54 protein-coding genes (2 of these 54 only partly in view) are annotated in these 55,284 nt (G+C 66.3%); 22 read left to right on the forward strand and 32 right to left on the reverse strand.

Translation table 11 applies throughout. The features are described 5' to 3' along the window. From ACTJI4_RS02720 to ACTJI4_RS02730, 3 genes are all read left to right on the forward strand, one after another. Positions 1 to 2,256 carry the end of an RHS repeat-associated core domain-containing protein gene (locus ACTJI4_RS02720; RefSeq protein WP_440868432.1) on the forward strand. 2,532 nt of this gene lie to the left of the window's left edge, so 2,256 of the gene's 4,788 nt are visible here — the last part of the coding sequence; its start codon lies beyond the left edge, outside the window; the stop codon is at positions 2,254 to 2,256. Next, entirely contained in the window at positions 2,246 to 2,626 is a 381-nt protein-coding gene (locus tag ACTJI4_RS02725; protein ID WP_440868433.1) for a hypothetical protein, read from the forward strand. Before ACTJI4_RS02720 ends, ACTJI4_RS02725 begins: the two co-directional genes overlap by 11 nt. A gap of 938 nt (positions 2,627 to 3,564) precedes the next feature. Further along, positions 3,565 to 6,435: a TonB-dependent receptor gene (locus ACTJI4_RS02730; protein WP_440868434.1), complete on the forward strand. Its 2,871-nt coding sequence runs from the start codon at positions 3,565 to 3,567 to the stop codon at positions 6,433 to 6,435. Positions 6,436 to 6,586: 151 nt separating this feature from the next. Here ACTJI4_RS02730 and fhuE read toward each other — a convergent pair whose 3' ends face one another. Continuing rightward, positions 6,587 to 8,764, reverse strand: a complete 2,178-nt coding sequence (gene fhuE, locus ACTJI4_RS02735; RefSeq protein ID WP_392918246.1) for a ferric-rhodotorulic acid/ferric-coprogen receptor FhuE — start codon at positions 8,762 to 8,764, stop codon at positions 6,587 to 6,589. A 280-nt stretch (positions 8,765 to 9,044) separates the two neighbouring features. Between fhuE and ACTJI4_RS02740 the strand changes: the two genes are divergently transcribed. Further along, a complete protein-coding gene (locus ACTJI4_RS02740) occupies positions 9,045 to 9,524 on the forward strand; it encodes a VOC family protein (protein ID WP_392918244.1) in 480 nt (159 codons plus the stop codon). A 134-nt stretch (positions 9,525 to 9,658) separates the two neighbouring features. Next, positions 9,659 to 10,537 carry an EamA family transporter gene (locus ACTJI4_RS02745; protein ID WP_440868435.1) on the forward strand — a complete coding sequence of 293 codons (879 nt, stop codon included), beginning with the start codon at positions 9,659 to 9,661 and terminating at the stop codon, positions 10,535 to 10,537. A gap of 6 nt (positions 10,538 to 10,543) precedes the next feature. Here ACTJI4_RS02745 and betA read toward each other — a convergent pair whose 3' ends face one another. From betA to ACTJI4_RS02780, 7 genes are all read right to left on the reverse strand, one after another. Continuing rightward, positions 10,544 to 12,214: a choline dehydrogenase gene (gene betA / locus ACTJI4_RS02750; RefSeq protein ID WP_440868436.1), complete on the reverse strand. Its 1,671-nt coding sequence runs from the start codon at positions 12,212 to 12,214 to the stop codon at positions 10,544 to 10,546. Between the two features lie 2 nt (positions 12,215 to 12,216). Continuing rightward, positions 12,217 to 13,689 carry a betaine-aldehyde dehydrogenase gene (gene betB, locus ACTJI4_RS02755; RefSeq protein WP_440868437.1) on the reverse strand — a complete coding sequence of 491 codons (1,473 nt, stop codon included), beginning with the start codon at positions 13,687 to 13,689 and terminating at the stop codon, positions 12,217 to 12,219. A gap of 37 nt (positions 13,690 to 13,726) precedes the next feature. After that, positions 13,727 to 15,706: a choline BCCT transporter BetT gene (betT, locus tag ACTJI4_RS02760; protein WP_440868438.1), complete on the reverse strand. Its 1,980-nt coding sequence runs from the start codon at positions 15,704 to 15,706 to the stop codon at positions 13,727 to 13,729. Positions 15,707 to 15,785: 79 nt separating this feature from the next. Then, positions 15,786 to 16,523 (reverse strand): endonuclease/exonuclease/phosphatase family protein, encoded by a 738-nt coding sequence (locus ACTJI4_RS02765; protein ID WP_440868625.1) that lies wholly within the window; start codon positions 16,521 to 16,523, stop codon positions 15,786 to 15,788. Between the two features lie 53 nt (positions 16,524 to 16,576). Next, positions 16,577 to 17,407, reverse strand: a complete 831-nt coding sequence (locus ACTJI4_RS02770; protein WP_440868439.1) for a thiol:disulfide interchange protein DsbA/DsbL — start codon at positions 17,405 to 17,407, stop codon at positions 16,577 to 16,579. A 106-nt stretch (positions 17,408 to 17,513) separates the two neighbouring features. After that, on the reverse strand, positions 17,514 to 18,161 hold the full coding sequence (locus ACTJI4_RS02775) for a thiol:disulfide interchange protein DsbA/DsbL (protein ID WP_440868440.1): 648 nt from the start codon (positions 18,159 to 18,161) through the stop codon (positions 17,514 to 17,516). Between the two features lie 108 nt (positions 18,162 to 18,269). Next, positions 18,270 to 19,070, reverse strand: coding sequence for a c-type cytochrome (locus ACTJI4_RS02780; protein WP_392918225.1), 801 nt, complete (start codon positions 19,068 to 19,070; stop codon positions 18,270 to 18,272). A 155-nt stretch (positions 19,071 to 19,225) separates the two neighbouring features. On the opposite strand from ACTJI4_RS02780, the gene yihA reads away from it, so the two are divergent. Beyond that, positions 19,226 to 19,849, forward strand: coding sequence for a ribosome biogenesis GTP-binding protein YihA/YsxC (gene yihA, locus ACTJI4_RS02785; RefSeq protein WP_440868441.1), 624 nt, complete (start codon positions 19,226 to 19,228; stop codon positions 19,847 to 19,849). A gap of 59 nt (positions 19,850 to 19,908) precedes the next feature. On the opposite strand, the gene ACTJI4_RS02790 is transcribed toward yihA, so the two are convergent. Both ACTJI4_RS02790 and ACTJI4_RS02795 read right to left on the reverse strand, forming a co-directional pair. Further along, on the reverse strand, positions 19,909 to 20,886 hold the full coding sequence (locus tag ACTJI4_RS02790) for an MBL fold metallo-hydrolase (protein WP_440868442.1): 978 nt from the start codon (positions 20,884 to 20,886) through the stop codon (positions 19,909 to 19,911). A 101-nt stretch (positions 20,887 to 20,987) separates the two neighbouring features. Further along, positions 20,988 to 21,812 carry a helix-turn-helix transcriptional regulator gene (locus ACTJI4_RS02795; protein WP_440868443.1) on the reverse strand — a complete coding sequence of 275 codons (825 nt, stop codon included), beginning with the start codon at positions 21,810 to 21,812 and terminating at the stop codon, positions 20,988 to 20,990. Positions 21,813 to 22,050: 238 nt separating this feature from the next. Here ACTJI4_RS02795 and ACTJI4_RS02800 point away from each other — a divergent pair, with 238 nt between their 5' ends. Beyond that, on the forward strand, positions 22,051 to 23,415 hold the full coding sequence (locus ACTJI4_RS02800; protein ID WP_440868444.1) for a glutamate--cysteine ligase: 1,365 nt from the start codon (positions 22,051 to 22,053) through the stop codon (positions 23,413 to 23,415). Between the two features lie 194 nt (positions 23,416 to 23,609). On the opposite strand, the gene ACTJI4_RS02805 is transcribed toward ACTJI4_RS02800, so the two are convergent. Further along, positions 23,610 to 24,662, reverse strand: a complete 1,053-nt coding sequence (locus ACTJI4_RS02805; RefSeq protein WP_440868445.1) for an NAD(P)-dependent alcohol dehydrogenase — start codon at positions 24,660 to 24,662, stop codon at positions 23,610 to 23,612. A gap of 104 nt (positions 24,663 to 24,766) precedes the next feature. On the opposite strand from ACTJI4_RS02805, the gene ACTJI4_RS02810 reads away from it, so the two are divergent. Then, a complete protein-coding gene (locus ACTJI4_RS02810; protein WP_392918207.1) occupies positions 24,767 to 25,678 on the forward strand; it encodes a LysR family transcriptional regulator in 912 nt (303 codons plus the stop codon). Here the strand turns inward: ACTJI4_RS02810 and ACTJI4_RS02815 are convergent. The 5 genes from ACTJI4_RS02815 to ACTJI4_RS02835 form a co-directional block, all read right to left on the reverse strand. Beyond that, positions 25,603 to 26,061: a VOC family protein gene (locus ACTJI4_RS02815; protein WP_392918203.1), complete on the reverse strand. Its 459-nt coding sequence runs from the start codon at positions 26,059 to 26,061 to the stop codon at positions 25,603 to 25,605. The genes ACTJI4_RS02810 and ACTJI4_RS02815 overlap by 76 nt on opposite strands. Positions 26,062 to 26,170: 109 nt before the next feature. Then, the gene (locus ACTJI4_RS02820; protein WP_392918200.1) at positions 26,171 to 26,353 is read right to left on the reverse strand and encodes an SDR family NAD(P)-dependent oxidoreductase; all 183 of its coding nucleotides are present in this window, start codon (positions 26,351 to 26,353) and stop codon (positions 26,171 to 26,173) included. Further along, positions 26,350 to 26,907 carry a thioredoxin family protein gene (locus ACTJI4_RS02825; RefSeq protein ID WP_440868446.1) on the reverse strand — a complete coding sequence of 186 codons (558 nt, stop codon included), beginning with the start codon at positions 26,905 to 26,907 and terminating at the stop codon, positions 26,350 to 26,352. Before ACTJI4_RS02825 ends, ACTJI4_RS02820 begins: the two co-directional genes overlap by 4 nt. A gap of 11 nt (positions 26,908 to 26,918) precedes the next feature. Continuing rightward, the gene (locus ACTJI4_RS02830; protein ID WP_440868447.1) at positions 26,919 to 27,335 is read right to left on the reverse strand and encodes an organic hydroperoxide resistance protein; all 417 of its coding nucleotides are present in this window, start codon (positions 27,333 to 27,335) and stop codon (positions 26,919 to 26,921) included. Between the two features lie 34 nt (positions 27,336 to 27,369). Continuing rightward, positions 27,370 to 28,422 carry an alpha/beta fold hydrolase gene (locus ACTJI4_RS02835; RefSeq protein WP_440868448.1) on the reverse strand — a complete coding sequence of 351 codons (1,053 nt, stop codon included), beginning with the start codon at positions 28,420 to 28,422 and terminating at the stop codon, positions 27,370 to 27,372. A 295-nt stretch (positions 28,423 to 28,717) separates the two neighbouring features. Here ACTJI4_RS02835 and ACTJI4_RS02840 point away from each other — a divergent pair, with 295 nt between their 5' ends. Genes ACTJI4_RS02840 through ACTJI4_RS02855 form a run of 4 tightly spaced genes read left to right on the forward strand, consistent with a single transcriptional unit; the run spans position 28,718 to position 32,031 of the window. Continuing rightward, positions 28,718 to 29,461, forward strand: coding sequence for a response regulator (locus ACTJI4_RS02840; protein ID WP_440868449.1), 744 nt, complete (start codon positions 28,718 to 28,720; stop codon positions 29,459 to 29,461). Then, complete coding sequence (locus ACTJI4_RS02845; protein ID WP_440868450.1) at positions 29,458 to 30,822, forward strand: sensor histidine kinase; 1,365 nt, start codon at positions 29,458 to 29,460, stop codon at positions 30,820 to 30,822. Before ACTJI4_RS02840 ends, ACTJI4_RS02845 begins: the two co-directional genes overlap by 4 nt. Positions 30,823 to 30,859: 37 nt before the next feature. Continuing rightward, on the forward strand, positions 30,860 to 31,843 hold the full coding sequence (locus ACTJI4_RS02850; RefSeq protein ID WP_392918183.1) for a glycoside hydrolase family 43 protein: 984 nt from the start codon (positions 30,860 to 30,862) through the stop codon (positions 31,841 to 31,843). A gap of 38 nt (positions 31,844 to 31,881) precedes the next feature. Then, positions 31,882 to 32,031 (forward strand): hypothetical protein, encoded by a 150-nt coding sequence (locus tag ACTJI4_RS02855; RefSeq protein WP_440868451.1) that lies wholly within the window; start codon positions 31,882 to 31,884, stop codon positions 32,029 to 32,031. Between the two features lie 9 nt (positions 32,032 to 32,040). On the opposite strand, the gene ACTJI4_RS02860 is transcribed toward ACTJI4_RS02855, so the two are convergent. Continuing rightward, positions 32,041 to 33,111 carry an aldo/keto reductase gene (locus tag ACTJI4_RS02860; protein WP_440868452.1) on the reverse strand — a complete coding sequence of 357 codons (1,071 nt, stop codon included), beginning with the start codon at positions 33,109 to 33,111 and terminating at the stop codon, positions 32,041 to 32,043. A 115-nt stretch (positions 33,112 to 33,226) separates the two neighbouring features. On the opposite strand from ACTJI4_RS02860, the gene ACTJI4_RS02865 reads away from it, so the two are divergent. Together ACTJI4_RS02865 and ACTJI4_RS02870 are read left to right on the forward strand one after the other, a co-directional pair. Next, a complete protein-coding gene (locus ACTJI4_RS02865; protein WP_392918174.1) occupies positions 33,227 to 34,108 on the forward strand; it encodes an AraC family transcriptional regulator in 882 nt (293 codons plus the stop codon). A gap of 123 nt (positions 34,109 to 34,231) precedes the next feature. Continuing rightward, positions 34,232 to 35,203, forward strand: coding sequence for a helix-turn-helix domain-containing protein (locus tag ACTJI4_RS02870; protein ID WP_440868453.1), 972 nt, complete (start codon positions 34,232 to 34,234; stop codon positions 35,201 to 35,203). A gap of 5 nt (positions 35,204 to 35,208) precedes the next feature. On the opposite strand, the gene ACTJI4_RS02875 is transcribed toward ACTJI4_RS02870, so the two are convergent. From ACTJI4_RS02875 to ACTJI4_RS02885, 3 genes are all read right to left on the reverse strand, one after another. Then, positions 35,209 to 38,004, reverse strand: coding sequence for a PAS domain-containing protein (locus ACTJI4_RS02875; protein ID WP_440868454.1), 2,796 nt, complete (start codon positions 38,002 to 38,004; stop codon positions 35,209 to 35,211). A gap of 108 nt (positions 38,005 to 38,112) precedes the next feature. Next, the gene (locus ACTJI4_RS02880) at positions 38,113 to 39,063 is read right to left on the reverse strand and encodes a cation diffusion facilitator family transporter (RefSeq protein WP_440868455.1); all 951 of its coding nucleotides are present in this window, start codon (positions 39,061 to 39,063) and stop codon (positions 38,113 to 38,115) included. A gap of 21 nt (positions 39,064 to 39,084) precedes the next feature. Further along, positions 39,085 to 39,378: a hypothetical protein gene (locus ACTJI4_RS02885; RefSeq protein WP_392918161.1), complete on the reverse strand. Its 294-nt coding sequence runs from the start codon at positions 39,376 to 39,378 to the stop codon at positions 39,085 to 39,087. A 121-nt stretch (positions 39,379 to 39,499) separates the two neighbouring features. Here ACTJI4_RS02885 and ACTJI4_RS02890 point away from each other — a divergent pair, with 121 nt between their 5' ends. Genes ACTJI4_RS02890 through fghA form a run of 3 tightly spaced genes read left to right on the forward strand, consistent with a single transcriptional unit; the run spans position 39,500 to position 41,786 of the window. Then, a complete protein-coding gene (locus tag ACTJI4_RS02890) occupies positions 39,500 to 39,775 on the forward strand; it encodes a metal/formaldehyde-sensitive transcriptional repressor (protein WP_282296305.1) in 276 nt (91 codons plus the stop codon). A 53-nt stretch (positions 39,776 to 39,828) separates the two neighbouring features. Further along, positions 39,829 to 40,938, forward strand: coding sequence for an S-(hydroxymethyl)glutathione dehydrogenase/class III alcohol dehydrogenase (locus ACTJI4_RS02895; protein WP_440868456.1), 1,110 nt, complete (start codon positions 39,829 to 39,831; stop codon positions 40,936 to 40,938). A gap of 17 nt (positions 40,939 to 40,955) precedes the next feature. Next, entirely contained in the window at positions 40,956 to 41,786 is an 831-nt protein-coding gene (gene fghA, locus ACTJI4_RS02900) for an S-formylglutathione hydrolase (RefSeq protein ID WP_440868457.1), read from the forward strand. Between the two features lie 20 nt (positions 41,787 to 41,806). Here fghA and ACTJI4_RS02905 read toward each other — a convergent pair whose 3' ends face one another. From ACTJI4_RS02905 to ACTJI4_RS02940, 8 genes are all read right to left on the reverse strand, one after another. Next, positions 41,807 to 42,667, reverse strand: coding sequence for a PA4780 family RIO1-like protein kinase (locus tag ACTJI4_RS02905; protein ID WP_392918150.1), 861 nt, complete (start codon positions 42,665 to 42,667; stop codon positions 41,807 to 41,809). Between the two features lie 130 nt (positions 42,668 to 42,797). Continuing rightward, positions 42,798 to 43,481: a M23 family metallopeptidase gene (locus tag ACTJI4_RS02910; protein ID WP_440868458.1), complete on the reverse strand. Its 684-nt coding sequence runs from the start codon at positions 43,479 to 43,481 to the stop codon at positions 42,798 to 42,800. 6 nt (positions 43,482 to 43,487) lie between these two features. Further along, the gene (locus ACTJI4_RS02915; RefSeq protein WP_440868459.1) at positions 43,488 to 44,453 is read right to left on the reverse strand and encodes a L,D-transpeptidase family protein; all 966 of its coding nucleotides are present in this window, start codon (positions 44,451 to 44,453) and stop codon (positions 43,488 to 43,490) included. A gap of 121 nt (positions 44,454 to 44,574) precedes the next feature. Then, the gene (locus tag ACTJI4_RS02920) at positions 44,575 to 44,910 is read right to left on the reverse strand and encodes a hypothetical protein (RefSeq protein ID WP_392918143.1); all 336 of its coding nucleotides are present in this window, start codon (positions 44,908 to 44,910) and stop codon (positions 44,575 to 44,577) included. 78 nt (positions 44,911 to 44,988) lie between these two features. After that, a complete protein-coding gene (locus ACTJI4_RS02925) occupies positions 44,989 to 45,933 on the reverse strand; it encodes a DegV family protein (RefSeq protein WP_440868460.1) in 945 nt (314 codons plus the stop codon). A gap of 82 nt (positions 45,934 to 46,015) precedes the next feature. Beyond that, positions 46,016 to 46,651, reverse strand: a complete 636-nt coding sequence (locus ACTJI4_RS02930; protein WP_392918137.1) for a 2-hydroxychromene-2-carboxylate isomerase — start codon at positions 46,649 to 46,651, stop codon at positions 46,016 to 46,018. Positions 46,652 to 46,708: 57 nt separating this feature from the next. Continuing rightward, positions 46,709 to 47,980: an amidohydrolase family protein gene (locus ACTJI4_RS02935; RefSeq protein WP_392918134.1), complete on the reverse strand. Its 1,272-nt coding sequence runs from the start codon at positions 47,978 to 47,980 to the stop codon at positions 46,709 to 46,711. Further along, on the reverse strand, positions 47,977 to 49,386 hold the full coding sequence (locus tag ACTJI4_RS02940) for an amidohydrolase (protein WP_392918132.1): 1,410 nt from the start codon (positions 49,384 to 49,386) through the stop codon (positions 47,977 to 47,979). The genes ACTJI4_RS02935 and ACTJI4_RS02940 overlap by 4 nt, the downstream gene beginning before the upstream one ends. Positions 49,387 to 49,545: 159 nt before the next feature. Here ACTJI4_RS02940 and ACTJI4_RS02945 point away from each other — a divergent pair, with 159 nt between their 5' ends. The 4 genes from ACTJI4_RS02945 to ACTJI4_RS02960 all read left to right on the forward strand — a co-directional run bounded on the left by ACTJI4_RS02945 (position 49,546) and on the right by ACTJI4_RS02960 (position 51,806). Beyond that, on the forward strand, positions 49,546 to 50,322 hold the full coding sequence (locus tag ACTJI4_RS02945) for an AMP nucleosidase (RefSeq protein ID WP_282247266.1): 777 nt from the start codon (positions 49,546 to 49,548) through the stop codon (positions 50,320 to 50,322). A gap of 53 nt (positions 50,323 to 50,375) precedes the next feature. Next, complete coding sequence (locus ACTJI4_RS02950) at positions 50,376 to 50,915, forward strand: DUF924 family protein (RefSeq protein WP_392918128.1); 540 nt, start codon at positions 50,376 to 50,378, stop codon at positions 50,913 to 50,915. Positions 50,916 to 51,227: 312 nt separating this feature from the next. After that, positions 51,228 to 51,386, forward strand: coding sequence for a class IIb bacteriocin, lactobin A/cerein 7B family (locus ACTJI4_RS02955; RefSeq protein WP_440868461.1), 159 nt, complete (start codon positions 51,228 to 51,230; stop codon positions 51,384 to 51,386). A 45-nt stretch (positions 51,387 to 51,431) separates the two neighbouring features. After that, positions 51,432 to 51,806, forward strand: coding sequence for a hypothetical protein (locus ACTJI4_RS02960; RefSeq protein WP_440868462.1), 375 nt, complete (start codon positions 51,432 to 51,434; stop codon positions 51,804 to 51,806). A gap of 74 nt (positions 51,807 to 51,880) precedes the next feature. Here the strand turns inward: ACTJI4_RS02960 and grxD are convergent, their stop codons facing one another. Then, a complete protein-coding gene (gene grxD, locus ACTJI4_RS02965) occupies positions 51,881 to 52,807 on the reverse strand; it encodes a Grx4 family monothiol glutaredoxin (RefSeq protein ID WP_440868463.1) in 927 nt (308 codons plus the stop codon). Positions 52,808 to 52,864: 57 nt separating this feature from the next. Between grxD and ACTJI4_RS02970 the strand changes: the two genes are divergently transcribed. Then, positions 52,865 to 53,716 carry a polysaccharide deacetylase family protein gene (locus tag ACTJI4_RS02970; protein ID WP_392918117.1) on the forward strand — a complete coding sequence of 284 codons (852 nt, stop codon included), beginning with the start codon at positions 52,865 to 52,867 and terminating at the stop codon, positions 53,714 to 53,716. Here the strand turns inward: ACTJI4_RS02970 and ACTJI4_RS02975 are convergent. The 3 genes in view from ACTJI4_RS02975 to ACTJI4_RS02985 are tightly spaced (at most 56 nt apart) and all read right to left on the reverse strand, a layout consistent with a single transcriptional unit that may run on beyond the window. Continuing rightward, positions 53,619 to 53,978, reverse strand: a complete 360-nt coding sequence (locus ACTJI4_RS02975) for a hypothetical protein (protein ID WP_440868464.1) — start codon at positions 53,976 to 53,978, stop codon at positions 53,619 to 53,621. The two genes, ACTJI4_RS02970 and ACTJI4_RS02975, sit on opposite strands and share 98 nt — an antisense overlap. After that, positions 53,975 to 54,616 carry a methyltransferase domain-containing protein gene (locus ACTJI4_RS02980; RefSeq protein ID WP_440868465.1) on the reverse strand — a complete coding sequence of 214 codons (642 nt, stop codon included), beginning with the start codon at positions 54,614 to 54,616 and terminating at the stop codon, positions 53,975 to 53,977. The genes ACTJI4_RS02975 and ACTJI4_RS02980 overlap by 4 nt, the downstream gene beginning before the upstream one ends. A gap of 56 nt (positions 54,617 to 54,672) precedes the next feature. Beyond that, a protein-coding gene (locus ACTJI4_RS02985; RefSeq protein WP_392918108.1) for an SGNH/GDSL hydrolase family protein crosses the window boundary here: on the reverse strand, positions 54,673 to 55,284 show its 3' portion. Its footprint extends 12 nt past the window's final position; only the last 612 of its 624 coding nucleotides appear in the window; the start codon falls outside the window, past its right edge — the gene reads right to left on this strand; its stop codon occupies positions 54,673 to 54,675.

Here is a 55,284-nt window from a genome sequence, read left to right on the forward strand (position 1 = left end):
GGCAACCACGCCACCGTCTTTACGTATGACCCTGAAGGCAGCCCCGCCAGTGTGACCGACGCCCTGCAGCGGGTCACCACCCAGCAGCACGACCCGCTGGGTCGTCTCGCCCGCACCTTGCAGGATGTAGGGGGCATCGAGGCTGAGATCAAAACCAGCTACAACGCGCTGGACCAGGTCACCCAGGTCACTGACCCGAAGGGACTGCACACCACCTATGCCTACAACGGCTTTGGAGACCTCACCGCGCAGGTAAGTCCGGACAGCGGAACGACGGGCTTCACCGTGGATGCGGCCGGGAACCGCAAGACCCGCACAGACGCCCGTGGCATCACCGCCACCTATCACTATGACGCGCTCAACCGCCTGACCGGAATTGCCTATCCGGACCCCAACTTGGACGTTGGCTACACCTACGACACCGCACCCGCTGTCTGCGAGGCCAACGAACGCTTCGCCAAGGGCCGGTTGGGGCACGTGCAGCACACAGCAGGCAGCACCGCGTATTGCCATGACCGCTTCGGCCAGGTCACCCGGAAGGTGCAGACGGTAAATGGCGTCAGCAGCACTGTGCGGTACTCATACACAGCCGCTGGCCGACTGGCCCAGCTGACCTACCCCGATGGCAGTGTCGCCGACTATGTGCGAGACAGCCTCGGTCGCATCACAGAGATAGGCCTGACGCGCCCGAGCCAAGCACGGCAGGTGGTAGTCACCAACGTCACCCATGCACCGTTCGGCCCGGCCACCGGATGGACTTACGGCAATGGCCGCCAACTGCAGCGCCCGGTGGATACCGATTACCGTCCGCAAGCCGTCCATGATCCGGCCCCGGGCGGCCTCTCGCTGAGCTTCGGGTATGACGCGGTGGGTAGCATCACCGAGTTGAAGAACGGCACCGGCACTGAGGTTCAGGCCAAATATGGCTACGACACGCTGGGCCGCCTGATCCAGACGCAGGATGGTCCGACGGGCACTCCGATTGAAACGTACACCTACGACGCCACCGGGAACCGTATCTCGCTGACCACATCGTCCGGCACAGTGGCGTACTCCTATCCAGCAGAAAGCCACTGGCTCACCGCAATTGACGGCGCCACTCGCAGCTACGATCCCATAGGCAATACGGTGAGCCTAAATGGTAAGGAGCTGGTGTACAGCAGCGCCAATCGGATGAGTCACGTTAAGCTGGCCGGTGAGGTAGTGGAAGCGTACACCTACGACCATCGAGGTGAGCGCGTGATGCGCTCTTCGAGTTCCGAGGAATCGCAGGTCACCATCTACGACGAGTACGGCCGGTGGCTGGGCAACTACGGAATGACGGGCAATTCGCTCCAGCAGGGGATCTGGCTGGATGAGTACCCGGTAGCACTGACCGGATCAAACGCAGCAGCGACCAGTGAACTGGTTTACATCCAGCCGGACCATCTGGGGACGCCACGTGCTGTCATCGAACCACTTCGTAATATGGCGATCTGGGAATGGAGTGCCAAGGGCGAGGTGTTCGGCCTGCAGGAGCCAAGCAGTGACCCAGACGGAGATGGCGTAAAGTTCGAGCTGGCACTTCGCTTCCCCGGACAGCAGGCAACCGAGGCGAGTGGGCTCTTCTACAACAATCAGCGTGAATACGACTCAGCGGTCGGACGCTACTCTCAGAGCGATCCGGTCGGCCTGGCTGGAGGGATCAGTACTTACGGCTACGTCGGCGGAAACCCAACGCGCTCTAGTGACCGCCATGGTCTACGTGGAACCATGCCACGTTTCGTTCCTTTGCCCATCTATGGTGGCGGGCAGTTCGACCAAGACGGTTTTCCCATTGCGGAAGCTGGATACGGTGGTCCGTACATTGGCAAAGATCCGATTGGCGGATTTCCCACGGCACCTTCGCCTACGTTGTTGATACCGGCTGTCTCAACTCTGATGACGAGCGTCGCGATGTCACCCGGCATGTGGCTTGAGATGCTGAAGCAGCTTTCACAGAAGCAAGATGAGTGTCCGATTCCTGGTACGACCCCTGAAAAGAGGACGAAGGGAAACACCAACATTGAAAGCAAGCAGGGCGGGTTTGATACTGCAAATAGTGATTTCGATGACCTGTCCCCTAGCGATGTATCCTCAAAGGGAGGCGGCATTAGGGTGGGTACCCTTGAAGACGGGCGGACAATTACTGTGCGTCCTACATCTTCGGATGGGTCGCCTACGATAGAGATACGGTCCGGGAACAGAACGCGGGTGAAGGTGCGATATGTCAAATAAGTATGAGGTTCTGCTCGGCCTGCTACCAAGGCCATCCAGTTCCAACGTCGTTTTCGACGATGGCCGTGTAGTGATTCAAGGGCGAGATGGAGGCGATTGTGTGGCGTTGGAAATCTCGTTTTCTTCCGTGGATTTCATCTGTGTTTCTGATGAGGGTGTGAGGCTGAGACTTTTCGCCGATATGGGAGACAAGCGAGGGGCATTGGTTCGATGTAACGAAGGTTCGTTGATGAGCTATTACGTTGATGAATCACTGGGGACCCGTTCCAGTAATCAATTGTCACACTTCATTCTAATGATTGGTGAGGAGGTGATTGACGTGATTTCTGGTGATGAGCCGGAGGTTCTTATGAGTGATTCATTGCGCTGACTATGAGCCAGCACTACACGTGAGGCTTGGTTTCGTGGCACTCGCGAACGGCAAGGTTGCGTCATGGGAAGTGCTGCTTCGCAATGATGTGGATGCATTCGTAACGCCTTGAACTTGAGCCGCTCAGTAAAGTACCTAAGGCCATACTCGGCTCACAAGGAAGAAGCTATGGGCGCGTCTGTCGTGGATCTTGCGCTGTACACCCTGGGAGGGATTGGGCTGCTGTCTGTCGGCCTTGTTCCAATTCGAGTGAGTCAGGTCCTTCGTCGCGCGCCTGGACCCGCCACAACTCGCGGTGGTTCAAAGGACTATCTGAGCGCGTTGTCGGTTGTGGCGGCCTTGGCAACTCTCGGTTTGGATGCGGTGGTGTTTATTCGAGTCGCCAAGTGTTTGACCTCGACCCTCTGTGGCCCGGGCGTGGCGTCAGGATGGCTCTATCTGGCCGTGCTGGGTGCGGCGTACGTTTCGATGGAGCTAGGGCTGGCGCTCTCAAGGCTCATTGGTTCTCGCTAGCAGGAGGCGAAGCTCGTTACTCGTGTGGACCACCAAGCGCCATGGTCGTCTGAATTGCCGCGTTACCTTGGGTCTTCGTTGTGGCGCTCTGTCCGAAAAGTAGTCATCGAGACCTCGCGTTCAAGGTCATGCCTTCGCCGGGCGGATTGCTTTTCCGTGCGGTCGGCAGGGGCGCGACCCTACCGGGGGGCGTTATGTCTCCTGGGTTCCATACGAAGTGCCGCTTCTCCGTTTGGATGACCCGCCCTAACACGGGCGCTTGGGTGCTCAAAGGCATCACTCCTCTCTTCTTTCGTAAATTCGGCGTGAAAGCGCCGATTTCATCACGCCTTCATCTTTACAGGTTGTTTACAAAGGAGACGCTGCCGCGCTTCAAGGGGGAGGCGAGGCGGTCCCAGCAAGCCATTCCTTTGGAGAGAGAGCGAATGAACAACCTGCATTACCGCCCCTTGGCGGCTGCCGTAGCGCTGTGCCTGCTGTCCGTCCCCACCCTTGCCACCGCGCAGGATGCTCCCCGCACCACCACCGAACTGGACCGGGTGGAAGTCACCGGTACCCGCATCAAGCGGGCCGAGGTCGAAGGCCAGGTGCCGATCCAGACCCTCACCCGCAGCGAGATCGAACGCACCGGCCTGAATTCCATCGGCGAGGTGCTGCAGCAGCTGACCGGTTCCGGTTCGGCGCTCAACGCCAAGTTCAACTCGTCGGGCAACTTCGGCTTCCCGCCCGATGGCAGCGGCGTGGGCGCCGGTTCGGCCCAGGTCGACCTGCGCCACCTGGGCGCCAAGCGCGTGCTGGTGCTGGTGGATGGCATCCGTTGGGTCAATGAGTCCTCCGCCTCGGGCGTGGGCGCGGCCACCGACCTCAATACCATTCCGCTGGCGATCGTCGAGCGCATTGAAGTGCTCGAAGACGGCGCCTCGTCGCTGTACGGCTCGGACGCGATTGCCGGTGTGGTCAACATCATCACCCGCCGCGAGTTCGATGGCGGCCAGGTCACCGTGAACTATGGTGAGTACAGCAAGGGCGATGGCACCCAGAAGGGCGTGGACCTGGCTTGGGGCACCAGTGGCGACCGCTACAGCCTGTTCCTGGGCGCCAGCTGGACCAAGCAGGACGCGGTGTATGCCAACACCCGCGAACAGTCGCGTTACCCGATCCCGGGGACGGGTCTCTCATTCGGTAGTTCAGCAACTCCGACCGGGCGGTTCCGCTTTGTAGATCCGAATACTGGAATCGAACACAACATCACGCCCAACAATGGTGCGACGTCGCCGGCTTTCAACGGAGTTGGTGGATGTGATCGAACTGACGATTATCACTGCTTCACCACGGCGGACCGCTTCAACTTCGCCGAATACAACCTGCTGCTGACCCCGTCCGAGCGCAAGGGCATCTTCGGCCAGTTCCGCTTCGACATCACCGACAACGTACAGTGGTATATCAAGGCGCTGGCCAATCGCCGTGAGTCGACAAATCAAGCTGCGCCGGAGCCGTTGTTCTTTGGCCCCGACGGGGCGACCGGAAATCCGCTTGCTGACAACATCATTATCTCTGGCCTCAATCCGTACAACCCCTTTGGGTTCGATCTTGATGCTTCAGATAATCTGATCGTGATCGGCCGCCGCCCGGTGGAAGGCGGGCCGCGCATCTTCGAGCAGGAAGTGAACACCACCTACTTCGCCACTGGGCTGGTGGGCCTGTTCCAGGCCGCCGACCGCAGCTGGTCGTGGGACATCAACGGCATGTACAGCAAGAACAAGGCCGAACAGACCAACTACGGCAGCTACAACATCTACAACGCCAACATCGCGTTGGGTGACCCGGCCATCTGCGCGGCTACCCCGGGCTGCGTGCCGCTGAACATCTTCGGCGGCCCCGGCACCATCACCCGGCCGATGCTGGACTGGATCCAGCCGGTAGTGCACGACCGCAGCCAGAACGAGCTGACCCTGTTCACCGCCAACCTGAGCAGTGATCTGCTCACGCTGCCGGCCGGGCCACTGTCGTTCGCCACCGGTTACGAGTACCGCAAGTACGAAGGCGAATACCAGCCCGATCCGATCACGGTGCGGGGCCACTACAACGGCGTGCCGTCGCTGCCGACCTCCGGTTCGTACGACGTCAACGAGGTGTACCTGGAACTGGCGGTGCCGATCTTCGCCAAGAGCGCCCTCGGCGAGAAGCTGGACCTGAGCCTGGCCGGGCGCTATTCGGACTACTCCACCTTCGGTGGCGAGTTCACGCCCAAGTACGGCCTGCGCTGGCAGGTGACCAACGACTTCGTGCTGCGTACCAGCTACGCCGAAGGCTTCCGCGCACCGTCCATCGGTGAGCTGTACGGGTCGGCGGCGCGTGCGGACCTGCAGCTGTTCGATCCGTGCTCGGTGGGCCTGGGTGGCACGCCGCCGCGTGGCAGTGCGGCCAACTGTGCGGCGTTGGGCGTGCCAACCGGTTTCCAGCAGGCCAACTCGCAGATCTCGGTCACCACCGGCGGCAATGACCAGCTGGATCCGGAAACCTCGCGCAGCTTCAGCGCCGGCTTCGTATGGAGCCCGTGGTTCGGCAACAACGCTTCGTGGTCCGAACGCTTCGACGTGGAAGTGACCTTCTACCGCCACAACATCGAAGGCGCCATCCAGGCCATCAACGCCCAGACCCAGCTCGACCTATGCGTGGACACGCTGGACCCGCTGTACTGCGGCGGTATCACCCGTGCCTCCACCGGCGCGGTCAGCGGCTTCAACAACCGCCTCACCAACCTGGGCTCGATCAAGACCGACGGCTGGGACGTGGACCTGTTCTGGACGCTGCCGCAGACCGACGTGGGTCAGTTCAAGATCGGTTGGCAGAACACCTTCGTCGGTCGTTACGAGGCGGTGGGCGCGGCGGGCCAGCGCCAGCCGCAGGAACCGGGCGTGGAAGTCACCGACAGCTCGATTCCGGAATGGACCAGCAACGCGTCGCTGAGCTGGAACATGGCCAACTGGAATGCGTCGTGGACCGTGCGCCACATCTCCAAGCTCACCGAGCAGTGCGGCGACGCCGCCGCGTTCCCGGTGTGCAGCGAGCAGGCGGCAGGCACCAACGAACTGGCGGCAACCACCTACAACGACTTCCAGGTGGGCTACAAGTTTGACTGGATGAAGGGCCTGCAGCTCAGCGCCGGCCTGAACAACGCGTTCGACAAGGATCCGCCGATCTGCCTGTCGTGCTCGTTGAACGGGTATGACGCGTCCACCTATGACATCCCGAAGGGGCGTTACTGGTACCTGCGCGCGGACCTGCGGTTCTGATGAAACGCAGAAAGCCGGGCTTGGCCCGGCTTTCTGCTTGTTACCGGCCACCCGACCAACGGTCGGGTGCTACCGAGGTCAATCCGTCATCCAACCCACGGTCGGGTGTTACCGGGGTCAATCCGCCACCCGACCCACGGTCGGGTGACGATCAGAAGGACCAGGTAAAGGTGATCGAGCCGTTGCGGCCGTCGCCGTAGGCACCGTAGCCGTTGATCTGCGAGAAGTACTGCTTGTCCAGCAGGTTGTTGAGGTTGGCCTGCACGCTGAACTGCGGGGCCAGGCGGTAACGCACGAAGGCGCTGACCAGGGCGTAGCTGTCCTGCTCGATGCGGCCGTACGCGGGCACCGGGTAGTAGATGCCGTTCTGCCAGTTCACGCCACCGCCCACGGTGAGGTCGCTCAGCGACTGCGGGGTGTAGCTGGTGAACAGCTTGATGGTGGTCTGCGGCAGGTTGGTGTTGATGTCCGCGCCGTTGATGTCCTTGGCCACGTAACGCGAGGCGCCGAAGGTACCGTTCCAGCCCGGGGCCAGTTCACCGTTCAGTTCCAGCTCGAAACCACGGCTGACGGTGCCGCGTGCGCCGATGTAGGCAAACTCGCCCGGACGCGACGGAATCGGCTCATTGGTGACCTGGGCCACGTTGTCCTGTTCGATGCGGAACACGGCCAGAGAGGCGTTCAGACGGTTGTCGAACCAGGCGGCCTTGACGCCGACTTCGTAGCTCTTGCCGTCGACCGGATCGAGGTAGGTCGCGTTGCGGTCGCGCGCGGTCTGCGGCTGGAAGATCTCGGTGTACGCCGCGTAGGTGGTCCAGGTGTCGTTGAGGTCGTAGACCAGGCCCGCATAAGGCGTAGTTTCCTTGTGCGAACGATCCGAGCCTTCGCCCTCGCTCTTCCAGTCGGTGTACCGCGCGCCGAGGATCAGCTTGAGCGGATCGGCCAAGGACAGACGGGTAGCGGCGTAGCCGGCCTTCTGGGTAATGGTGCCTTCGCTCTGCAGCGGCAGGGTGCCCACCCAGTTCGGTTCGGAAATGTCACCGTTCCAGCCGAGGTAGCTGCTGAAGGGATCCCAGGGCAGGCCGGGGCCACCGACCTGGTAGTCACCGTAGTTGGCGTAGTCGCGCTTGTTGTAGCTCAGCCCGGCCATGACCTTGTGTTCCTGGTCGAACAGCTGGAACGGACCTTCCACGTAACCGTCGACGGCGTCGACCTTGCGCTCGGTGTTGTAGAAGCCGGCCGACGGGGACACGCCGGCACCGGTCACCGGGTCGAACAGCGAGGCACCGCTCACCCAGTCGTTGTAGGCCGGGTAGAACAGCTTGTCGTCGGCCTTGGTTTCGTCATGGGTTGCGCCGATGCGAACCTTCCAGTCATTGGCAAAGCCGTGTTCCAGCGTGGCGAACGCGCGCTTGCTGGTGGTGTCCCAGTAGGTCCACTTGGCGGCCGAGTTGAAGGTCTCGTCATACGGGGTCGGGCTGCCATCCGAGAACAGCATCGGGAAGCCACCCCAGGTGGCGCCGTTCGCGCGCTTCTGCTGGTAGTCGTAGCCCACGCTCAGCTGGGTGTCCGGGGTCAGGTCGGCGTCGATCACCGCATAGCCCAGCGTCTTGTGCTGGTCGTAGCGGTCCATCTGCGATTCGGTGTCGAGGTAGCTGCCGATCACGCGTGCACGCACCGAACCACTGGCATTCAGCGGCGTGGTTACGTCCACGGTGCTGCGGGTGCGGCCCCAGCTGCCGACGTTGACCGACACGCTGCCGGTCAGTTCGGCGCTGTCGGCGTGCTTGCGGATCAGGTTGACCGACGCCGACGGGTTGCCCGCGCCGGTCAGCAGGCCGGTGGCACCACGCACCACTTCCACGCGGTCATACAGGGCCAGGTCCAGGCCGGAATCGCCGTAGCTCCAGTTCTGCACCATCTGCGTAGGCAGGTTGTCGTACTGGTAGCTGTCGATATAGAAGCCGCGCGAGTAAAACTCGGTGCGCTCGGTATCGGACTGGGTGCTGCTCACGCCGGTGGTATTGGCCAGCACGTCGATGATGTCGTCGAGGTTCTGGTCCTCGATGCGCTGGTGGCTGATGATGCTCACCGACTGCGGAATCTCGCGCGGGGCCAGATCAAAGCGGGTGCCGGCGGAGGTGCGGCGGACCGAATAGCCTTCCGCGCGCTCACCCTTTACCACGATCTTGTCCAAGGTAGTGGCGTCGGGGCTGGCATCCTGCGCGAACGCCGGGGCAGCGGCAAACGTGGCCAGGGCAATCAGCAGCGCCTGCGGCAGGCGGCCGTGGGGCAGGGGGCGGGTCAGCACAGCGGCGGTACGGGGCATCAGCGGTTCCTGGGCGGCGGCGCACCAGGCGGCGATCCTCGGATGCCGGGCGCTGCGGACGGTGGGGGCAGTACGCGACGAGCGGGTGCGGTGCAGCGGCACGGGCTTTGGCAACTGATCGCCGTGCGCCTCCCTGGCGCGAACGGGATCGCATCATGGTAATGCGAATCAGTCCCATCCGCAATGTCCATCGGTTTCGGGTGGGTGACCCACCGGTCCTTAACGTGGCCAGGCCTACGGTGGGCGCACCCGGGCCGCGGCCCGTTCCCAGGAATGTCCGATGATCGCCAAGAACACGCTTTGTCTCTGGTACGACGGCGCCGCCGAGGAAGCCGCCGCCTTCTATGCCGCCACCTTCCCGCACAGTTCGGTGCAGGCCGTGCATCGCGCGCCGTCTGACTTCCCGTCCGGCAAGAAAGGCGATGTGCTGACCGTGGAGTTCACCGTAGTCGGCATTCCCTGCATCGGCTTGAACGGCGGGCCGGCGTTCAAGCACAGCGAAGCGTTCTCGTTCCAGATCGCCACCGACGACCAGGCCGAGACCGATCGTCTGTGGAATGCCATCGTAGGCAACGGTGGCCAGGAGAGCGACTGCGGCTGGTGCAAGGACAAGTGGGGGTTGTCCTGGCAGATCACGCCGCGGGTGCTGACCGAGGCGTTCAACAGCACTGACCCGGCGGTGGCAAAACGCGCCTTCGAGGCGATGATGACCATGAAGAAGATCGACGTGGCGAAGATCGAGGCGGCAGTTCAGGGGTGACGGCACGCCTGCAGGCGAAGACGACATGCCCGAGGGCCACGTAGCGACACGCCATGCGTGTCCCACGTAGCATCCGGCACCGCGCGGGACACGCGTGGCGTGTCGCTGCGCTGGCATGCGGGTATCCTCACGCGATGACTTCGTCGCGCCTCTCCACGCTGTTCCCCGTCCTTGCCGTCCTCGGCTCGGTGACCGCACTTGCCGTGGGCACCTCGTTCGCCAAACAGCTGTTCCCGGTGATCGGTGCGCAGGGCACCAGCGCGCTGCGCGTGGGCTTCTCCGCGCTGGTACTGCTGGCGGTGTTCCGGCCGTGGCGCTGGACCACCACGCGCGCCGATGCGGGCGCGATCTTCCGCTACGGGATCACCCTGGGCGTGATGAACCTGCTGTTCTACATGGCGCTGCGCACGATTCCGTTCGGCATCGCGGTGGCCATCGAGTTCTGCGGGCCGCTGGCGGTGGCGATGTGGTCCTCACGGCGGCCGATCGATTTTGTCTGGGTGGGCTGCGCGGCTGCCGGCCTGCTGTTGCTGCTGCCGCTGGGCCATGGCGAACCGCTGGACCTGGGCGGCGTGCTGTATGCGCTGGGCGCGGCGGTGTGCTGGGCGCTGTACATCATCTTCGGCAAGCGTGCCGGGCACCTGCATGCCGGGCACACGGTGTCGCTGGGCCTGTGTGCGGCTGCGCTGGTCGTGGTGCCGGTGGGCGTGGCGCACGCCGGCATGGCGCTGCTGGACCCGAAGATCCTGCTGTTCGGGTTGGGCGTGGCGGTGGTCTCCAGCGCGATTCCCATGTCACTGGAAATGGCCGCGCTGAAGCGGCTGCCGAAGGAAACCTTCGGCATCCTGATCAGCATGGAACCGGCGGTAGCCGCGCTGCTGGCGATGGGCCTGCTGGCCGAACACCTGACCCCATTGCAGTGGGCGGCGATCGGCTGCACGGTGGCGGCGTCGATTGGCAGCACGGTCACTGCCAAGCGGCGCGAACCGGTGCTGGCCCAACCGGCGGGGTAACCCCCGTCAGCGCCGCACCGGCGCATCGCCGGCCACGTAGTACGTGGCCGTGCTGCGCGGCAACGGTTCGCGGCCCCGGATGCGGTCGGCGATCTTCTCGGCCATCATGATCGTGGTTGCGTTGAGATTGCCGGTGATGATGCGCGGCATGATCGAGGCGTCCACCACACGCAGGCCCTGCATGCCATGCACGCGGCCCTGGCCGTCCACCACGCTCATCGCGTCGGTGCCCATCGCGCACGAACAGGACGGGTGGTAGGCGGTTTCGGCACGGGCGCGCACGAAGGCATCCAGCTCGGCATCGGTGCGGCAGTCCGCGCTGGGGCTGATCTCGCGGCCGCGGTATTCGTCCAGTGCCGGCTGGGCGATGATCTCGCGGGTGATCCGGATCGCATCGCGGAACTCCTGCCAATCCTGCTCGGTGGACTGGTAGTTGAACAGGATGGACGGGTGCTGGTGCGGGTCCAGCGAACGCGCATGCACGCGGCCCCGGCTGGGCGTGCGCATCGACCCCACATGCGCCTGGAAACCGTGTTCCTTCACCGCATGGGTGCCGTTGTAATTGATCGCCACCGGCAGGAAGTGATACTGGATGTTGGGCCAGGCGAAATCGTCGCGGGTGCGGATGAAGCCGCCGGCCTCGAACTGGTTGCTGGCACCCACGCCCGTGCCGGCGAACAACCACTCCGCCCCGATCGCCGGCTGGTTCCACCACTGCAGCGCCGGGTACAGCGACACCGGCTTGGTGCAGGCGTACTGGATGTAGACCTCGAGATGATCCTGCAGGTTCTCGCCCACGCCGGGCAGGTCGTGCACCAGCGGCACACCCAGCGACGCCAGCAATGCGGGCGCGCCCACGCCGGAGCGCTGCAGGATCTGTGGCGATGCAATCGCGCCAGCGCACAGCAGCACCTCGCGGCGCGCATGTACGTCGATCGGGTCGACACTGCTGCCGGCCAGGTAGCGCACGCCCACCGCGCGCTTGCCGTCGAACAGGATGCGATCGGTGGTGGCGTGGGTCACGATCTCCAGCCCGGGCCGGCCCTTGGCCATGTCCAGGTAGCCGCGCGCAGTGCTGGAGCGGCGCCCGCGCGGAGTGACGGTGCGGTCCATCGGACCGAAGCCCTCCTGCTGGTAGCCGTTGAGGTCGTCGGTGCGCGGGTAGCCGGCCTGCACGCCGGCCTCGACCATGGCGTGGAACAGCACGTTGTTGTCGTTCTTCGGGGTCGCCACGCTGACCGGGCCATCGCCGCCGTGGTAATCGTTGGGCCCGATGTCGCGGGTTTCAGCCTTGCGGAAGTAGGGCAGCACGTCCAGGTAACTCCAGTCCTCCAGCCCATCGAAGGTGGCCCACTGGTCGAAATCCAGCGCATTGCCACGGATGTAGCACATGCCGTTGATCAGCGAGGAGCCGCCCAGGCCCTTGCCGCGCCCGCATTCCATGCGCCGGTTGTCCATGTGCGGTTCGGGCTCGGTTTCGTAGGCCCAGTTGTAGCGCCGGCCCTGCAGCGGGTAGGCCAGCGCGGCCGGCATCTGCGTGCGGAAATCCAGGCGGTAGTCGGGGCCGCCGGCTTCCAGCAGCAGCACGCTCACGCCGGCGTCTTCGGTGAGGCGCGTAGCCAGCGTGTTGCCGGCCGAACCGGCGCCGATGATGATGTAATCGTATTCGCGCTTCATATTCAGAACACCGATGCGTAGCGGTCCAGTTCGATCTGGACGGATTTGGTGCGGGTGTAGGCTCGCAGCGTGGCCAGGCCGTTCTCGCGGCCCACGCCGGACTGCTTGTAGCCGCCCACCGGCATCGTGGCCGGCGATTCGCCCCAGCAGTTGACCCAGCAGATGCCTGCTTCCAGGCGGTGGATCAACCGGTGTGCGCGGCTGAGGTCCCGCGTCACCACGCCGGCCGCAAGGCCGTACTCGGTGGCATTGGCGCGGCGGATCGCCTCGTCTTCATCCTCATAGGTCAACAGGCTGAGCACCGGCCCGAAGATCTCTTCGCGCACGATGGCCATGTCGTCGCGGCAGTCGCTGAAGATGGTCGGGGCCACATAGCAGCCCTTGCCCAGCGCGCCGTCGGTGAGGCGCTGCCCACCGCATACCAGGCGCGCGCCCTCTGTCTTGCCGCTCTCGATGTGCGCCAGCACCCGGCGCATGTGCGCGGCGCTGACCAGCGGGCCGAAGTTGGTGTCTTCGGCAAGCGGGTCGCCGATGCGGATACGGGCCACGCGTTCGCGCAGCGCCTGTTCGACATCCGCCTGCAGGGCGTGCGGTACGAAAACGCGGGTGCCGTTGGTGCAGACCTGACCGGCGCTGTAGAAGTTGGCCATCATCGCCACATCGGCGGCCAGGTCGATATCCGCATCGGTGCAGATGATCAGCGGCGACTTGCCGCCCAGCTCCATGGTCACCTCCTTGAGCGTGGAACTGGATGCGCTGGCCATCACCTTGCGCCCGGTGGCGGTGCCGCCGGTGAAGGAGATCTTCTCGATGCCGGGGTGTTCGGTCAGTGCGGTGCCGACGCCGGCGCCATCGCCCGGCAGCACGTTGAACACGCCATCGGGCAGGCCGGCTTCGGTGAAGATTTCGGCCAGCTTCAGCGCGCTCAGCGGGGTCACTTCGCTGGGCTTGAAGATCATCGCATTGCCGGCGGCGAGCGCAGGAGCGGCCTTCCACAGGGCGATCTGGATCGGGTAGTTCCAGGCGCCGATCGCACCGACCACGCCCAGCGGTTCCTGCCGCGTGTAGAAGAAGCTGCCTTCGCGCAGTGGTACCTGGCTGCCTTCCAGCCCGTGCATCACACCGGCGTAGTACTCCAGCACGTCCGCGCCGGTGACGATGTCCACGCTGCGGGTTTCGCCAAGCGGTTTACCGGTGTTGAGGCTTTCCAGTTCGGCCAGGCCGTCGTTGCGCTCGCGCAGCAACGCCACCGCGCGCAGCAGGATGCGCGAACGCTCGACCGTGGTGAGCGCGGCCCAGATTCTCTGGCCCGCATGGGCGCTTTCCACCGCTGCATCCAGGTCGTCGCTGTTGGCGCTGTGCACGTTGGCAAGCACCTCGCCGTTGGCCGGGTTGACCACCTCGAAGGTGCGGTTGCCCTGCGAGGCGACGTAGCGGCCGCCGATGTAGAGCAGCTGGTCGGGGAAGGTGGGCATGTCGATGACTCCTGTGTGCGTCGGGAGACCAGCGGGTTCAACGGGTCAGATGCAGGAACTGCAGGTGGCGCTCGTACTGGTCGATGATGTCGTTGATGATCTGCTGGCGGCTGTAGCCGACCAGTTCGTAATCCTGTCCACCTTCATAGAGGTGCACTTCGGCGCGGTAGTAGCGCTGGTTGCGGAAACGCTGTGCAGCGAACGAGGGGGTAAGGTAACCGCGCATCACCACCTGGTAGCGGAACACCTGCTGTTCGCCGTGGTTGACTTCCAGTTCCATCTGTCCGGATTCGAACCGGGTGGTCACGTCCAGGCCCTGCTCGCGCAGCTGGGTGGCCACCGCTTCGATGGCCGGGCGCACGTCGGTGTCCATGAAGCGGTACACCTCGTCGCGCGCCGGGAAATGCACGGCCTGGGTGATGCGCTGGCGCCAGCCACGCTGGTGGCGCGATTGGCCGATCAGCGGGATCGGCGAGTATTGCGAGGCCTTTTTACGCTGCGATTCCTCGCCCAGTGCCCGGGTCAAGCCCCACAGCATCAGCAGCAGCACCACCGAGAACGGCAGCGACGCGAGCACCACCGCCGATTTGAGCGCATCCATGCTGCCGGCCAGCAGCAGCCCCGCGGTCACCAGCGCGGTCATCACCCCCCAGAACACCCGCAGCCAACGTGGCCCATCTTCCTCGGGCGCACCGCCATGCGAAGACAGGGTGGACAGCACGACGGTGCCCGAATCGGCGGAGGTGACAAAGAAGATGAAGCTGACGATGACCGTCACGGTGATCACCGCGCGGCTCCACGGGTAGCTGTCCAGCAGTGCGTAGAGCACGGTGGGCGGGTTGTCCACCGCCATCTGCGCCAGGTGCTCCTGGCCGTGGTGAAGTACCTGGTCGAGCGCGCTGTTGCCGAAGATCGACAGCCACGCGAGGGTGAAGCCCAGCGGGATCAGCAGCACGCCGAACACGAATTCGCGGATGGTCCGGCCGCGCGAAATACGCGCGATGAACAGCCCTACGAACGGCGCCCAGCCGATCCACCAGGCCCAGTAGAACACGGTCCAGTTACCCAGCCAGTCGGCGCGGCCGCCGTAGGCGTACACGTCGAAACTCTTGCCCACCACATTGCCCAGGTAGTCGCCCAGGTTCTGCATGAGGGTGCTGAGCAGGTACTGGGTGGGGCCGGCGAACAGCATGAACAGCAGCAGTGCGATGGCCAGCAGCATGTTGATGTCCGACATCCAGCGCACGCCCTTCTCCACGCCGGAGACTGCCACGATGATCGCCGCGCCCATCATCAGCGCGATCAGCGCCACCTGTACCCACGGGGCGTGCGGGATAGGCAGCAGTACGTTCAGGCCGGCATTGAGGTGCAGCACGCCGAAACCCATGTCCGCGCCGATGCCGAACACGGTGGCGACGATGCCCAGTGCATCCACGGTGTAACCGATGGGGCCGTTGATACGTTTTCCGATCAACGGGTACAGGGCCGAACGCAGCGCCAGCGGCAGGTTGTGGCGGTACGCAAAGTAGGCCAGCGCCATCGCCGCCAGCGCGAACACGCCCCAGCCGTGCAGGCCCCAGTGCAGGAACAGCAGCTGCATGGCCTGGCGCGCGCCGGCTTCGCCACCGCCCACCCCGCCTTGTGGCGGCTGCAGATAATGGGTGAGTGGTTCGGACACGCAGAAAAAGAACAGGGTGATGCTGATTCCGGCCGCGAACAGCATGCCGGCCCACGAGAGATAGCTGAACTCCGGTTCGTCATGGTCCGCGCCCAGCTTCACCTGGCCGTAGCCCGACAGCGCCACGCCGACCACGAACACCAGGTACACGGTCATCGCCAGCAGGTAGTACCAGCCCACATTGCGCGATGCCCAGGTCTGCGCGTCCAGCAAGAGAACGCCGGAGGGAATGGGAAACGCGGTGACCAGAATGGCGAATGCCGCCACGATCGTGGCGGCAAGCAGGAAGACGGGTCGAAGCGTGCGCACCTCGCTGGGAGGCGTCTCCACGATGTTCATGGATGAAGGGCTCACAGTGCCGTTGCCGGCAGACCCCACGCATTAGCGCATACGCGCTGTGGACATCCCGTTTACGCGATCAGCGCAGGGCGTGATTCGGCACATCGATCTCCATGGCCAGTGCCAGGTGATCGGAGAACGCCGCCGGTACCGCTTCGGCGCTGCGTTGCTGCAGGCTGCTGCTGAGCAGGATGTGGTCGATGGCCCGGTCCGGCCGCCAGCTTGGGAAGGTGGGCACCGCGCAGCCGGGCGGCTGCAGGTTGGTCTTCTGGTACAGCACCTGCATTTCCGGACGTTCGGCAAGGCAGTTGAAATCGCCCATCAGCACAGCGTTGGAATGCTCGGACAACAGATCCGCGATGAAGGCCAACTGTGACATGCGCGAGTTGGTGCCCAGTGACAGGTGTGCCACGGCCACTGCCAGGCCCTCGTTGCCGTCTCCGAACTTGGCCAGCAGCACACCGCGCCCGCCAATCCGGCCGGGCAGGGCGTGGTCCTGCACTTCCACCGGTTCCAGCCGGCTCAACAGGCCGTTGGCACTGGAAGCCACCCCGCCCATGCGGCGGTTGGGTTGGTGGCTCCAGTAATTGAAGCCGGCGCGCTCGGCCAGATAGTGGGTCTGGTTGGTGAAGCCCGAGCGCAGGCTGCCGGGGTCGGCCTCCTGCAGGCCGACGATGTCGTGACCGCGGGCCAGCTGGGCGATGGCGTCCAGGCTGGTCCGCTTGCGCCCCGCCGGCAGGGCATGCGACCAGCTGCGGGTCACATAGTCGCTGTAGCGGCGGGTGCTTGAGCCGGCCTGGATGTTGGCCGTCAGCAGGCGCAGGGTCCGCGTGTTGGGGGAAGTCACGACGGTTGCTTGCTCTTGGATGCTCAGTTGCCCTTGGCGGCACGTTCGCGGGCGATCAGGTGATCGGCGATGCGCAGCATGTCCGGGAAGCTCTTGCCCTTGACCAGATACTTGCCGTTGACGATCACCGACGGGGTGCCGGTGATCTGGCTGCGCTGCGCAAACTGCTTGGCAGCGCTGGTCTTGGCGCTCACCGCGAAGCTCGACATGGTGGCCTCGAACTGCTTGGCATCGGCGCCGTGCTTGGCGTAGAAGGCGGCGATATCCTGCACCGAATCACGGCCGCGCTCACCCTTCAGGGCCTGGTCGACGTGGATGGCCTTGTACAGCGCTTCGTGGGTCTTGTCTTCCAGTCCCAGTGCCTGCGCGGCGTAGAACGCCTTGGCATAGTCATCCCAGGTACCGCCGAACATGGCCGGCACGTACACGAAGTTCACATCGCTCGGCAGGCCGGCTTTCCAAGGCCCGATCAGCGGCTGGAACGCGGCACAGGCCGGGCAGACGAAGCCGAACACTTCTGCCACTTCGATCTTTCCGGTGGCCGGCTGGAACGGCTTGCCATTGGCGATGACCACGTAATCGGTGCCTTCCACCGGGGCCGGGCCCACCGGCTGCGAGGAGGCCGGTGCCGGTGCCGGGGTGGTGGCTTCGGCAGCAGCAGTTTCGGCGGCGGCGGTTTCGCCGCTGGCGGCCGGCGCAACCTCGGTCGGGGCCGGGGCGGTTTCAGCCGCCGGGGTGTTGGTCGGCGCAGCCGGCTCGGTCGGGGCGGCGGTGTTGGCGGTGCCATCCTGGGCCTTGCAGGCGGCCAGGATCGGCAGCAGGGCCATGAGCATGAGGGCGAAACGGGTCTTCATCGAAGCGTCTCCAGCAGAGCATGTTGGGGCCGGCGCATCGGGCGCCGGCCAGGGGGGAATGATGACACGCGGCCGCCGGGGCGCCGCGTGCAGGGTGCGTGACGGTTCAGCGAGCCTTCGCGGCGCGTTCGCGGGCGATCAGGGCATCGGCGTTGCGCAGCATCTCCTCGAACGAGGTGCCCTTGACCAGGTACTTGCCGTTGATCACCAGCGACGGCGTGCCCTGCACCTTGACCCGCTGGGCGAAGGATCTGGCCACGGCCAGCTTGGCCTCCACTTCGTTACTCTTCAATGCGGTGGTGAACTGCTGTTCGTTCACGCCGTAGTCCTTGTAGAAGCCGGCCAGCTCCTTGGGGGATACGTTGGACAGGGGCAGCGAACCCTTTTCATGCAGTGCGTCGAACATCGCTGCATGGCTGCGCTTGGCCACGCCCAGCTGCTCTGCCGCGTAGTAGGCACGGGCATAGGAATCCCAGTAGCCGCCGAACACGGCCGGCACAGGGGTGAAGCGCACGTCCTTGGGCAGCTTCTTCTGCCAGGCCTGCAGCAGCGGCTCGAAGTGGGCGCAGTGCGGGCAGGTATAGCCGAACACTTCCGCCACTTCGATCTTGCCGGCCAGCGGCGCAAAGGGGCCGGGCGCTTCGATCACGTCGTAATCCCTGCCTTCCACCAGTGCGGCGGGGGCGGGCGCGGCCAGCAGGGACAGGGGGCTCAGGGCCAGCAGCAACAGCATCAGGCGGGGCAGCAACGTCATCTACATCCATCTCCATCGGAAAAAACAACGCCGGCCCAGTGCCGGCGTGGCAGTGAACATAACCCGCCGCCTGGGCGGGGCGCATCTGTCATCGGTTCTGGCACGCCGTCATTGCCGTGCGCCGCCCAGGGCCGAACGCGGCGCGGCGGCGGCCACGTCGTCGGCGCGGTTGTGCAGGCCCTGCAGGTAGCTGCCCAGTGCCTGGATTTCCTGTTCGGTCAGCGACTTGGCGATAGTGGCCATGATCTGGAAGTGCGCCTTGTCGGTCTGCTGGGTGACCCCGGCCTGGTACTCCTGCAGCCGCCGCGCCACATACGAGGCGTGCTGGCCGCCCACGTGCGGGTAAGCCGGGCCCGGGTTGCCGGCACCGGTGGGACCATGGCACGCCATGCACGCCGGAATGCCACGCTGGGCATCACCGCCGCGGTAGAGCTGCTGGCCGATTTCGTAGAACTTCTTGTCCTTGTGCGGACCTTCGGTCACCAGGCTGTCATCGGCAAGCCCTGCGCTGGCCTTCTGCGTTGCGAAATACGCACCGATGTCACGCATGTCCTGCGGGGTGAGGTCCTGTACGAACGGCACCATCGCCGCCGCCGCCCCGGAAGTACGCTGGCCATTGGCGATCAGGGCCATCTGCTGCGCAGCGTAGCGCTCGCTCTGGCCGGCGATGCTGGGGTACATCTCCACGGTCGAGTTGCCATCGGCCGAATGGCACGCCGCACACGCGGCAGCCTTGGTCTGGCCCGCCTTGGCATCGCCCCAGGTGGTCTTGCTGAAATCGACTTCGAGCGACGCCGTCCTCACCGGCGTGTTGTCCGGCAGCGGGGTCACTGCGGTCTGGGCGTACGCAACGGCGGCGAGCAACGATACAGCAACAGCGGAAACGGCAAGAACGCGAGCATGGCGCATGCGGAAGCTCCGTGTGGACCGGCCTGGCGTGTGCAGGCTGCACACGCGGGGATTGCCCGATTATCCATGCCGTTTCACGCCGGGGTCAACGCGGCAGTGCGGCAAAACCCGTGACCGGCAGCACGCGGCGAGCCCGGACATGCGATCCTATGCCCATGTCATTGCTCCTCGAACGCGCCCATTACCTGCTCTCGGCCCACAATACCCGGCAATTGCCGGATGACGTGGGGGCCGAAGTGGCCTTTGCCGGCCGCTCCAACGCCGGCAAATCCAGTGCCCTCAACGCCCTGACCCGCCAGAACAGCCTGGCCCGGGTCTCCAAGACCCCCGGCCGCACCCAGCAGCTGGTGTTCTTCGAAGTCACCCCGGACGCCAAGCTGGTCGATCTGCCCGGTTACGGCTACGCCAAGGTGCCGCTGGACCTGCAGGCGCACTGGCAGGCCTTCATCGACCAGTACTTCCGCACCCGCGAGGCCCTGCGCGGGCTGGTGGTGGTGATGGACATCCGCCACCCGCTCAAGGACTACGACCGGCAGATGCTGGCTTATGCGGTCCGGCGCGGGCTGCCGGCGCACGCGCTGCTGACCAAGGCCGACAAGCTCGGCCGTGGGCAGCAGGGCATTGCCCTGCAGAAGGTGCGCAAGGAACTGCAGTCCGCCTTTGGCGACACCGTCAGCGTGCAGACCTTCTCCGGCCCGGCCCGCCAGGGCGTGGAGGAGGCGCGTGGGATCATCGGCGGCTGGCTGGGCCTCAACACGCCGGCGCCCGACGCGGCGTAACCCGTCACCCGACCGAGGGTAGGGTGACCGGTAGGTACCGACCGTTGGTCGGTACACATTCACCGCGCCGATAACGGCGCGAATTCGCCCGGGACCCACGCGAACGCGTCGCCTTCCCGGCGGACATGGCCCAACCCCGGGAACGGCAGGTGGGCACCGGCGACCCACCACCCCCCATCGGCGGCCTGCGCCATCATCGCGCGGCGGCTGGCAATGGCTGCGGTGCGGTCGCTGTCGGCCTCATAGGCGGCCTGTGGCTGGGCGAACTGCACGGCGTGGAAGTGCACGATGTCGCCCCACACCAGGACCGCCTGCCCATCACCGCCCTCGATCTTCCAGGACACATGGCCCGGGGTATGCCCGTGGCTGTCCAGCGCGGTGACGCCGTTCGGCAGCGCCTGGGCCGGGCTGAAGCGCTTCAGCTTGCCGCTGGCCACGTACGGTGCCACGGCCTTGCGGGCAAAGGCGAAAGCAAAACGCACGCCCTGCGGCGCGCCGGCCTCGCTGGCCGGCTCCAGCCAATAGGCCGCATCGGCGTCGGACAGCCACACGGTGGCGTTGGGATACGCGACCTTGTCCTGTGCATCGAGCAGGCCGCACAGGTGGTCCGGGTGGGCGTGGGTGAGCAGGACATCATCCACGTCGGCCGGGTCGTAGCCGGCCTTGCGCAGGTTACCCAGCACCTGGCCCAGCCCCGGACCGAAGCAGCCGGCGGTGCCGGTGTCGACCAGGGTGAGGTGGTTGCCGCGCTGGATCAGGTAGGCATTGACTGCGGTCTGCAGGCCCTTGGCGTCTTCGGGCACGTAGCGGTGGTCGAGCAGGCGGGTGACCGCGCCCGGTGCGATGCCGACCAGTTCCGAGCGACCCAGCGCCACGGTGCCGTCGAACAGGGCGGTGACGTCCAGTTCGCCGATCTGCTGGTGGTAAACGCCGGCTACCTGTTCCAGCGGGTGGTGGGTGGTGGTGGCGAACGCAGGTACGGCAACCGTGGCCAGCAGCAGGGCGGCGGCCAGGACACGCACACGGGGGAGGGACATGATCGTTTCCATACAAGGCGGCAGCGCCGCGGTACCTGCATGGTGCGCGGGGCGGGCGCGGCGTTCCGCTCAGAATGCGCGGCGAAACGCTCGCGGTGCGCTCAGCTGTTGCCGATCGCTGTCGGTTCCAGCCCGTAGCGCGCGGCGAAGCGCTTGCTGAAACTGCCCGTCGAGCGGTAGCCGACCCGCGCGGCAATGGTCTTGAGCGGCAGTTGGGTGGTGTAGAGCAGGTTCATGGCGTGGGCCAGGCGCGCATCGGCGATCAGCTCGCGCACGCTGGACTGCTCGCTGGCCAGGCGGCGGCGCAGGGTGGCGCCGCTGAGGCCGAGCTGGTCTTCGAAATCGCGCGATTGCCAGTCGCGTTCGGGCTGGGCCGCAATCAGGTCGCGGATCCGTTCGCCCAGGCTGGGTTCGGGCGCCACCAGCAGGCTGCCATGGCCCAGCCGGCAGAACGCCAGCACCAGTGCTGCCAGTGCCAGCCGTGCTTCGGTGTACCGGGCGTGCTCAAGCGCGTGCCGCCACTGGCGCAGGGTGTCGGCATGGTCGTGCAGTGACAGCTTCGCCAGTACATCGCCGGCCTCGGGCAAGGGCTCGTTCCACAGCACGCGCGCGGCGGACAACGCTTCGGCGCACAGCGGCACGATCGCGCTGAGGTACAGCCCGGTCTGCGGATCGGGCGTGTTGACCACGTCGATCCGGCAGCGTTGGGTGATCAGGAACAGATCGCCGGGCACCAGCTGCAGGGTCTGGTGCGCGGTGCGCACCTGCTTGCGACCCTGCAGCAGGATGGCGAACTGCGGTTGCGGAATGTCCACCGACTGGGCGCCGTGTTCGCGGCGCGCGGTAACGCACGCATAGCCGCCCGCGCGCTGGCAGTCGGCAAGGCTGGCCATCTCGGCCAGCAGCGGATCGAGGGTAACGGGCATGTCCATTACCGTGCAGTATCGGCCAAGCCGCCGTGCCATGCCGCTGGCGGTCACCGGGCCGGGGGGCGCGCACGCCAGGCGCGGCGGGCATGGCGGGCGGTCAAGTCCCACCCAGTAGGATGCTGAAAACCGTCACGGTGGCATGACGGCTGGAACGGCCACCCTATACTGCGCCCTTGCGATGCAGGGCGATCAGCCCCACATCCCCGTCCAGTCCAGAATTCCTGCGAGCCTCCCCTTGTCGAGCCCCAGCCACGTCGCCGAGACGCCGATTACCGACCGTAATGAACTGGTCGCCACGTTGGCCTCCGGCGAAAAGCCCAAGGCGCAGTGGCGCATCGGCACCGAACACGAGAAGTTCGGCTTCCGGCTGGACGACCTGCGCCCGCCCACCTTCGAGGGTGACCGGGGTATCGAGGCGCTGCTCACCGGGCTGACCCGTTTCGGCTGGGCGCCGGTGCAGGAGAACGGCCGCACCATCGCGCTGCTGCGCGACAACGCGTCGGTCACGCTGGAGCCAGCCGGGCAGCTGGAGCTGTCGGGCGCGGCGCTGGAAAGCATCCACCAGACCTGTGTGGAAACGGGCACGCATCTCAACGAGGTGGCGCAGGTGGCGGCGGAGCTGGAGCTGGGCTTCCTGGGCATGGGCTTCCAGCCGAAGTGGACGCGCGGGGAGATGCCGTGGATGCCCAAGGGCCGCTACCGCATCATGCGCGATTACATGCCCAAGGTCGGTTCGCTGGGGCTGGACATGATGACGCGCACCTGCACGGTGCAGGTGAACCTGGATTACGCCACCGAAGCGGACATGGTGAAGAAGTTCCGGGTGTCGCTGGCGCTGCAGCCGGTCGCCACGGCGCTGTTCGCCGATTCGCCGTTCACCGAGGGCAAGCCGAACGGTTACCTGAGCTACCGTTCGCACATCTGGACGGACACGGATGCGGACCGCACCGGCATGCTCGACTTCGTGTTCGAGGATGGCTTCGGTTACGAGCGTTACGTGGATTACCTGCTCGATGTGCCGATGTACTTCTCCTACCGCGATGGCGTCTACCACGATGCCAGTGGGCAGAGCTTCCGCGATTTCATGGTGGGCAAGTTGCCGGTGCTGCCTGGCCAGCTGCCGACGCTGCGCGACTGGTCCGATCACATGACCACGGCGTTCCCCGAAGTGCGTCTGAAGAAGTATCTGGAAATGCGCGGCGCGGATGGCGGCCCGTGGGCGCGGCTGTGCGCGCTGCCGGCGTTCTGGGTGGGGTTGCTGTACGACGATGCCGCGCTGGATGCGGCGTGGGACCTAGTGCGTGATTTCACTCTGGTAGAGCGCCATGCGCTGCGCGATGGCGTACCGAAGCATGCGCTGAACCTGCCGTTCCGCGGTGGCACGGTGCGCGACCTGGCGGCCGAGGCGTTGAAGATCGCGATCGCGGGCCTGAAGCGGCGCGCGGCGCGCAATGCGGACGGGCAGGATGAAAGCCACTTCCTGGATGTGCTGCAGGAGATCGTGGCGTCGGGCATCACGCCTGCGGAGCGCAAGCTGGCGCTGTACCACGGTGAGTGGAACCAGAGCGTGGACCCGGTGTTCAAGCAGTTCGCTTACTGATTCTTCTTGGTTGGTCGCTGAGAGCAGCGTTTCTGTTGCTGCGTGCTGGGCGGCCGGCGGTCAGCCCCCTACGCGACACGCCGTGAATCCGTCCATGGAGGCTTGTCAAAAACATCCATGTTTTTGACAGTCGCTACGGGGGCTGCCCGCCGGCCGCCCCCTCATGCATTGCGCGATGCGGTTGGCAAACGCGGTTATGCCGCCAACGTTGCCATGTCGATCACGAACCGATACCGCACATCGTTTTTCGCCATGCGCGCCCAGGCTTCGTTGACGGTCTTGATGTCGATCACTTCCACGTCGCTGACGATGTTGTGTTCGGCACAGAAATCCATCATTTCCTGGGTTTCGGCCATGCCGCCAATCGCCGAGCCGGTCACGTGCTTGCGACCGAAGATCACGCTGGAACCCATCAGCGGCGGGTCCAGTTCGGTGATCACGCCCACCAGGCACATGGTGGCGTCACGCTTGAGCAGCTGCATGTACGGGTTGGTGTCGTGGCTGACCGGGATGGTGTTGAGCAGGAAGTCGAAGCTGTTGGCGTGGGCCTTCATCTGCGCCGGATCGCGCGAGACCAGCACCTCATCGGCGCCCAGGCGCTTGGCATCGGCACCCTTTTCCGGGGTGGTGGTGATCATTACCACGGTGGCGCCCATCGCCTTGGCGAACTTCACGCCCATGTGGCCGAGGCCACCCAGGCCGATCACGCCGACCTTCTGGCCGGGGCCGACTTTCCAGTGGCGCAGGGGGGAGTAGGTGGTGATGCCGGCGCAGAGCAGCGGGGCGGCGGCCTTCAGGTCGAGCGTGTCGGACACCTTCACCACGAAGCGCTGCTCGACCACGATATGGTCGGAGTAGCCGCCGTAGGTGAGCTGGTCGCTGCCGCGCTCTTGGCTGTTGTAGGTGTAGGTCGGACCCTTTTCGCAGTACTGCTCCAGGTCGTGGTCGCAGGCGTCGCAATGGCGGCAGGAGTCGACCATGCAGCCGACGCCGGCGAAGTCGCCGACCTTGAAGCGGGTGACGTTGGCGCCGACGTCGGTGACCCGGCCGATGATTTCGTGGCCCGGGACCATCGGGAACCGGGCGCCGCCCCAGTCGTCGCGGGCCTGGTGCAGGTCGGAGTGGCAGATGCCGTTGTAGAGGATCTGGATGCGGACATCGTCGGCACCGACGGCGCGGCGTTCGAAGGAGAACGGCACCAGCGGCGCGGTCTGGTCATGCACGGCGTAGCCATGGGCAAGGGACATGGGGATATCCTGGGTTTTATGGAAAGGCGCTTTACAATACGCCCGGTTTCCATGGGTATACAGTCAGGATATCGGCATGCTTCATCAAGGCAGACTGCACAATCGTGGCCACTGACAACCTGACCCACCTGGCCGCGTTCGCGGCGGTGGCCCGTCACCGAAGCTTCCGCCGCGCGGGGGCGGAACTGGCGCTGTCGACCTCGGCGGTGAGCTATGCGATCCGCGCGCTGGAGGAGCGGTTGGGGGTAGGCCTGTTCCACCGTACCACCCGCAGCGTGGCGCTGACCGAGGCCGGACAGCGGCTGCTCGATCGCCTGCAGCCGGCACTGGGCCAGGTGCATGACGCGCTGGAAGAAATGAACCACTTCCGTGCGGCGCCGGCCGGGCTGTTGCGGATCAATGCCACCCGCGCGGCGGTACACACCCAGCTGGGACCTCGCCTGGCCCATTTCCTGCGCGTGCACCCGGATGTGCGGTTGGAGGTGGCGCAGGATGATGGCTTGGTGGATATCGTGGCCGAGGGCTACGACGCCGGCGTGCGGTTGCATGAGTTCGTGCCGGAAGACATGGTGGCGGTGCCGCTGGGGCCGCCGCTGCGCGGGCTGATCGTGGCGTCGCCGGCTTACCTGCAGGGGCGGGTGGTGCCACTGCACCCGCGTGAACTGGTCGAGCATGAGTGCGTGCGTTTTCGCTTCGCCAGCGGCCATCTGTACAAGTGGCAGTTCGAGCGTGATGGGCAGACGCTGGACATCGAAGTGCCGGGCCGGCTCACGCTCGGGGATCAGCACACGATCCTGCAGGCGGTGCTGGATGGACTGGGCCTGGCCTACGTGCTTGAGGATGCCGCGCGCCCGTACCTTGACGACGGCCGGCTGGTGGCGGTGCTGCAAGACTGGAGCGAACCGTTCGCCGGCTGGGTGCTGTATTACCCACGCCAGCGTCAGATGTCCTCGGCATTGCGCGCGTTCGTGGACATGCTGCGCGGCCCCTGGACGGGTTCGCTGATCTCGTCGTAGCCACGGCCGAGAAACTGCAGCAGGCAGAAGCCATGGCCGAACGGATCGGCGAGCAGGGCGATCCGGCCCCAGGCGTGGGTGGCCGGCGGCTGTTCCACGCGCGCGCCAGCGGCTACCGCGCGGGCCAGGGCGGCATCCAGGTCATCCACCACCCAGTCCAGGTGCAGCGGCGTCCAATGCCGGCGGTAATCGCGGCGGTCGCGCACCTGTGGTGTGGCCGAGCTGCCTGAAGCCTTGGCCAGCAGGTAGATCGGTGCCGGTCCACCCAGCAGTTCCACGCCGTCGCTTCCGAAGCGCCGCCCCACATGCAGGTCGAAGGCGCGCGTATAGAACGCCAGCCCCGCATCGAGATTGTCCACATCGATGTTGACCAGAAATTCCATGCGAAACCCTCTGCGGAAAGGAGCGGTCAGGCCCTGTATGACCGCCACGGTACACGTTCATCCGGACTGCGGTCCCGGGGCCGCCCATGCGTTGTCCGAATCCAGGAGCTCAATCAACGGCGAAGTCAGTTGATTCAGTCAGCGCACGCCAACGGTCGCGCTCGATCAGGTCATGCAACGAATCAGGGTTGCGCGCGGTGGCGACCAGCCGATGGCCTGCCGCCAGCACCGCTTCGGCCAGGGCGCGGCCAAGGCCCCGTGAGCTGCCGGTGATCAACCAGGTGGATGTCATGGGGAATGCTCCGTTGCGGCGAGTAGTTTGCGGATATGCGCTTCGGTGGCCGCGTAATCGCCTTCGCCGAAATGCCGGTAGACGATGCGGCCCTGCTGGTCGATCAGGTACAGCGCCGGCCAGTACTGGTTTCCGTACGCGCGCCAGGTCTGGTAAGCGTTGTCCTGCGCTACCGGCCAGGTGACACCGAGGCGTTTCACTGCCGCTTCCACGTTGCGCGGCAGCTTTTCATAGCCGAACTCGGGGGTGTGCACGCCGATCACGGTCAACCCCTGGCCAGCGTAGGCGTCATGCCAACGCTTCACGTGTGGCATCACGTTGAGGCAGTTGATGCAGGAGTAGGTCCAGAATTCCACCAGCACGACCTTGCCGCGCAGCTGCTGCAGCGATTGCGCCGGGCCGTTGAGCCAGTGCTCGATGCCGGTGAACTCCGGCGCCTGCGGCGCCGGCATGTTGGGGCTGGGCGGAACCGGGTCGGCCGCTGCGCCCGGCGTACAGGCGCTGGCGGAGATACACGCGGCCAGCAGGGTGATGATCGGGCGAAGCATGCGCATGGTCTTTCTCCTCAGGCGACCGAGAGCTGTACGTCGATGTTGCCGCGCGTGGCCTTGGAGTACGGGCAGGTGCGGTGCGCTGCTTCCACCAGTGCCGTTGCCTGCGCACGGTCCATGCCGGGCACGCTCACCCGCAGCCGTGCCTGCAGCTGGTAGTCCTCGCCCACCATGCCGAGGTCGACTTCGGCATCGATGGCGGTGTCGGCGGGCAGGGTCAGGTCCAAGCTGCGCGCGGCCTTGGCCATCGCGCCCTGGAAGCAGGCCGACCAGCCCGCCGCGAACAGCTGCTCGGGGTTGCTGCCCGGCTTCCCGCTTCCCGGCGGGGACAGGCCGATGTCCAGTTGGCCGTCGTCGCTGTACGCGCGCCCGGCGCGGCCGCCGACGGTGTGGGTCTTGCCGGTGTAAAGCACCTTGTCGATTGCGTTCATGGGGATTGCCTCGGTGTGGATGAAGGGGGATGGATCAGAGCGCAGCGGCGTCGATCACCGCCTGGACGAACGCCTGCGGTGCTTCCTGCGGCGGGTTGTGGCCCACGCCACCCCGCAGCAGGCGATGCTCATAGGGACCGGTGAACTTGGCGGCGTAGGCCTCGGCCTTGGGGTGTGGTGCGCCGTTGGCATCCCCTTCCAGGGTGATGGTCGGCACGCGGATGGTCGGTGCCTGCGCCAGGCGCTGCTCCAGCGCGGCGTACTTCGGCTCGCCGTCGGCCAGGCCCAGGCGCCAGCGGTAGTTGTGCACCACGATGGCCACGTGGTCGGGGTTGTCGAGCGCGGCGGCGCTGCGCGCGAACGTTGAGTCGTCGAAGCGCCACTGCGGCGAGGCCAGCTGCCAGATCTGGCGGGCGAAGTCGTGCGTGTAGGTTGCGTAGCCGGCCTGGCCTCGATCGGTGGCGAAGTAGAACTGGTACCACCACTGCAGCTCGGCCTGCGGCGGCAACGGCGTCCTGCCGGCTGCCTGGCTGCCGATGAGATAGCCGCTGACCGAAACCAGCGACTTGACCCGCTCCGGCCACAGCGCGGCAACGATGTCGGCCGAGCGTGCGCCCCAGTCGAAGCCGGCCAGGTTGGCGCGCGGGATGTGCAGGGCATCAAGCAGGTTCAGTACATCGGAGGCCAGCGCGGCCGGTTCGCCATTGCGCGGCGTCTGCGCCGACAGGAAGCGGGTGCTGCCGTAGCCACGCAGGTGCGGCACGATCACCCGGTAGCCCTTGGCCGCCAGCTGCGGCGCGACCTCGGCATAGGCATTGATGTCATAAGGCCAGCCGTGCAGCAGCACGACCACCTCGCCGTCGGCCGGTCCCAGCTCGGCGTAGGCCACGTCCAGGTCGCCAGCGACGACATGCTTGTTCGCCTCCAGCGGGGGCGGCGCGTGTGCGGCCGCCACTGTCGGCGCAGGGACAGGCAAGGCAGTCGATGCGAGGGCGGATGCAGAGGCCGCCAAGGCCATCGCCATGGCCAGCAGGGAGGCGCTGAATGATCGGGGCGAACGGGACAGCGGGAAAGAAGTCGTGTGCATGGTGCTCTCCGTTGATGTTCAGATGGCCCAGCCGCCATCGATGGTCAGGCTGGAACCGGTCATGTAGGCCGGCGGCCGGCAACGGCGCGCCGGCGCTGGAGGCCATTCAACGCCCGCCCCGTATCCGGCAGGTGTCGGCGAACCCGGCGATTTGTCGCCTTTCCGCACCACGGCGGCGATTGATACACAGTCATACAAATGGATGCCCCCGCCTTGCCGCAGCGGCGCGGTGGCGGCGATACCATGCGGCCAAGGACCCGCTGCGGGTCACCGATGGCCACCACGCGGAGCAGGCATGAGCACCCACACCGACCACATCCTGGTTGTCGATGACGACGCCGACATCCGCCAGCTGGTCGGCGACTATCTGCGCCGCAATGGCCTGCGCGTGAGCCAGGCGGCCGACGGGCGCGAGATGCGCGCCACGCTGGAGACCAGCGACGTGGACCTGATCGTGCTGGACGTGATGATGCCGGGCGAAGACGGGCTGTCGCTGTGCCGGAACCTGCGCGCCGGCAAGCACCGTGCGGTGCCGGTGGTGATGCTGACCGCGCGCGATGATGAAACCGATCGCATCATCGGGCTGGAAATGGGCGCCGACGATTACGTGGTCAAGCCGTTCTCCTCGCGCGAGCTGCTGGCGCGCATCAACGCGGTGATCCGCCGCGCGCGCATGCTGCCGCCGAACCTGCAGGTGAGCGAGGCCGCACGGTTGATCCGCTTTGGCAGCTGGCGGCTGGATACCAGTGCGCGGCACCTGCTGGATGAGGCCGGCACGGTCTATCCGCTCAGTGGCGGCGAGTTCCGCCTGTTGCGGGTGTTCATTGACCATCCGCAGCGTGTGCTCAGCCGCGACCAGCTGCTCAACCTGACCCAGGGGCGCGACGCCGAACTGTTCGACCGCTCCATCGACCTGCTGGTCAGCCGCCTGCGCCAGCGCCTGGGCGATGGCGCGCGCGAACAGACCTTCATCAAGACCGTGCGCAGCGAAGGCTATGTGTTCAGCCAGCCGGTCGTACTGCTCGACGAGGACGCATGAACGCGGCCGTGCAACCCCGCAGGTTCTCCTGGTTGCCGCGCACGCTGGGTACGCGGCTGCTGCTGATTCTGGCGGCCGGCATGCTGCTTGCCCATGGCCTGTCGTTCGCGCTGCTGTTCCATGAGCGCGCCACTGCCACGCGCGCGATGATGTTGAGCAACATGGAGGACGACGTGCCGCTCAGCGTGGCGCTGCTCGAGCATCTGTCACCAGCCGAACGCGCCGCGTGGCTGCCACAGCTGGAACGGCGCACCTACCGCTACCTGCTGCGCCCCGCACAGCCGGGCAGCGCGCTGGCCAGTGACCGCGCACGCCAGGTGACCGGGTTGATCGATGATTCGCTGGCACACCGCTATGCATTGCGCCCGCGCGCGGTCTCGGCGTCGCCCGAGCGCTACGAAGTAGAGCTGACCCTGGCCGATGGCCAGCCGTTGACCATTGAGGTCACGCCTTCGCGGCTGCCGATCGCGCGCTGGCTGCCCTGGGTGCTCGCCGCGCAGGTGCTGCTGTTGCTGGGCTGCGTGTGGCTGGCGGTGCGCCTGGCCACACGCCCGCTGGTACGGCTGGCCGACGCCGCCGACCGACTGGACGTGGCCGGGCAGGGCGAAGCGATCAGCGAACAGGGACCGCAGGAAGTGGAGGCCGCGGCACGCGCGCTGAACGCGCTGCAATCGCGCGTGGCCGCGCACGTCAGCGAGCGCATGCAGATCCTGGCGGCGATCTCGCACGACCTGCAGACGCCGATCACGCGACTGCGGCTGCGCATTGAATCGCTGGAAGAGACGCCTGCGCAGGAGCGCCTGCTGGGCGATGTGACCCAGCTCAGCCAGCTGGTGCGCGAGGGCATCGATTACGCGCGCAGCGCGACCGTCAGCATGGGCATCCCGGTGCAGCTCGATCTGCCCGCGTTTCTCGACAGCGTGGTGGGCGACTACGAGGAGGTGGGCAAACCGGTGCGGCGCGTGGCCGGTGCCCAGGCAGCGCTGCCGACCCACCCGCAGGTGCTGCGGCGGGTGGTGCAGAACCTGGTCGACAACGCGCTGGCGTACGCCGGCAGCGCCGACGTGGGTCTGACCATAGGCGCGCAGGGCGAGGTGAGCATTGATGTGATGGACCGCGGGCCAGGCATTCCCGAGGCGTCGCTGGCGGCGGTGCTGCAGCCCTTCCATCGGCTGGAGCCTTCGCGTGGCCGCATCAGCGGCGGTACCGGCTTGGGCTTGGCCATCGCCGACCAGCTGGCCCGCGTACTGGGTGGGCGGTTGACCCTGGCCAATCGGGAAGGTGGCGGGCTGCGTGCAACCCTGGAGCTGCCCCGGGAAAATGCTGCAGTGCGCACAAAGCCGACGCTTGAATCGATCTAAACTGCTCCCTCGATGATCTGGCATGGGAGGGCAGGGCATGGGAGTTCGCAGCACGATGATGGTGGCCGCAGCACTGGCGGCAGCGGTTTCGTTTGGCGCGGTGGCCGCGCCGATGTCCGGCAACCCGATCCTGCCCGGCTGGTATGCCGATCCGGAAGCGGCGGTGTTCGGCAAGACCTATTGGATCTTCCCGACCAGCTCGCGCCCGTATGCCGAGCAGACCGCGTTCGACGCGTTTTCGTCGCCCGACCTGGTCCAGTGGACCCGTCATCCGGGGGTGCTGAAGATCGAAGCGGTGTCCTGGGCCAAAGAAGCGCTGTGGGCCCCGTCAGTGGTGGAGAAGGACGGAAAGTACTACTTCTTCTTCTCTGCCAACGACATCAAGAACGACAACGAAGTGGGCGGCATCGGCGTTGCCGTTGCCGACCGGCCGGAGGGCCCCTACCGCGACCTGCTGGGCAAGCCGCTGATCGGCTCGTTCCACAACGGTGCCCAGCCCATCGACCAGTTCGTGTTCAAGGATGACGATGGCACCTGGTACATGCTTTACGGCGGCTGGAAGCACGCCAATATCGTACGGCTGAAGGACGATTTCACCGGGATCGAGCCGCTGGCCGATGGCACGCTGTACAAGGAGATCACCCCCGCGCCGGAGTATGTCGAGGGCTCGCTGATGTTCAAGCGCGGCGGCCGCTACTACTACATGTGGTCCGAAGGCGGCTGGGGCGAGCCGGACTATTCAGTGGCCTACGCGATCGCCGACACGCCCACCGGGCCGTTCAAGCGGATCGGCCGGATCCTCCAGCAGGACCCGGCCATTGCTACGAGCGCCGGCCACCATTCGCTCATCCATGCGCCCGACGACGACAGCTGGTACATCGTCTACCACCGGCGCCCGTTGGGGAAGACCGGCCGCAATGAACGCGCCACCGCCATCGACCGCATGGTCTTCGATGAACAGGGCCATATTCTTCCGGTGAAGATGACGCATGAAGGCGTGCCGGCCCATCCCGTGCGCTGACGCGGCATTCCGAGCGTACGGCGGACGAGGGATGTGCCATGCTGGTCGCCACCAACAGGGAGCACGCCATCATGGCCAAGGGTCTGGACAAACAGAAAGAGCAGAAGAAGAAGCCTGCCAAAACCGCGAAGGAAAAAAAGGCGGAAAAGACCGAAAAGAAGGCCACGCGCGGGTTCGCGCCAACCTGATCCGTGCGGTCATCGCCGCGCGGACAGCGCGGCGGTGCCGAAGATCAGCTGCTGTGCCATCGGCCGGCCGATGAAGCGCGCCGGGAAGATGGGTGCCGGCGCGCTGGCGGCATCCAGCAGCGCCAGATGTTCCGCGCTGAGTCGAACGGCAAGGGCCCCCATGTTGTCTTCGGCCTGCGCGAGGGTGCGTGCGCCGATGATGGGTGACACCACGGCCGGGTTGACCAGCGTCCAGGCGATGGCCACCTGCGAACGCGACGCGCCCAGTTCCCCGGCGACCATACCCACTGCATCGGCAATGTCCAGCGAACGCCGGTTGAGGTGCCCGGTGGAAGCAATGACGCCTCTCCGGCTCGGCGCGACATCTGCTCCGTTCTCGTCGGAAAGATCGGCCGTGCTGTACTTGCCGGTAAGGATGCCACCGCCCAGCGGTGACCACGGCAATACGCCCAGGCCCATGGCCTCCGCCATCGGCAGCAGTTCATGTTCGACCGTGCGTTCGACCAGACTGTACTCGATCTGCAGTGCGACCAGCGGCGCCCAGCCGCGCAGATCGGCCAGGGTCTGCATCTCGGCCACGCGCCAGGCCGGCGTGTTGCAGATGCCAAGGTAGAGGATCTTGCCGGCACGGACCAGATCGTCCAGTGCCCGCATCACTTCGTCCGGCCGGGTGGTGAAGTCCCATGCGTGGAGATACATCACATCGATACGGTCGGTATCCAGCTGGGCCAGGCTGGCTTCCACAGAGCGCACCAGGTTGAAGCGGTGGTTGCCACCGGAATTGATGTTGGCCGGATCGCGCGCCATCGTGAACTTGGTGGCGATCGCCAGCCGGTCGCGCTGGCGCTTGATGAAGCGGCCGAGGATGCGCTCGGACGCGCCATTGGTGTAGTTCACCGAGGTATCGATGAAATTCCCACCGCGGTCGACGTACGCATCGAAGATGCGCCGGGCCTCGGCCTCATCGGCGCCCCAGCCCCAGTCGGCACCGAATGTCATGGTGCCCAGGGAAAGGGGCGAGACACGCAGGCCGGAGCGGCCCAGCAGGCGGTAGTGGTCCAGCGAAGCGGGATGGCTCATGTGTGTTCTCCAGCGCAGGGGTGGGGTGCCCAGTCTCGGTCGGCCGGGTACCAGGGCGGTAGCCGCACTGTGCGGAAAGCTTGCACGATCGTCCGGAGGCCCGCGATGATGGGGCATGCCACAGCTCACCCGATTCCGCGATGCCATCGCCCGGCATGCCCCTCATGACGGTACTTTCCCCACGGCCCTGCCCGGCGTCACGCTGATCCGCTGCGCGACTCCCACGTTGCCGATGCCGGTCATCTACGAGCCCACCGTGTGCTTCGTTGCCCAAGGCCGCAAGCGGGCGACGCTTGGCGCGCGCACCTTCCACTACGACCCGGCCAGCTATCTGGTGGCGTCAGTCGGGGTGCCGGTGATGGGCGCGGTGATCGAGGCCACGGCAGCGCAGCCGTACCTGAGCCTGCAGCTCGACCTGGATGCGGCCACGCTGGCGGAGCTGGCATTGCAGCATCCGCGTCCCCGGCAGCCGGACAGTGCGGTAGCGGGTCTGGCGCTTGAGACCATGACGCCGGGCCTGCTCGACGCGGCTACCCGTCTGGTGAGCTTGCTCGATACGCCCGCTGATGCCGCCGCGCTGGCACCATTGGCGGTCCGGGAAATCCTGTACCGCCTGCTCGCCGGGCCCAAGGGCGACGCCCTGCATGCACTGACCCGTGCCAACAGCCGGCAGGCGCAGATCGCGCGGGCCATCGCGTGGCTGCGGCTCAACTTCAGGCGTGCCTGCGCCATTGGCGACATCGCCGAGGCCGCCGGGATGAGCCGCTCTACGCTGCACGAGCACTTCAAGTCGGTCACCGACATGAGCCCGCTGGCGTTCCGCACCCGGCTGCGCATGCAGGAAGCGCGACGCCTCATGGTGGCAGACGGGCTGGACGCCGCCAGTGCGGGCTATGCCGTGGGCTACGACAGCCCCTCGCAGTTCAGCCGCGACTACGCACGCCTGTTCGGCGCACCGCCGGCGCGTGATGCCCAGCGCCTGCGGAAGCAGCGTTGACCCCGCGGCAGCAAGTAGATTTACCGGTCGGGCCACAGTGCAAGTTCGGATACGCCCGCAGCGCGTCGCGGCGACCATCACAGATGGCGTCCGCCCCGCCTGCCCGGCGTCCGATGCACCCCCATGGTCCAGCTGAAGTTCACTGATTTCGAGGCATATGCCAAGGCCGTGGCTGGCGTGGACGGTGATATCCGGGTGATCGGACCGGACCGGGGTGGGTGGACGCTGGATGTGCTCGATGCCGGCGAACTGAATGCCATGCTTGGCCGGGAAGGTGCGCCGGTGCTGTACAGCGGCACCAACCATGCCGGTCGCTACGGTGCGTACATTTCCCTGCCCGGCAGCGACGCCTGCATGCAGGGCCAGCAGGCGACCGATGACCAGTTCATCTGGTACGCCCCCGGCAGCGATGTGCATGGCTACACGCGAAGGCCCTCGCGGTTCATCGGACTCGATCTGGACGGCACGGCGGTGGTAAGACGTGCGCGTGAAGTGGCCGGTCTGTTCGAGGAGCACATCGAGCGCACGTATCCCGTGGTGGTGGGCCGCAGTGAAATCGCCCCCATCATCGGTATGGTTACCCGTGCCCTGGCGGTCCATCGCGAGACGCCGGCGGTGTTCGACAGTGCAAGCGTGCGTGTTGCATTCAGCGGGCAGGTGATCCATGCCCTGCTGCGTTGCCTGGTCCTGCACAATGCCGGGGCTGTGCGACGTGTGCGCGGACGCCCTGCGGTACCTCGCAACGAGGTGATCCGCCGCAGCGTTGATCACATCCAGAGAAGCATCCGCGGCGAGGCAGCACTCGGTGACCTGCTGCTGAGCGCTGGTACCTCGCAGCGCTCGCTGAGCCGCGCGTTCGATGAAGTATTCGGCATGGGGCCGCAGCAGTACTACATGCTCGAACGCCTGCACGTGGTGCGCAAGGCGCTGCGCGAGGCTGCACCGGGCGATACCGTCACCTCGATCTGCACCCGTTTCGGAGTCTGGGACCAGGGCCGCTTCGCCGGCATGTACCACCGTACTTTCGGTCTGCGCCCGTCGGCGGAACTGGCCGCCGCGCTGGGAGGCGCGAAGTCAGCGCGCCGGACGCGTTGATCGGCTCATCGCGTCTCGCCCAGCACGGCGCGCACGCGGGTGGCCAGCGTATCGACAGTGAAGGGCTTGCCGATAAGCTGCACACCCGGGTCGATCACGCCGTCGCGTTCCAGCGCGTTGCGGCTGTAGCCGGTGGTAAACAGCACTTTCAGGCCGGGGCGGCGCCGCAGCGCCTGGTCGGCCAACTGGCGTCCGTTGACTTCGGGCATCACCACGTCGGTGAACAACAGGGCGATGTCGGCGTGGCCGTCCAGCAGATCCAGCGCCGCAGCGGCGCCATCGGCAGAGAGCACCTCGTAGCCCAGCGCCGTCAGCGCCTCGACCGAGAACTGTCGCACTGCAGGCTCGTCTTCCACCACCAGGATGAGTTCGCGGCTGCCGGCGGGCAGCGTGGTGCCGCTGGTGATGGGCGTGTCCACCAGCGCGGCCTCGGCCAGCAACCTCGGCAGGTACAGCTTCACGGTGGTGCCATGGCCGACCTCCGAGCACAGCTTGACGTGGCCGGCGGACTGTTTGACGAACCCATAGACCTGCGACAGACCCAAGCCGGTGCCCTGGCCGACCTGCTTGGTGGTGAAGAACGGATCGAATGCCTTGGCGATGACCTCCTGTGACATGCCGACGCCGTTGTCCGACACCGTGATCAGGATGTACTCGCCGCCCGTCACCCCCGGATGCGTGTCAGCCGTCGCCGGGATTACCACGCAGTTGCTGGTCTCGACCGCCAGGCGCCCGCCGCCCGGCATCGCATCGCGGGCATTGACGGCGAGGTTGAGGATGACGTTCTCCAGCTGGTTGGCGTCGGCAAACGTCAGCCACAGGTCTGGCGCGAGCCGCGTCTCCAGGCGGATGCCACCACCCAGCGAATGCACGAACAGGTCCGACATGCCCGATACCAGCCGGTTGGCATCCACCGGTACCGGCTGAAGCGGCTGCTGCCGCGAAAATGCCAGCAGACGCTGGGTGAGCTGGGCGGCGCGGTTGGCACCATCGATGGCCATGTCGATATAGCGCGTGATCAACGGGTCGGCGTCTCCGAGGCGCAGCGCCAACAGGTCCAGCGGCCCGATCACCGCGGCCAGCATGTTGTTGAAATCGTGCGCGATTCCCCCCGTCAGCTGGCCCACTGCCTCCATCTTCTGGCTCTGCCGAAGTGCTTCCTCCACCCGCGTACGTTCAGCCACTTCTTCGGCCACGCGGCTTTCCAGGTGCTCGTTCAACTCCTGCAGGCGAGCATCGGCCGCCTTGCGCGCGGTAACGTCAATCACCACACCGACCACGCGCACGCAGCGGTCGCCCTCGAAATGGCCACGGCCCTTGGCCGCTACCCAACGCACCACGCCATCCTCCTTGCCGATGGTGCGGTACTCCACATCGTAGAGCGCGCGCCGGGCAGGATCGGCAGCCGCGGCGAACGCGGCACTGGTGAGCTCGCGGTCCAGCGGGTGCAGGCCGTTGTAGAAGTCGTCCAGCGAGACCTCGACCCCGGGCGAAATGCCGAACATGGCCTTGGTACGTGGCGGCCAGATGAGTACGTCGTGCACCAGGTCCACGTCCCAGAAGCCCATGTCGCCGGCTTCAGTGGCAAGGCGCAGGCGTTCTTCGCTTTCGGCCAGCGCTGCTTCCGCCGCCTTGCGGGCGGAGAGGTCCAGCATTGCGCCGATCATGCGCAGCGGCACGCCGTCTGCCCCGCGCAGCACCGCACCGCGGTCGAGTACATCGGCGTAAGTGCCATCGTTGCGACGGAAGCGATACTCGCTTTGCCACGCAGTGCCGTCGCTCTCGATCACCGTATGGATATCCGTATCGACGCGTGCCCGATCATCCGGATGGATGTGGTCGAGCCACCACTGCGCATCGGATTCCATCAGGCGATGGCCGAACAGATCGGCCAGTGCCTCGTTCCAGACAACCTGGCCATCGGCCATGCGCCAATCCCAGATCGCATCGTTGGTCGCGCGGGCCGCCAGCCGGTAGCGCTCTTCGATTTCCTGGTGGCGCGCTTCGGCAGCCTTGCGCTCGGTGATGTCCAGCGAGGTGCCGATCAGCCCGATCACGGTGCCCTCAGCGTCGCGCAGCGGCGCTTTGGTCGACAGCCAATGGGCGCGGCGGCCGTCGGGGAAGTTGACCTCTTCCTCCAGCTGCTGTGACTGTCCGGTGGACATGATGCGCTCGTCGGTCGCCATTACGGCGGCCGCCTGTGCGGGATCGCCCAGCAGCTCGGCATCGGTGCGCCCGACATACTGCTCGGGTGGCACGCCGATCAGCTCGGTGGTGCCATGGTTACCGATCAGCAGGCGCCCCTGCCGGTCCTTGGCGTACACCACGCCGGGCGCAGCATCCATGAAGGAGCGCAGCAGCGCCTGGGCATGGTCGCGCTCGGTTTCGATCTGGCGCCGTTCCTCGATGTCGATCAGAACGCCCTGGAAGCCGGTGGCGCGACCCGCCGTGTCCAGGTCGACCCGTCCGATCGCTTCGATCCAGCGGTACTGTCCTTCAGCATTGCGGGCGCGGTACTGATGCGCATAGCGCCCACCGCGCATCAGCGCATCGCTGATGGCCGTGGCCAGTTGGGCATGATCATCCGGATGCACGGCCGCCAGCACCTGTTCCAGGCGCAGCTCGCGATGCGCCGCGCCCGGCTCCAGTCCGAAGGCATGGGTCAAGGCCTCATCCACGGTCAGCCGGTCGTGCGCTACGTCCCAGAACCAGGTGCCGACGATGGCGCCAGCGGCCAGCGCCATTTTCACGCGCTCGCTGTCGCGCCCGCCGTGCTTGTCTGTAGGGTCGGTAGCGTTCAAGGAGGTCTCGCGGGCAGAATGGGGCGGGCGCAGGCCGGGTAGATTATCTGATCGCGTGTGGTGACCATGAAGACGGAATCCGCCGGGTCGGGACGCGAGCTGAAGGCTTCATTCTGGGTCGCCCAATGCCGCGCGCCGGGTCCGGTACACCTCCGGCGTCTGAGGCTTGACGAACAGCGCCACCAGTTCGGGGTATTCCTGTTTGACCGCGTGTTCGATGCGCGTGATGCAGGCCTCGATCTGCGGCGTGGCGCGGTCATCCTCGAATTCCGCGCTCAGCATCGCCACCACCTGGTCCGGCCCCATCTGCATGGTGATCACGCCATTGGCATTGCGCAGGTCCGCATCGGTGTTGGCCACGGCCATTATGCGTCGTGCCACATGCGGGTGGGCCGGCTCGCCGACCAGCAGGCCCTTGGTCTCGCGTGCCAGCAGGAAGGCAGTGGCGGCCAGGACGCCGGCGATACACAGCGAGGCCACCCCGTCCAGCACCGGCATGTCCAGCCATTGCGCCGCGGCAAGCCCGATGGCGGCAAACCCCAGGCCGAGCAGTGCGGCGCTGTCTTCAAGCAGCACGGTGAACGTGGTGGGGTCCTTGCTGCGCCGGAATGCTTCGAACCAGCTCTGTGACCCCTTGCTCGCGCGGAACTCGCGCAGCGCCACCCACCAGGAAACGCCTTCGAACGCGAACGAAATGCCCAGCACCACGTAGCTGACCGTATGGTTGGTGGCCGGTTCCGGGTGGCGGATGTGCTGGATGCCTTCGTAGGCCGACACGCCCGCGCCGGCGGCGAACACCAGCAATGCCACGATGAAGCTCCAGAAGTACAACTCCCGCCCGTAGCCGAACGGGTGCAGGGTGTCCGGCCTTTTTTCCGCACGGTGCAGGCCGTACAACAGCAGCAGTTCGTTGGTGGTGTCCACCAGTGAATGCACGCCTTCGCTGAGCATCGCCGAGCTGCCCGACAGTCCGGCGGCCACGAACTTGGCGATGGCTATGCACAGGTTGCCGACCAGCGCGGCGTATACGACCAGACGGGAGCCGGACGGCTTGGCCATGTCAGCAACGAATGCTTTGGATCAGGAGCGCAGCGTGACCACCGGCGCGGCGGCGCGCAGCGCGGCCGGGGTGCGCATCATCGGTGCGGATGCGATGCTGGCGTCCAGGCGTGCATGGCTGATCGCCTGGTGCGAGCCGCAGCGCTCACAGCGGAACAGCGCGCCACCGGGCAGGTGGATCAGCTGGCTGGAGCCGCACGAGGAGGTCGCGCCGCAGCCGCAGTCCACGGTCAGCGACAGGATGCGTTCGACGCTGCCGGACGCGGCGTAGTTGGCCTCGAACGAGCGGACAGCGAAGGGAAGGGCGTCGGGCATCGTCAGTCCGGGTGGGGTGGGGTTGGAAAGAGCATCCATGGACGCCCGTGATGGCCTCGTGCAGCACCCGGATTCGAGCCGTGTATACTATCCCCCAGTATAGTTCTCTGGTCGCGCTGCCGTGCCGCATTCCCCGGAAGAAAAGAAGAAGGTACTGGCCCGGGTGCGGCGCATCCGCGGCCAGTGCGATGCGCTGGACCGTGCGCTGGAAGCCGGCGCCGACTGCGGCCCGGTGCTGCAGCAGATCGCCGCCATCCGTGGCGCCGTCAACGGGCTGATGTCCGAAGTGATGGAAGCCCACCTGCGCGAAGAATTCGGCCAGCCGGCGCAGTCCGATGCGCAGCGTGCCGAGCGCGTGCGCGACATGAGCGCGCTGATCCGTTCCTACCTGAAGTAAGCGCGCCTCGTGGCGCGCCGTTCCGTCATGCCATCTGTCCTGGAGACCTCCCCATGAAATCCCGTGCTGCCGTTGCCTTCGCCGCTGGCGAACCGCTGAAGATCGTCGAAATCGACGTTGCCCCGCCGCAGAAGGGCGAAGTGCTGGTGCGCATCACCCATACCGGGGTCTGCCACACCGATGCCTTCACCCTGTCCGGCGATGATCCGGAAGGTCTGTTCCCGGCCGTGCTGGGCCATGAAGGGGCCGGCATCGTGGTGGAAGTGGGCGAGGGCGTGACCAGCGTGAAGCCGGGCGACCACGTCATTCCGCTGTACACCGCCGAATGTGGTGAGTGCCTGTTCTGTACCTCGGGCAAGACCAACCTGTGCGTGGCCGTGCGTGCCACCCAGGGCAAGGGCGTGATGCCCGATGGCACCACCCGCTTCTCCTACAACGGCCAGCAGATCTACCACTACATGGGCTGCTCGACCTTCAGCGAGTACACCGTGGTGGCTGAAGTCTCGCTGGCGAAGATCAATCCGGAGGCCAACCCGGAGCATGTGTGCCTGCTCGGCTGTGGCGTGACCACCGGCATCGGCGCGGTGCACAACACCGCCAAGGTGCAGGAAGGTGATTCGGTGGCGGTGTTCGGGCTGGGCGGCATCGGCCTGGCGGTGATCCAGGGCGCGCGCCAGGCCAAGGCCGGCCGCATCTTCGCCATCGATACCAACCCGTCCAAGTTCGAACTGGCCAGGCAGTTCGGTGCCACCGACTGCATCAACCCGAAGGACTTCGACAAGCCGATCCAGCAGGTCATCGTTGAGATGACTACTTGGGGCGTTGACCACACGTTCGAATGCATCGGCAACGTCAACGTGATGCGTGCGGCGCTGGAATGCGCGCACCGGGGCTGGGGCCAGTCGGTAATCATCGGCGTGGCCGGCTCGGGCCAGGAAATCTCCACCCGCCCGTTCCAGCTGGTCACCGGTCGCTCGTGGAAGGGCACCGCCTTCGGCGGCGTGAAGGGTCGCAGCCAGCTGCCGGGCATGGTCGAAGATGCGATGAAGGGCGATATCGAACTGGCGCCGTTCGTCACCCACACCATGGGCCTGGAAGAGATCAACGACGCCTTCGAGCTGATGCACGAAGGCAAGTCGATCCGCTCGGTCGTCCACTACTGATCACGGCGGGAATGCCCATGGAACGCATCGAACACCGCGCCGCATTCGGCGGCTGGCAGGACGTGTACCAGCACCGCTCGGCGGTGCTCAACTGTGAAATGAAAGTGGCCGTGTACCTGCCGCCGCAGGCGGCCACCCGGACGCTGCCGGTGCTGTATTGGCTGAGCGGCCTGACCTGCACCGAGCAGAACTTCATCACCAAGGCCGGCGCGCAGCGGTATGCGGCCGAGCACGGGGTGATCCTGGTCGCGCCCGATACCAGCCCGCGCGGCGATGACGTGGCCGATGCCGAGGGCTACGACCTGGGCAAGGGCGCGGGGTTCTACCTCAACGCCACCGAGCAGCCCTGGGCGGCGCACTACCGCATGCACGACTACATCGTCGAAGAGCTGCCGGCGTTGATCGAGGCGCACCTGCCGGCCAGTGGCGCGCGCAGCATCAGCGGGCATTCGATGGGCGGACACGGCGCGCTGGTGATCGCGCTGCGCAATCCGGGACGCTACCGCAGCGTCTCGGCGTTCTCGCCGATCGTGGCCCCGACCCGGGTGCCGTGGGGGCAGAAGGCCTTCAGTGCGTATCTGGGCGAGGAACGCGGTGCCTGGACGCAGTGGGACGCCAGCGAACTGGTGGCCACGGCGACCGAACGGCTGCCGCTGCTGGTGGACCAGGGCGCCGGCGATGAGTTCCTGGACAGCCAACTGCAGCCGCAGTGGCTGCAGGCCGCGTGCACCGCGGTCGGGCATCCGCTGCAGCTGCGGATGCAGCCGGGCTATGACCACAGCTATTACTTCATTGGTACGTTCATCGGCGAGCACATCGCGTATCATGCGAAGGCGTTGCACGCCTGACGCGTGTCCAACGGGTTCCGTCAGGCGTCTTCTTCTTCCGCCGCTTCGCGGCCCTGCTGGCGGATCAGCGCTTCTTCGCGCGCATCGTTGATGGCGTGGCGTACGCTGTCCAGGTCGATGGTGGATTCGTCGTGGACGAATTCACCGGTCAGCGGGCTGTCCGGCAGCAGTTCACCGGCCTCGAACAGCGCCCACATCTCTTCGCCGTACCAGGTGTCCAGCAGCTCCGGGGCCGAACGCCCCAGGTAGGCGGTAAGGTTGTTGACGTCGCGCAGCAGCATGCTGCGCGCGGCGTTGTTGCCACCGGCGCTCACCACCTGCGGGAAATCGATCACCACCGGGCCATCAGGACCGACCAGCACGTTGTACGGCGACAGATCGCCGTGGATCAGGCCGCAGCACAGCATCAGCACCACCTGGCGGACCAGGATCCGGTGGAACTCACGGGCCTGGTCCGGCTCCAGCTCAACCTCGCCCAAGCGTGCGGCGGAAAAGCCGTCGGCATCGGTCACCAGTTCCATCACCAGCACGCCGTGGAAGTACCCATGCGGCTCGGGTACGCGCACGCCGGCATCGCGGAGCTGGTACAGCGCGTCAACTTCGGTGTTCTTCCAGGCGGTTTCCTGCTGCTTGCGGCCGTACTTGCTGGCTTTGCCCACCGCGCGCGCCTCGCGGCTGCCCCGCACCTTGCGGCCTTCCTGGTACTGCACGCGCTGCTGGAAGCTGCGCTGGGCCATGTCCTTGTAAACCTTGGCGCAGCGCACGTCGTCGCCGCTGCGTACGACGTACACGGCTGCTTCCTTGCCGCTCTTGAGCGGGCGCAGTACTTCGTCGATCACGCCGTCTTCGATCAGCGCCTGCAGGCTTTCGGGGGTCTTCACGTAGTCTCGGTCAGGGGGGCGGCGCCAATGCGCCAGCCGGCAAGGGAGGGCCGGCGATTCTCGCACCTTCGCGGCGGCCGGGCCAATTGCGCACCCCATCCCGGTTCAGCCAGGCCGGCCGGGGCAGGGCTCAGGGCAGGGCCTGCTCGCCGCGCAGCACCGGGTAGGGATTGAGCGATTCGCCCTTCCACCATTGCTTTTCCGGCCCCAGCCGATGGATCTCGAAATGCAGGTGGGGCGCGTCCGGGCTGGCGTTGCCGGTATGCCCGACATAGCCGATCACGTCGCCACGCTTGATCACCTGCTTCTCGGCCAACCCGTCGGCATAGCGCTGCAGGTGCGCGTAGTAGTAGCAGTAAGTGCCACCCGGCTCGAACTGGTACACGGTCAGGCCGCCGCGCTCGCTGTCGAACAGCTTTTCGATGGTACCGTCGGCCACGGCCAGCACCGGCGTGCCCTCGGCAGCCAGGATATCGATGGCATCGTGCACCCGGCCCTGGCTGCGCGCGTCGGTAAAGGTGTCCTGCAGCTGCGCAGCCGTGATCCCCTGCACCGGCAGCAGCAGTCCCGACGGGCCCGGTGCGACGGTAGCGCCGGCCGCTGGCCGGCCCACGTCGGCCGCAGCTGCGGGCGCCCTCTCCGCAGGCGCCACGTTGATCCCGGTAGAGCCAGGCCCTGCCTGGCTGCTTTCGCCAGCCGGAGCAGGAACTGCCGGCGCGGCCACAACCGCCTCCGGCACATCATTCCCGGACGCCAGCAACCACCACCCGGCCACGCCGATCACCACACCCAGTGCCAGCAGTCGCGTCAGCATCGTCGTTTACTCCTGCATCACCACGGGCACCGAGGCATCCACCGCGTCGGCCACCCGCAGCGCGTCCCAGTTGGTCATCCGCACGCAGCCGTGCGATTCGGTCTTGCCCACGTGGCCCGGTTCGGGCGTGCCGTGCAGGCCGTAATGCGGTTTGGAAATGTCGATCCAGACCGGCCCGACCGGGTTGTTGGGACCCGGCGGCAGGGTCGCCTTGCGGTCACCGGCCTTGGCGTCCCAGAACAGCTTCGGGTTGTAGTGGAACGGCGGATCGCGCGAGATGCCCAGGATCTTCCACTCGCCGATCGGCAGTGGGTCATGCTGGCTGCCCGACGATACCGGGAACTGCGCGTACACCTTCCCCTGCGCGTCATACAGGCGCAGCGTCGAATCGGACTTGTCGATGACCAGCTTGGCCGCCTTCGGCAGCGCCGCCGGCGCGATGTTGGGCACCTGGATCGTGCTGCCGGCCTTGGCCAGGTCTACGCCCGGGTTGAGCGCCTGCAGCAGCTTGGGGTCGGCGTGGAAACGTTCGCCGAGCGCTTCGCCCACGGAAGTAAAGCCCATCGCCTTGAGCTTGGCCTGCTCGGCAGGCTTCTTCGGAATGGGCTGGAAGGGGCCAGCCACGTCTTCGGCGGTGAGGGTGTAGCTGGCCAAGGGCGGCGTGCTGTCCGGCTGCAGCGCCTGCCAGGTGGCGTCGTCCAGCTCACCGGTCACCTTCAGTCCGCGCGCGGCCTGGAAGCCGGCCACCGCGCGCTTCTGGTTCGAACCCGTGAGCCCGTCGATCTGGCCCGGCGAGAAATGCGCGCGGTCCAGCAGCACCTGCGCATGCAGGTCAGAGCGTGGACCGGTGGCCACGGCATCGCTTTCGGCGATGGGCGCGGGCAGGGTAGCCGGAGTCTGCGCCACTACCGGCGTTGCGGCGGCCAAGGCAAGGGCAAGCAGGGAAGCGGAGGCAGGCAGGCGCAGCGGCATCGAATACTCCAGGGCAGGTTCATCCCCACCATGCCGGAGCGTGCTGCACAGGCCCCGTGAAATGCCTGACGGGCAGCTGACCGGCAACGCGCTGCAGCGGCGCCGCCGGTCGGCTTGGCTTTTACCGGACGTCGCGCAGTTCCCAGTGATGGCCGGCGAGCAGGCGCAGCCGCTCCTTCAGCACATCGCTGTTGATGGTGGTGGTGACCACAAGGTTGATGCGCAGGTCTTTCTGCTCACCCGTCACGGTGGCAGCCGGGTCGGTTGCACCCCACTGCGGCTCGACGGCATCGGGATCCGGCTGCTTGGCGCGCCAGCGGTCGAACAGGCCGGTAGTGCGCAGCGCGGCCTCCAGCTCCTCTGCGAAGCCGCCGGCGCTCTGCGAACTGAAAGAAAGATCGGCATCGTTGCCGTGTGCCTTGGAAGGGTCCGGCAGGCTGATGAAATACTGCGACATGGTGGTCTCCGTTGAATGCGGCAAGGCTGGCAGATGCGCGGTGGAACCGGTGTGCAGAAACCGGCCGTGGTCTGTTGCTCAGGCGCTGAAGGTATGCGGCTCGTCCGCGAAACCAATGGTGACCGCGCCCTTGCCCACGTTGACCATGCCGGTCAGGCTCATCACCGATTCGTACACGTCCACGCCATGCGCTTTGCAGGTCTCGCGCAGGCCGGCATAGCCCGGCAGTGCCTGCAGGTCGGCCAGTTCGCCACCATAGCTGACGCACACCGTGGGCGTCAGCAGCCCCGCCCGCACGCGCTGTCCAACGAAATCGAACAGCTTCTGCACGGCGTTGTCGAAGCCCTTGATCTTGGCCACCGGACCGGTGGTGCCCCGGTAGCCGTGCAGCACCGGCTTGATGTCGAGGGCGCTGCCAAGCGCGGCGCTGATCAGGCCGACGCTGCGGTCGCCCTTGTGCCGGGCCCGGGCGCGCATGTAGTAGAGGTCGCGGGTGACCATGTAGCCGTGCACGTTCTGTGCCAGGCTTTCCAGCCGCTCGCGGATCTGCTGCACGCCGGCGCCGCTGTCGCGCAGGCGCACGGCTTCCACGGCCGTCACGCCCTGCGCGGCGAACAGGTTCTGGGTGTCCAGCACGCGCAGCGCGAACGGCGAGTTGTAGCCCGCGGCCTGGCGCACCGGTTTGTAGTCGTTGAGGATCGCGAAGCTGGCCTGCATCGCGTTGTCGTAGATCGGACTGCGGGTCTTGGTGATCGTCATGCAGAACACGTGGTCGTAATCGATCACCAGCTTGCCCAGGAACAGATCGCGGATCTGCACCACGCTGAAGGGAATGGTCTCGGCCTCGGCACCGTGTTCGGCCACGTGGGCGTGCAGGAAACTCAGGGTGGCCTGTTCGTCGCGGTGGTCGGCCAGTACGGCCTCGCCAATCCGGACGGTGATGGGCAGCAGCACGATGTTGTGCTGCTGGATGAAGTCCTGCGGCAGATCACAGGCAGAGTCGACCACGATTCCGATGCGCATCCTGTTTGCCCCCTCCAGGCAGGTGTCCGTTCGAAAGTGTGAAAGCTATCTCAAAACGCGTCCGGTTACCTGACCGCGTGGGTCAGCTCGGCCGGCTCCGTTCCACTGCCACCGGCAGCGCGTCGATCCGTTGCCATTCCGGCCGCTGCAGCAGGGCCGGATCAGCCAGCACCGCCGCCATCAACGCGTGGCTTTCATTGCCCCAGAACAGCTCACCATCGATGGACAGGGTGGGGACCCCGAACACGCCGGCGGCGATGGCCGCCTCGGTGTTCTGGCGCAGCTGCTCCTTGACCGACGGCGCCGACACCGCGGCCACGACGTCGCCCACGTCCAGCATCGCCGCCGGCAGGGCCAGGGCCTGCGGCGTATCGGCCGCACGGCCGTCGCGCCAGATCCAGTTGAACAGGATGTCCAGCGACGCCGGCGTGGCGTTCGCCGCCAGGCACAGGCGCAGGGCGGCCAGCGGGTTGAACGGGTGGCCGGGCGGGAAGCGCAGCGGCACGCCCTGCTGCTGCGCCTGCCAGAGCACCTGACGGTAGGTGAAGCGGCGCTTGGCCGGGATTTCGGCCGGGCCCAGATTGCCCAGGTGATGCAGCACCGCCCCCAGCGCGATCGGCACCGGGGTGATGCGGTCGAACTGCGGCAGGGTTTTCAGCTGCTGCCAGTGCAGGTAGGCAAACGGGGAGACGAAGTCGAAGTACCAGCGCAGGGTCATGGGATTCCTTGGCCTTCAGCCAGGCGGGGCCTGGCTCTACGGGTTGTGTAAAAGACCTTAGCGCGAATATGCCCTGGGTTCGCGGGTGGCCGGGGCGGCATAGCGGTCGCGCAGCTCGGTCTGGCGCGAGCGCATCGGCATGCTCCGGCCGCCCAGCCAGACCTGCTCGGCGTAGTGGCTCACATCGAGCGGGTCGCCTTCCCACAGCACCAGGTCGGCCAGCTTGCCCGGCTCGATGCTGCCCAACGTGTCACCGACGCCCAGCACCTGCGCCGGAATCCGGGTCAGCCCGGCCAGGCCGTCCTGCCAGGGCAGGCCATTGGCCACGGCATTACCCGCCAGCTGGCGCATCTTGCGCGCGTTGTGCGAGGCATCGTCGCGCTGGGCGAAGCTGACCTGTACCCCGGCCGCATGCAGCCGGGCCGCATTTTCCAGGGTCGCGCCGAGCTGGTCGAAGCTGCTGGGCAGGTTGCCCAGCGCGTCCACGAACACCGGCACCTTCGCCTGCGCCAGCAGCGGCGCCACCCGCCAGGCTTCGGCACCGCCGGCAATGGCGATGCTCACCTTCTCGCGCGCGGCCCAGCGCAGCAACTGGCGGATGTCCGCGGCGCGGTCCACCTCCACCACCAGCCGTCCCTGCCCGGCCAGGTAGCGCGCCAGCGTGGCGCGGCCGGCAGGGGTGAGCAGGGCGTGCGGCGAATCGACCGGCACCCGGTTGCGGGCTTCGCTCACCATCTGCTCCAGCAACATCCACTGCGCCGCACGCGAGGTGCCGGTGAGTTCGGCGCCGGACGAGCCGAGGCGGATGAACAATGCACGCGGGCCGATCGGATCGGCGCTTCCATCCAGCCGCATCACCCCTCCCTGGCCGGCGATGAAGCTGCCGTCGCTGTTGGCGCCCAGGGCGGTGAAGCCTATGCCGTCAAGGCGCGCAACGGGGATCAACACCGAGGCCGGGTTGTAGGCCAGGGTGACGTCGAACTCCGGTCGCATCGGCTGGTCCTGCAGCTTCAGCGAACTGTCCACCGTGGTCGATTCGCCGGACACTTCGTCGATGCCGATATCGGTGATGCCCCCAAAGAACGCCGGGGTCAGCGGGCGGCCGTTGGCCTCCACCACCGTGGCGCCGGCCGGTGCGGCCAGGCCCGTGCCTACGGCGCGGATCACGCCGGCCTGCACCAGCACATCGCTGTGTTCCAGGCTGCCGCGCGCGCTGGCGGTGTGCACTGTGGCATTGCGGATCAGCAGGTCCTGCGCCCCGCTGGCGGGCGCAGCGCCAAGCAGTGCCAACACCAGCAGGCTGCGCTGCAGTACGCGGGTGGCGGTCATGGGCGCGCCTCCTGGCCAAGCATGAAGTCCGACAGCGGCTGGCGGCGCACGTCGTGGCGGTCGTAGACCTGGTGGCCGTCGATGTAGACCTTTTCAGTCATTGCGTAGGAGCTGAAGGGGTTGCCGTTCCACACCACCACATCGCCCATCTTGCCTACCTCCAGGCTGCCGGTCTGCTTCTCCACGCCCAGCGAGCGTGCTGCGTTGAAGGTCAGCCAGCCGATGGCGCGTTCGGGCGCGATCTGCATGCCGGCGCGGCGCGCGTTGGCGATCACCTTGGCTGCCTCCTGGTTGAGCCGCTGGATGCCCTCGGGCGAATCCGAGTGCACGATCGCGCAGCTGTTCGCCGGGCGGTCGACCAGCGCGATGTTTTCCTGGATGCCGTCAAAGGCTTCCATCTTGAAGCCCCACCAGTCCGCCCACAGCGCGCCGCAGACGCCTTCGGCGGCCAGCCGGTCGGCCAGCTTGTAGGCTTCCACGCCATGGTGGAACGCGGCTATCTTGAAGCCGAACTCCTTGGACAGGTCCAGCATGGTGGCCATTTCGTCGGCGCGGTAGCAGTGGATGTGCACGCGGATGTCGCCGTCGATGGCGCCAGCGAGCGTATCCAGCTTCAGGTCGCGCTTGCCGCCGGTATCGCCGGCGCTGTCGCCCTTGTCGCTGCCGCCGAACCAGCGCTTCTTCTTGACCTTCTTCGGCGCGTTCTTGGCCAGGTATTCGCTGGCGTCGATGAAGGCGGCGCGGTACCCGGCCACGTTGCCCATGCGGGTACCCGGTGCCACGCCCTTGCCGCCGCCGTATACCCGCTTGGGGTTTTCACCACAGGCCATTTTCAGGCCCCATGGTGCGCCGGGGAACTTCATTGCCTGGTAGGTGGTGGCCGGCACGTTCTTGAGCGTCACCCCGCGGCCGCCGACCAGGTTGGCAGAGCCGGGCAGCACCTGCATCGAGGTCACTCCGCCGGCCAGCGCAGCGGCAAAGCCCGGATCCTGCGGCCATACCGAATGTTCTGCCCAGACGTTGGCGGTGACCGGTGCGGTCATTTCATTGCCATCGCTGTGCGCGCTTACGCCGGGGCTGGGGTACACGCCCAGGTGCGAATGCACGTCGATGATGCCGGGGGTGACCCACTTGCCGGTGCCATCGACCTGCACCGCGTTGACCGGTGCCTCCAGCGCGCTGCCCAGCGCGGCGATGCGGCCATCGCGCAGCAGCAGGTCGGCCTGCTCCAGGCGCGCGCCGGTGCCGGTGAGCACGGTGGCGTTGCGGATCAGCACCGGGGCCGAGGCAATCGGCGCATAGGTGCTGGGGTAGGGGTCCTGGGTGAAGCGCGATGCGGCCGGCGCCGACGGCGCAGCCAAGCCGAACAGCGCCAGGCCCAGCCCGGCGGTCAATCGTGTACGCATGTCATCCCCGAAGCGGCGTGAAAGATCCCCCGCGACGCTAGCCGCTGGCCGGCGCGTTGCCAAGTGGCCAAGTGCATGCCCTGTCCGCCGCCGGCTTGCTTATTCGTTGCAGCGCACGACAATTGCCGCATTCAACGGGATGCCACGCCGAGCCGCGCCATGAAAAACAAACAGGAAATCGTCGAAAACTGGCTGCCGCGCTACACCGGCGTGGCGCTGGACCAGTTCGGCCCGCACGTACTGCTGACCAACTTCGGCGGCTACCTGCACGTGTTTTCCCAGCTCACCGGCGCGCCAGTGCAGGGCCTGGACCGGCCGATGGCCAGCGTCACCAGCGATGGCATCACCCTGATCAACTTCGGCATGGGCAGCCCCAACGCGGCCATCGTGATGGACCTGCTGTCGGCGGTGATGCCAAAGGCCGTGCTGTTCCTGGGCAAGTGTGGCGGGCTCAAGCGCAAGAACCAGCTGGGCGACCTGATTCTCCCGATTGCAGCGATCCGAGGCGAGGGCACCTCCAGCGACTACCTGCCGCCGGAAGTTCCCGCGCTGCCGGCGTTCGCGCTGCAGCGTGCGGTGTCCACCACGATCCGCGACCTCGGTCACGATTACTGGACCGGCACCGTCTACACCACCAACCGGCGGGTCTGGGAACACGACGAGGCGTTCAAGGAAAAACTGCGGCTGATGCGCTGCATGGCCATCGACATGGAAACGGCCACCCTGTTCGCGGCCGGCTTCGCCAACCACATCCCGATCGGCGCCCTGCTGCTGGTGTCCGACCAGCCGATGATCCCAGATGGGGTCAAAACCGAGGCGTCCGACGCCAAGGTCAGTTCCCAGTTCGTTGAAAACCATATCCAGATCGGTATCGAGGCGCTTAAGCTTATACGGCGCAACGGCAAGTCGGTCCGCCACCTGCGCTTTGACGAATGATGGCAATGGCAGGGGTGGGCGCCTGGAAGGCGCGCCGCCCGCAGGGGTATTGAATGGACGTGGCGGCACAAGTAGTGGAATTCTGGCGCAACGCGGGACCCCAGCAGTGGTTCGCGCGCGATGACGCGTTCGATGCGCGTTTCCGCGAGGCATTCCTCGACGAACACTTCGCTGCCGCCCGGCGTGGGCGCGAGCATTGGCTGGAAACGGCCGATGGCGCACTGGCGCTGATGATCCTGCTCGACCAGTTCCCGCGCAACTGCTTCCGCGACACCGCCCATTCCTACGCCACCGACGGCCTGGCCCGCCACTACGCCATGCGCGCGGTGGAAGAAGGCCTGGACCTGCAGCTAGTGCCCAAGCTGCGCGCCTTCATCTACCTGCCATTCGAGCATTCCGAAGACCCGCAGGACCAGGAACGCTCGGTGGCCATGTTCGACGTGCTGGGCGACAAGGAATACCTGCAGTACGCCGAACTGCACCGCGACATCATCCGCCGCTTCGGCCGCTTCCCGCATCGCAATGCGGTGCTGGGGCGGATGCCGACCCCCGAAGAACTGGACTACCTCGCCGAAGGCGGCTTCGCCGGCTGACCGACCCCGCGCAGCGACGCAGGGCGTCGCTCTGCAGAATGGCACAATGGAGCATGTCGTCGTTTCAGGATGCACGGCGCTGGTAGCGTCGGTTCCCAAACGACGGCCGTGAGATCATCCGCGTTCTTTAACGTCGATGAATGATCGAACGCGCCGTCCGAAGCCAGGGTGGGGCGAGACATTCGAGAAGGCGTGGGTAAGGAATCATCCTCAGATTTCGTAGCCGTTTTCTGATTCTCTGGAACTGTCGCAATCACACATTGAGCGGCTCTTCGCTGGTGCGTACTTTCTCATTCCGCCTGGAGATGCTGTATGAGAGAAGTTACTGCCCAGGAAACCGAGGCTGTCGCCGGCGGGGTGGTGCCCATTGCGGTGGCGGTTGGCTGGGCGTTCGCGAAAGGTGCGTTCGCCGGGGCCTCAGCGGCTGGTGGGGTATATCTTGGATATCAGTTCTACCAGATGGCCAAGTAGACAGGCGCGCGAGGCCCGTTTGCCCCACGCTCTGGAGGGTGTCAATTGAAACTTGTCGAAGGCTTTGACCGCCAGCATAGAAACTTTTACTTCTGGTTTCTGGTTGTAATGGCATTCTGTTCTGGATTGATGTTGATCGCCGGATTCTTTGAGGAGTCCCCCCGCAATCTTCCAAAGCTGGTTCGCATTGCTCTGGCCACCCTGTCTTTATTTGCGGCCACGGCCAGCTACCTGTCAATCGACCGTTTCGACCGTTCGCACCCGCTGGTTGGCCTATCATCCGTGGTGTATGCGGCGTCACTCTGGGCCTTCGGGTTGCCGACCGCCCTGGTGCTGCTGATCGCCATTCCTTCACTCGTTCTGTCTGTGCTGTGCCTGATATTCAAAGGCGCGGCGGACCTTACGGATAAAGTGGATTGACATGAAAAACGCCGGCTTGCCGGCGTTTTTCTTTACCGCACCGCGTGACACGCAGGGCGTGTCACTACGCGCCATCAATACTTCGGCACGCTGTTGTCAACCGCATCCGACCAGGCATCGATGCCGCCGGTGATGTTGTAGACCTTGCTGAAGCCCAGCGCACGGAACTGTTCTGCCGCCTGCGCGCTGCGGCCACCGTGGTGGCACAGGAACGCCAGCGGGGTGTCCTTGGGCAGGGCTTCCAGCTCGGCGCGGTTGTTGCCGTCGAAGGTCTTGAACTCGCCGCCAATCGAGGCAATCGCACGCTCATCGGCCGGGCGCACATCCACCACGGTCAGGGTGCCGGCGCGGCGCTGGTCGTCGGCATCGCGAACGGCCAGTTCCTGCACGGCCTTCGGCGCATTCGGGTTGTCGATGGCCAGGCCCTTGCCACGGATATCGTCCACCCAGTCGATGGTGATGCCCTCGGCGCGGCGCGCGCTCGCCAGGTCGAACTGCACGCGCAGGCCATTGGATTCAGCGGCAATGGCGCTGTCATCGTGCGGGGCCAGCTGGAAGTTCGGCTGGAAGCTGGCATCGATGCTCAGCTGCAGCGAAGCACCCGGTGCGTCGGCCAGCGCACCGCGCAGCATTTCCACCGCGGCCGGGGTCACGGTGATGTTCGGCGGGGTGCGGTCCGGCGCGGCCAGCCCGAGCACGCTGCTCAGCTCACCGCTGCTGGCCATCTGCAGGATGATGTCGCTGCCGCCGACCAGTTCGCTGTCGATGTACAGCTGCGGGATGGTCGGCCAGTCGCCGTAGGCCTTGATGCCTTCACGGATTTCCGGGTCGGCCAGCACGTTGACGTGGGCGAACTCCACGCCCAGGTCCTGCAGCGCGCCCACGGCCTTGGCCGAGAACCCGCACTGCGGCATGGTCGGCTGGCCCTTCATGAACAGCACGACGCGGTTGGCGGTAAGGATGGATTCGATGCGCGAGCGCAGGGCGGGATCAAGGGACATGGTGGTCGGGTCCGGAGTTTCGAACCGTACATTCTACGCGGCATGGCATCATGGGGCATGACCGTACCGGAAACGTTGCATCGCATTCCCCGCCGCCCGTGGCGCTGGCTGCCCTGGCTGCTGCTGTCCCAGCTGGCCGTGGTGCTGGCCTGGTGGGCCTGGGGCTGGGCCATCGGGCTGCCGTTGATGGTCGCCTCGCACGCCCTGTTCCTGGTGCCGGTGTTCCTGCCCAACAGCCGCTTCTACGCCCCGGTGCTGAGCCACCTGCCGGCCCCGGCTGAACAGGTCTGGCTGACGATTGATGACGGCCCCTCCGAAGAGACCCCGGCCGTGCTGGACCTGCTGGACCGCTACCAGGCCAAAGCCACCTTCTTCATGGTCGGCGAGCGCGCTGCCGCCCAGCCGGAGCGGGTGCGCCAGGTGCTGGCCCGGGGCCACGATCTCGGCAACCACAGCCACCGCCACCCGCAGACCCGTTTCTGGCGGCTCGGCCCGGCGGCCATGGCCGACGAAATCGCCCGCTGCCAGCAGGCGCTGACCGCCATCGCCGGCACCCCGCCGCGCTGGTACCGCTCGGTGGTGGGCATGACCAACCCGTTCGTGGCCCCGGCACTGAAGCGCTGGGGCCTGACCCGGGTGGGCTGGAGTGCACGCGGTTTCGACGGCGTCGACTGCCAGCCGCAGGCCGTGGTCGACCGCATCGTCGCCCAGCTTCGTCCGGGCGCGATCGTGCTGCTGCACGAAGGCGCCGCCCACGGCCACAACCTCGCCATCATCGAAGCGGTATTGCAGGCCATCCAGGCGCGTGGTCTCAGTGCGGCGTTGCCTCTGCGCCCGCTGTCGGATGCGCATCCACCCATTGCCGGTGGATCCAGCTCCCCAGCGACGCCTGCGCCCACAACAACGTGATCGACAGCCCCAGCGCCAGCACGCCGGTCACCCGGCGTCGCTGGTGCTGCAGCGCGCTGCCGATGCCCAGCAGCAGGCCCACCACCGTGACGCCCAGCGCCACGAACAGCATCACCAGCACCGCCACCGGCACCTCATGCATGCCCGCGTAGCGGGGCAGGTGCGCCACATGCGCGGTCACCGCGAACAGCACCAGCGCCACCAGGCTCACCGCCAGCGCGGCGATGCCCAGCGCAGAATGGCGGCGGCGGGAAGTCGTCATGCCGGCTGCCTGCGTACGGCCGTCACCAGCCAGTTGTTGAACGGTGTATTGCCGTACAGCGGCGTCATTGCCAACTGCAGCCCGGCGGCCTCCAGCGGTGCGCGCACGCTCGCCGCATCCGGGTAGTGCCGGGGCCGCGTGCCCATCCAGCCGACCAGGTGCGCCAGCATGTCGGTGATCCGCGTGGTACGGTCGCGCCCGCTGTTGTCGGCCAGCGTGGTGCGGATCACCAGCCGCCCGCCGGGTGCGACCCGTGCCGCCGCGTCGCGCAGCAGCACCGGCTGCGCGTCGGCCGGCAGGTATTGCAGCACGTCCAGCAACGCCACGCTTCCGTGGTGATCGGGCAGGGCAGCGCTGGCATCCACGCACTCAAAACGCGCATCGCGCAGCGCCGCGCGCGCACCCGCACGCTGCGCGCGGGCAATCTTGTCTGCATCGATATCCACGCCATGGTAGGGCTGCGTGCGCTGGTTCTGCCGCAGCACGTGGGCCAGCAATCCCAGCCCGCAGCCAATATCCAGCAGGGGCAGCGAACACGGCGCGAGCGCACCGAGCACGCCCGGATACAGCGGGTCGCTGCCGAGTTTGCCGCGGCTGTAGTAGTAATCGCGGCGGTTGCCGAAGCGCTGCGCCGGCATGAAGGCATCGGCGATGCGGTGGGCCTGTTCCCTGGCCAGTGGTAACGCGTCCGTGCTCAGCGTGCTGCCTCGTCATCCAGGTGGGCGCGAACGAGCGGGAAGGCCCGGCGCGTCCATTCGGTATACATCGCTGCCGACGGATGCAACCCATCGTCGACCAGCATGTCAGGTTCCGCACCGCGTTCGCGGCTGATCGCGGTGATGTCCACGAACGCCACCGCGTGCTCGGCACAGATCGCCTGTGCGGCCGCGTTGTAGGCATCCAGCTCGTGTGCGATCTGCGCCGGATCGCGCTTGTTCTCGCGCGCATACGGGGTCACGCCCCAGTCCGGAATGGACAGCACAAACACCCGCCGTCGCTGCCGCCCGGCAAAGCCGAGCGCGCGCTGCAGCAGGGCAGCAAAGCGCGGGCGGTACTCCTCCACGCTGCGGCCGCGGTACTGGTCATTGACCCCGATCAGCAGGCTCACCAGTCCGAACGGGCCCGTTGGCGAGGCGGCATCGATGCCCGCATCCAGTTCGTCGGTGGTCCAGCCGGTGGTGGCGATGATCTGCGGTTCGGCCACCACGTGGCCGGCCTCCTGCAGCGCCGTGGCCAGCTGCACCGGCCAGCGCCCGCCCGCGGCCACGCCTTCACCGATGGTGTAGGAATCGCCCAGGGCCAGGTA

The sequence above is a fragment of the Stenotrophomonas sp. 22385 genome, assembly GCF_052045085.1.
In the GTDB taxonomy this organism is placed as follows: Bacteria; Pseudomonadota; Gammaproteobacteria; order Xanthomonadales; family Xanthomonadaceae; genus Stenotrophomonas.

Coding starts and splice junctions, on each gene's coding strand:
- ACTJI4_RS02945 (WP_282247266.1), top strand. CDS start 49,546: ATGAAAAACAAACAGGAAATCGTCGAAAACTGGCTGCCGCGCTACACC.
- ACTJI4_RS02880 (WP_440868455.1), bottom strand. CDS start 39,063: ATGGCCAAGCCGTCCGGCTCCCGTCTGGTCGTATACGCCGCGCTGGTC.
- ACTJI4_RS02925 (WP_440868460.1), bottom strand. CDS start 45,933: ATGCGCATCGGAATCGTGGTCGACTCTGCCTGTGATCTGCCGCAGGAC.
- ACTJI4_RS02980 (WP_440868465.1), bottom strand. CDS start 54,616: ATGCCGGCGCAGCGCTTCGGCAACCGCCGCGATTACTACTACAGCCGC.
- ACTJI4_RS02860 (WP_440868452.1), bottom strand. CDS start 33,111: ATGAGCCATCCCGCTTCGCTGGACCACTACCGCCTGCTGGGCCGCTCC.
- ACTJI4_RS02820 (WP_392918200.1), bottom strand. CDS start 26,353: ATGACATCCACCTGGTTGATCACCGGCAGCTCACGGGGCCTTGGCCGC.
- ACTJI4_RS02930 (WP_392918137.1), bottom strand. CDS start 46,651: ATGACCCTGCGCTGGTACTTCGACTTCGTCTCCCCGTTTGCCTACCTG.
- ACTJI4_RS02920 (WP_392918143.1), bottom strand. CDS start 44,910: ATGTCGCAGTATTTCATCAGCCTGCCGGACCCTTCCAAGGCACACGGC.
- ACTJI4_RS02815 (WP_392918203.1), bottom strand. CDS start 26,061: ATGGAATTTCTGGTCAACATCGATGTGGACAATCTCGATGCGGGGCTG.
- ACTJI4_RS02850 (WP_392918183.1), top strand. CDS start 30,860: ATGGGAGTTCGCAGCACGATGATGGTGGCCGCAGCACTGGCGGCAGCG.
- fhuE (WP_392918246.1), bottom strand. CDS start 8,764: ATGCCCCGTACCGCCGCTGTGCTGACCCGCCCCCTGCCCCACGGCCGC.
- ACTJI4_RS02825 (WP_440868446.1), bottom strand. CDS start 26,907: ATGCGCATGCTTCGCCCGATCATCACCCTGCTGGCCGCGTGTATCTCC.
- ACTJI4_RS02835 (WP_440868448.1), bottom strand. CDS start 28,422: ATGCACACGACTTCTTTCCCGCTGTCCCGTTCGCCCCGATCATTCAGC.
- ACTJI4_RS02915 (WP_440868459.1), bottom strand. CDS start 44,453: ATGCCGCTGCGCCTGCCTGCCTCCGCTTCCCTGCTTGCCCTTGCCTTG.
- ACTJI4_RS02775 (WP_440868440.1), bottom strand. CDS start 18,161: ATGACGTTGCTGCCCCGCCTGATGCTGTTGCTGCTGGCCCTGAGCCCC.
- ACTJI4_RS02935 (WP_392918134.1), bottom strand. CDS start 47,980: ATGACCGCCACCCGCGTACTGCAGCGCAGCCTGCTGGTGTTGGCACTG.
- ACTJI4_RS02975 (WP_440868464.1), bottom strand. CDS start 53,978: ATGACGACTTCCCGCCGCCGCCATTCTGCGCTGGGCATCGCCGCGCTG.
- ACTJI4_RS02865 (WP_392918174.1), top strand. CDS start 33,227: ATGCCACAGCTCACCCGATTCCGCGATGCCATCGCCCGGCATGCCCCT.
- ACTJI4_RS02795 (WP_440868443.1), bottom strand. CDS start 21,812: ATGCCCGTTACCCTCGATCCGCTGCTGGCCGAGATGGCCAGCCTTGCC.
- ACTJI4_RS02740 (WP_392918244.1), top strand. CDS start 9,045: ATGATCGCCAAGAACACGCTTTGTCTCTGGTACGACGGCGCCGCCGAG.
- ACTJI4_RS02885 (WP_392918161.1), bottom strand. CDS start 39,378: ATGCCCGACGCCCTTCCCTTCGCTGTCCGCTCGTTCGAGGCCAACTAC.
- ACTJI4_RS02970 (WP_392918117.1), top strand. CDS start 52,865: ATGACCGTACCGGAAACGTTGCATCGCATTCCCCGCCGCCCGTGGCGC.
- fghA (WP_440868457.1), top strand. CDS start 40,956: ATGGAACGCATCGAACACCGCGCCGCATTCGGCGGCTGGCAGGACGTG.
- ACTJI4_RS02725 (WP_440868433.1), top strand. CDS start 2,246: ATGTCAAATAAGTATGAGGTTCTGCTCGGCCTGCTACCAAGGCCATCC.
- ACTJI4_RS02940 (WP_392918132.1), bottom strand. CDS start 49,386: ATGCGTACACGATTGACCGCCGGGCTGGGCCTGGCGCTGTTCGGCTTG.
- ACTJI4_RS02870 (WP_440868453.1), top strand. CDS start 34,232: ATGGTCCAGCTGAAGTTCACTGATTTCGAGGCATATGCCAAGGCCGTG.
- ACTJI4_RS02895 (WP_440868456.1), top strand. CDS start 39,829: ATGAAATCCCGTGCTGCCGTTGCCTTCGCCGCTGGCGAACCGCTGAAG.
- betT (WP_440868438.1), bottom strand. CDS start 15,706: ATGAACATCGTGGAGACGCCTCCCAGCGAGGTGCGCACGCTTCGACCC.
- grxD (WP_440868463.1), bottom strand. CDS start 52,807: ATGTCCCTTGATCCCGCCCTGCGCTCGCGCATCGAATCCATCCTTACC.
- ACTJI4_RS02955 (WP_440868461.1), top strand. CDS start 51,228: ATGAGAGAAGTTACTGCCCAGGAAACCGAGGCTGTCGCCGGCGGGGTG.
- ACTJI4_RS02790 (WP_440868442.1), bottom strand. CDS start 20,886: ATGTCCCTCCCCCGTGTGCGTGTCCTGGCCGCCGCCCTGCTGCTGGCC.
- ACTJI4_RS02855 (WP_440868451.1), top strand. CDS start 31,882: ATGCTGGTCGCCACCAACAGGGAGCACGCCATCATGGCCAAGGGTCTG.
- betB (WP_440868437.1), bottom strand. CDS start 13,689: ATGCCCACCTTCCCCGACCAGCTGCTCTACATCGGCGGCCGCTACGTC.
- ACTJI4_RS02830 (WP_440868447.1), bottom strand. CDS start 27,335: ATGAACGCAATCGACAAGGTGCTTTACACCGGCAAGACCCACACCGTC.
- ACTJI4_RS02845 (WP_440868450.1), top strand. CDS start 29,458: ATGAACGCGGCCGTGCAACCCCGCAGGTTCTCCTGGTTGCCGCGCACG.
- ACTJI4_RS02910 (WP_440868458.1), bottom strand. CDS start 43,481: ATGCTGACGCGACTGCTGGCACTGGGTGTGGTGATCGGCGTGGCCGGG.
- ACTJI4_RS02950 (WP_392918128.1), top strand. CDS start 50,376: ATGGACGTGGCGGCACAAGTAGTGGAATTCTGGCGCAACGCGGGACCC.
- yihA (WP_440868441.1), top strand. CDS start 19,226: ATGTCATTGCTCCTCGAACGCGCCCATTACCTGCTCTCGGCCCACAAT.
- ACTJI4_RS02805 (WP_440868445.1), bottom strand. CDS start 24,662: ATGTCCCTTGCCCATGGCTACGCCGTGCATGACCAGACCGCGCCGCTG.
- ACTJI4_RS02780 (WP_392918225.1), bottom strand. CDS start 19,070: ATGCGCCATGCTCGCGTTCTTGCCGTTTCCGCTGTTGCTGTATCGTTG.
- ACTJI4_RS02770 (WP_440868439.1), bottom strand. CDS start 17,407: ATGAAGACCCGTTTCGCCCTCATGCTCATGGCCCTGCTGCCGATCCTG.
- betA (WP_440868436.1), bottom strand. CDS start 12,214: ATGAAGCGCGAATACGATTACATCATCATCGGCGCCGGTTCGGCCGGC.
- ACTJI4_RS02730 (WP_440868434.1), top strand. CDS start 3,565: ATGAACAACCTGCATTACCGCCCCTTGGCGGCTGCCGTAGCGCTGTGC.
- ACTJI4_RS02840 (WP_440868449.1), top strand. CDS start 28,718: ATGAGCACCCACACCGACCACATCCTGGTTGTCGATGACGACGCCGAC.
- ACTJI4_RS02745 (WP_440868435.1), top strand. CDS start 9,659: ATGACTTCGTCGCGCCTCTCCACGCTGTTCCCCGTCCTTGCCGTCCTC.